The following is a 55,373-nucleotide window of genomic DNA, read 5'->3' on the forward strand; positions in this document are numbered from 1 at the left end:
ATGGTCTTTCCCTCGGCCTTCTTGAACTGCCGCCAGAAGGAGGATCGCTGCTCAAGGGCGATGTTGTAGACGAGGCGCACGACGCCGCAGCAGCGGGCGAAGAATTCCGCCGTCTGCTGGTCAGCGTAAATCCTGTACTTGTACGCGCGGTTCGGCATGCGATGGTTGTATCAAACGGCCGGCGGCATTTGCAATACGGAGTATCGCACGGGAAGACATCGTGTTTTGCGTTGCACGTTCATTTGGTCCAGCTGTCGAAGCTCGTCAACAGTCTCAAGGGCGTGTCGAGCCGCCTGCGGGAAGCGAGGCCGGACGTGGCGGGGCGCTCCTTCAAGGGCGTGTTGTGGTCGCCGTCATATTTCGCCGCGTCATGCGGCGGCGCGCCTTTGGACATTGTCCGGCAGTATGTCGAGACCCAAAGGTCGCACGCTTCCTCCCCGCCCTTGAAGGACGGCATTTCCGCGCGCGGTTCCGATGATCTGATCACCAGCCATCCGGTGGCCGGATCATTGCGGTCTGCATACGAGTTGGGACTACCTGACGTGCGGAGCGTTTCGATGAAGCGATATCCCTATCTCATCCTTAATCATGACCGGCCAGATCATGTCGACGTATGGCGTGTGCTTCATGCTAAACGCGACATTCAGCAGTGGATGCAGTGGCCGGACAACCATTGAATTCGAACGGTTCCGCAGCTATGGGACCTTGAAAATTTGCGAAAGATCGGCCGTCGCCGTCTTTGTTTGATCATCGTTGGCTTAGGACCTGCTTTCTTTATCCCGACGGTAGTCGTGCCATCAAACAGCTCGAAGTCTGGTGTTGCAGTACATCAAAAGCCCAATTCCGCTGATTCCAAAGAGCGCTCCGATAATTGACGTCCCCGAATAGGTCGTGATGAAACTGCCGATGGCGAAGACGAGCGCGCTCACGCCCGCGCTGAGAAAGATGTTGACGGATATCAAGGCGCTGCCAAGGCCTGGTCGCTCTGCAATGAGATCCTGGAGGTAGGTGATGGGGATGCTGATCAGCGCTGCCGCACCAATGCCGCTGATGACCGTCAGGGCGTAAGCGTGCCAGCGCTCTGAAGCAAGGCCGAGCAGCAACAGGTAGGCGGCGTATATGATAGTGCCGGTTACCAGTGCTGTAACCTGACCCGTCTGCTTGAGAATCCGCGCCCATACGATGATGAAGACGATCTCAAGGACAGCGACGACGCCGACGATAATGCCGACATCGGCCAATGTGCCGCGAGCGGCGTCGGTGACGATCAAGGGTAGGATCGCGTCGTTGATGTGGAGCGCGCTCGTGATGAGGGCCACGGCAATCACGCGCGCAAGGATTCTGGGCGAAATCACCTCGCCAAGCGCTGCGAGATGAGAAAGGTGATGTGTCGCCGCCTTGTCCGTACCCTTTTGGCGCGGCGGGAACCGACTGATCAGGCCGAAGCAGCAAATGCACGAGATGCAGGCGAAAAGATAAGCCGGCAGCATGCTAGCAGATTCGGAAAGCAAGACGCCTGTGACGCCTGGCACGAGCACCCAGGAAAGGGAAATCATTGACCGGATGCCGGAGTTGACTGTCGCGATGTCCGTGCCGGACATGCCCCTGGTCGCCGCCCGTGCGTTGGCAAACAAAAGCGAGTTCAAAGAACCGTAGACCGGCAGGAGCAGAAGGACGCTGAGAACGAAAATGCCCTGAGATGGAAAGATATAGATTGCCCCATATCCCGCGATTCCGAATGCGGCCGCGAGGAACATCATGGAACGATATTCGCCAAGTCGGTCGGCGAGATTGCCGAGCAGGATGCTGACGATGACGTTGACCGCAGCGGCGGCAAAAATGAGTGCCGAGTACAGGCCGTTCGAAAGGCCGAGCTCGCGGATAGCGACGACCGACCGGTAAGGTCCCGTCGCGGCGCTTGCAAACCCGAAAGTGAAGATCGCAATCATGCTGACGCGGATAGCGGGACTGCGGAAGACATCGGGAAAGAGACGGTGCATGGTGGTCCGGATAAAAAAGAGAGGCAGGCGGCGGATGTTAGCCTTTGTCCGGGGCCCGAAATGAAAGACAATCAGTCATGCCAGCGCGCTGAAAAGCACGCCTGCCGTTGTCGTCGAACTTGCGGCCGACCGGTCGCGTCCGGCGAACAATGGCAAAATGAACCTTGATCTTCAAATCCGCGAAATTCTCGGCGATAAAGGCGGGGTTTAGGATCAGACATTGCACATCAGCTCCTCCGACCAGTTCGTCTTGTACCGCGTTGGTCCTCGTCTGTTCGCATGATTCAGTGTGCGCCGCTCTGGATGGTTGCCAGCGAGACGCACGACCTTGCCATCTCATTTGATGCGCGCTCGGTGATCACCCGCAGCAGCCGTTCATCTGCCGTCACGAACCTCGACCTCGTTTGGGCCGCTGCCGCCAAGTAGGCGCAATCATATGCCGGGTGCGAAAGTTCGATTGCAAGTCTCGTTGCCCGCTCCAGTAAGCCGGTCATCGAGAGGACCGCTATTCCGGAGCGTTCAAGCAACCGCGCTGCAAGGACTGCTTCATCATGCATAAGCTCACCGCGTTGTGTCTTCTTCCAGAGAATGTTGGCGCATTCCGGAATGAGAAGCTCCGGGGCAGCAAACCTGAACCGCGAGCGCAGATCGACGGCGGCGTGAGTGCCCTCTTCCTCCACGACCCATTTTATCGCGATGCTGGCATCGATAATCAGCGTCTCCATTACCGCTCGTCTCGGTCTTCGCGTAGGAGCACCTCGGAGGGTGTCTGTTTGCGTGAGGCCGTCAGCTTCCGCAGTTCGGCCGCGAGATCGTCGAAATCAGGTTCGGACTCGTTTGCCAGCGCCTGGCGCAGGATCTCCCGATGCTCGGCTTCCGCCGAGCGGCCGTGGCGGGCGGCGCGCATCTTCAGCTTCGCGATCAGGTCATCATCAAGATTGCGTACATGCAGGTTTCCGGCCATCGATATGGCTCCAATGCTATCATTGAGGGCAATGATAGCAGGCCCGTCATGTCCGCGCAATCACGGGAAGGAAGGGGAAGAAGGGATCTTAAATAGACGTCAAACGACATAAAAGGCAGGCGCGAAATGAAAGACATCAGTCCTGCCAACGCACCGAAAGACGCGCCTGCGGTTGGTAGTCGAATTTGCGGTCGAGCGGGAAGACCGGTCGCGTTCGGCGATGGCTGGCAAGACGTTCGATGTCCTGATTCACGACGCCCTCGGTCAGCGCCATGAGGTTCGGATTGGCAATCGGCGCAAGCTCGGGCGAAAGATAGCCCGATTTCACGACGAGCAGTCGAACCGATCGGGGATCGAGCCCCAGCCGCGTGAAATCCGCGATGTTGTGATAAGGACGCCTGCTGGCGGCAAGAACCACCGTCACACCGCCGACCCTCACCACTGCCTGGCGTTCGGCCTCGGGGCCGGGATCGTCGAGCCGGATCACCTCGGCTTCGATGCGAACGGGAAAGCTCGCTGGATCGAGACTGCCGCCGATTGAGAGCGGCACGGTCGCTCCCTTGCCGGCGGCAAAGCAGGCCTCGACGGCCGGCCGGTCGGTGATGCCGGCAAAAAGCGTGTTTTCGAACTTGCGGGAAAGGACGGCGCTTAGGACATCGGCCCGGTCGCCCACGCCGCCGCCGGTCGGATTGTCAGCGGAATCGGCGAGAATGACCGGTACGGTCTTCATATCTGCTGCGATGTCGAGCATGTCGTCGAGTGGACCGGTGACCGGTCCGAAGCGGAAGTCCTCGCGGGCATTCCAATAGGAAAGGGCGATCTCCTCTGCGGCTTTTGCGGCAGCAGCTTTGTCCGAGCCCGTCACCACGGCGCAGGCCGTCGCCCTGGGCTCGTCGGCCCAGACATAGCCGATCATAAGATTGGCATCGAGAACGCCGTCCCGGCCGTCGAACTCAGCAAGCGCCTGATAGAGGTCCTTTGCCGGCTCATCTTCTGTTGAAGTCCGCTCGCCTGGCCACAGTACGGGCACCGGCGCCCAGGCCACGCCCGGCCGGTTCCCGCTCTTCAGCGCGACGACGAGCATTGACCAGGCGCGTGCCATCGTCTCGCGCACATCGATATGCGGCGCCGTGCGGTAGGCTGCGAAAATATCAAGCTGGTCGACGATCTTCTGGCTGACATTCCCATGCAGATCGTAGCTCGCAGCGACGACGCAGTCCGGACCGACGACGGCGCGTGCCGCCGAAATCCAGTCGCCTTCGGCATCATCCAGTCCCTCGACATTCATCGCCCCGTGCATGGCGAGATAGAGACCGTCAAGCGGCATGGACGCTTGCAGCCGATCGAGGAATTCCGTCTTGAACGCCTCGTACGCGGCGCGCGACACCGGCCCGCCGGGAATGGCACGCGCATGAAGCAGCGGGAGGGGGTCGATCCCTTCCGCCTTCAGGAAGCTGAAATAGTCGGATACGAGAAGGTCCGCCCCGCGTAGGACGCGAAAATCCTCGATCGCCATCAGCACCGGCGAGTATGTGCTGCATTCCGTGTGAATTCCGCCGACTGCAATCCGCATCGCTACCGTCCTGGAGTTTCGGGCCTAGAGTTTCGGGCTCAGCGGGACGATGGCCGCAAAGCGGTACCAGTCCTTCTTGGCCTTCGGGGTCCATGCCGCCTCGGCGATCGCCGGAAGGCGCGGAAACACCAGGCGGTTGAAGTAGCCGCGCGACAGGAAGTGTTCGGACCAGATGCAGGCCTGCACGCCTTTCATCTTGTCGGTGAGCTCCTCGGGAAATGCGCCTTCTGCTTCATAGGCATAGGTGTGTGCCGGCGGTACCGTTCCTGCCCAGCTCGCCCCCGGCTCCTGGAAGGCTTCTGCCTGCACCATGTCCAGATAATAGGCCTGGCCGGGCGTCATGACGACGTCGTAGCCCTCTCTGGCGAGATCGATACCCACCTGCGGATTTTCCCAGGCCATCAGCAGCGTGTCTTTCGCTGCAACCCCGCCGCCGTGGGCCACCTCATTCCAGCCGGCGAGCTTGCGCCCGCGCGCCGCCAACATGTCCTTGACGCGTTTCAGGAAATAGGACTGCAGGCCGAATGTGCCGGAAATGCCTTCCTCGGCCATCAGCTTCTTTGCCAGCGGAGAGGCAAGCCATGACCCGTTTGCCACTTCGTCGCCGCCCACATGGATGTAGGAGGAAGGGAAGAGCTCGACCATCTCGTCGAAGACCCTTTCCAGGAATTCATAGGTGAGCGGCACGGCCGGATTCAAGGCATTGTTCGGATAGCCCTGAACGGAATGATAGCTGTCCGGCGCCTCCTGGCCATCGGTCAGTTCGGGAAGAGCGGCCAGCGTTGCGGCATTGTGGCCGGGAATATCGATCTCCGGCACGACCTCGACGTTCAAGGTCTGAGCATGGGCAACGATGTCACGGATATCGTCCTGCGAGTAGAAGCCGCCGACCGGCTCGGCGCCGTTGCCGAGCTGCGGCAACAACGGCTCGTCCGGGCCGCGCAGGACCCCGGTTGTGGTCAGCTGCGGATAAGCCTTGATCTCCAGCCGCCAGGCCTCGTCGTCGGTCAGGTGCCAATGAAAGATATTGAGCTTGAACCAGGCAAGGATATCGATCAGCCGTTTGACGTCGGCGACGGGATAGAACTGGCGCGATACGTCGAGATGGCAGCCGCGCCAGCCATAGCGCGGCTTGTCGGAGATGCTGCCGGAGATCGGGAAGCGGAACTTGCCCTTGGTCGTGCGCGCGCCGTTGAGCAATTGCGCAAGCGAGGTCAGGCCGTACTGGCGCCCGGCTGCATCGGAATAGGAAAGCGTGACCTTGTCGGAGGCAAAGGTCAGCCGGTAACTCTCCGCACCGAGCAAAGCCTGGCGATCGAGAACCAGCGCCCGGCCCTGCGGAGATGGCGTCAGGCTGAAGACGGAATGGTCGCTCTCAAAGAGGCGGCGCGAAAGGGAAATTACCGTCGAGATCGAAAGCAGCTCGTCGGAGCTTGCCCCTTCCGGATAAAGCACGACCGGAAAGCTGTCGCCTGGCTTGGCATCGATTTCTGCCGGCCAGGGCTGAAGCGCGAAGGGAACGTCAACGCGGCCCTCCGGCAGCAGCACCGGCGGCGGCTCGCTCACGCGGCCTTCAAGAAGCAGATCGGACACGGCGACGGCGGCATGCGTGCCGTCGGCCAAGGTCAGATAAGCGGACTTTGCCCCGTCCGTGCAATGCTGCGCCTTGCGGTGAAGGCCGGAGACCGTGAAGGTCCAGCTTTGCCCGGGTGCGATGCTGAGCCCCGCAGGCGGCGAAAATTCGTGGAAGTTCGCGTTCCGGCGCAGGAACCGGGCGTTTTCGCAGGCTGCGGGGTCGCTCACGCGCGTCAAGGACGTATAGACGAGCCTGAAGCCGGAAAGCGGGCTTTCGCAGAGGTTGAAGAGCGTAAAGGTGAAACGGCCGTTCGGTCCGCCGTCCGGGGTCCAGCTGTTTTCCAAGCGATAGTAAACCGGCTTCATGTCCTGTTCCTCTCTTTGATTATGGCTTCAGTAATGGTCGGATTGCGAGAAGGTGCGGGCAAGCTCCGCCTGGCCCGCCGTCAGGCCGCAATCAACGGGCAGGCAAACCCCGCTGATGGCCGCCGCCTGCGGTCCGGCCAGAAAGGCGACGGCATTTGCCACATCCGTCGGGTCGACGACCCGCTGAAGCGGATACCATCGCCGTGCCTCCTCGAAAACGTTGGGATTGGCAGCCGCGCGCGCTTCCCAGGCCCGGGTTCTGACCGTGCCGGGGGCGACCGCATTGGAGCGGATGCCAAACTTGCCGTATTCGACGGCAACCAGCCGCGTGAAGTGGATAAGACCCGCTTTTGCCGCGCTATAGGCCGGATGCCCGAAGACGTTCATGCCGTTGACGGAGGCGATGTTGATGACCGAGCCTTTTGACGCCTTCAGCATGTCTTCGACGGCGCGAAAGCATAAGAATGCGGCTTCGAGGTTGAGCGCATTGTCCATGCGCCAGATGGCAGGCGTGGTATCGTGAAGGCTGACGGCACGTGCCGCGCCGGCATTGTTGACGAGCGTTCGCAATTGTCCGAGCTCCGCACAGCGCCTTGCAAGATCAGAAACGCTCGTCTCGCTCGTGACGTCGCATCCGGCTGCAACGAAGCGGCTCTGCGCACCAAGCGTGGCCGCAACGGCCGCGGCCGCCTCAAGATCGATGTCGGCGAGGAGGACAATGTCATGGTCATCGGCGAGTCTAGCGGCGATAGCAGCGCCGATGTCTCCAGCAGCTCCCGTCACGATAGCGACCGATTGCGTCATGCTTCATGCTCCTTTTGTACGCCCTCAGTCTCCGAGGAGCTGACGGTCGTCGCCGTCGCGATGGGTAACGAGTTGCTGTTTGATGCGTCGCAGCGTCACCGCCGCCTTCGGTTGGATGGCATAGGCGACAAGGCTCGCGATGATGTCGACGGTTGCGATGTAGGCGATGCGGGTGGAGGTGGGGCGGAAGATGTTGTTTCCTTCCGGCAGATCGATCGGTACGACGATCTCGGCCGCCATTGCCACCGGGCTGCCGGTCTGCGTTAGTGCAATCGTCGTGACCTTTGCTTCGCGTGCCAGCCCGAAGGCGCGAACGAGTTCGGCATTGCGCCCCGAAAAGGACGAGCCGATCAGCACGTCGCCCGCTCGTGCTGCCGCCGCCATCATCAGTTGCATGCTGTGGTCCGAACTGGCTGTGATCCGCAGCCCCAGACGGAAGAGACGGTTCTGGAATTCGTCTGCGATCATCGAGGAGTTGCCGCCCGATCCGAAGGCGTAGATCATATCCGCCTTGGCGATCTGCTCGGCGGCGTGCCCGATTGCGGCAATGTCGAGAGAGCGGTGCAGCAGGAACAGCGCGTTTTGCGCTTTGGTGATGATGTCCTGCGCAACGTCAGCGGGATCACTGCTTTTAGACTCAGGCTTCAGATAGCGGACGCCGATATGCGCCGTGCGGGCGAGCTGGACTTTGAAGTCGGAGAAGCTCTCGCAACCGAGACGGCGGCAGAAGCGCGTCACGGTCGGCGGCGAAACCTTGGCCTTTTCGGCAAGTTCGATGATGGAGGCGTTCACGGCAAATTCGAAATCGTTGACGATGATTTCGGCAATCCGGTTCTCCGATGGAGAAAGGCGGCCTTTGTCTTCCTGCAATGTGGAAAAGATATCCAACCGATCCTCCCGGTGATGGCGCCCTTACTGGTCTTTCTTCTTATAAGCGACGCAGTCGATTTCCACCTTGCAATCCACCATCATCGAAGACTGCACGCAGGCGCGCGCCGGAGGATGCTCGCCGAAATATTCCTGATAGATCTTGTTGAATGACCAGAAATCGCGGGGGTCGTCGAGCCAGACGCCGACGCGCACAATATCCTCGGCGCGGTAGCCCGCCTCTTTGAGGATCGTAAGCACATTGGCGATGGTTTTATGGGTCTGGGCGATAATGTTGCCGTCAATGATCTCGCCGTTTTCCATTGCAACCTGACCGGAAACATAAAGCCAGCCATCGGCTTCGACGGCGCGCGCAAACGGCAGAGGTTTGCCGCCGGCGCCGGTTTGAACAGTGCCATAGCGCTTGATGGACATTCCGGATCCTTGCAAATTATTTTCTTGATAAGTTGACAAATGACCACAGAAAGCGGAGTTTTGCCAGCGGAAAACACTCTTTATGAAAAGAATTTAAATCCGGGGCGGATATGCGCGATCCTTTCAAGAATCCCTTCCCATCGTCCGACGTAGCCAGGCATTCCATCTGGGAGATGCTCGTTCCACGCGATATCGACGCGTTTCTGGCTGCCGATTGGTCGATGGTCGAAAACGACTTCCTGGAAGACGGTTTCATTGGCATCGACAGCTGCAGGCAGGTGAGCCCGGACAAATGGCGCCTTGCCTTTCCAGCGCTTACCGCCTATCGCGACGAATGGCTGCGGCAGGCCAAGGAGTTTGCGAACGAGAACTTCGCCGAAGATGCGCGCACAGCGATTTTCACAACGACGACGCTCGAGCACATCGAAATCGAAGGCGACATGGCGCTCGTGCACAAGAAGTTCGATGGCGGCATCGGCAAGGCCGACGGCAGCCGCGATGTCATGCAGTGGCAGACGCTCTATTACTGCCGGTTTCACGAGGGGCGCTGGAAGATCTGCGGGTTCACCGGCTATCTGCCGAATCCGATGGGTTGAGGCCTGCCGACAACATAAAGGCCAATCTCTTGCGCATTTTTACCGCGGCTCTGGCAACCGAGACCAACACCTTCTCACCGATTTGCGTCGACCGGCGGGCTTTCGAGGCCTCGCTTTACGCGCCGCCGGGGCAGCATCCCGAAACGCCGACGCTTTGCACCGCGCCGATCACCGTTGGCAGGCGGGTCGCTGCGGCAAAGGGCTGGGAGCTGATTGAAGGAACGGCAACCTGGGCGGATCCGGCCGGGCTCGTCAACCGTTCTACCTATGAAGACTTGCGCGACGAGATACTCGCGCAGCTGCGCGCTGCAATGCCGGTTGATGCTGTAGTCCTCGGACTTCACGGAGCCATGGTGGCGGCGGGCTACGAAGATACCGAAGGCGACATCCTGTCGCGCATCCGCGAGATCGTGGGACCCGACATTCTCGTCTGCGCCGAACTCGACCCGCACAGCCATCTAACCGCCAAGCGCGTGGCGGCCCTCGACTTTGCCGTCTACTTCAAGGAGTTCCCGCATACGGATTTCGTTGATCGCGCCGAAGATCTGTGGCGCATCGCCGTCGATACGCTTGAAGGCAGGGTCAAGCCCGCCGTTTCCGTCTTCGATTGCCGCATGATCGACGTCTTCCCCACGTCGCGCGAACCTATGCGCTCCTTCGTCGACAAGATCATTGAGATCGAAAAGAGCGATCCGGACGTATTGTCGATCTCGGTGATCCACGGTTTCATGGTCGGCGACGTTCCCGAAATGGGAACAAAGATGCTCGTGGTGACGGATGACAAGCCGGAAAAGGGGGCAGCGCTTGCCCGTGAACTGGGGCTTGAGCTGTTTGCCAAGCGCGGAACCTTCATGGCGCCGCAGATCGACGAGAAGGAAGCGGTCGTGCGCGCTCTGGCCGCTACTACCTGGCCCGTCGTCATCGCCGATGTCTGGGACAATCCGGGCGGCGGTACCGCAGGCGATGCAACGGTCATCCTCGAAGAATTGATGGCCCATGGGGCGCGGGAGACGGCAATCGGCACGATCTGGGACCCGATGGCGGTGCAGATCTGTTTTGCGGCAGGCGAGGGAGCTGAGATTCCGCTCCGCTTCGGCGCAAAATCGGCGCCTGGTACCGGAAATCCGATCGATGGTACCGTGAGGGTCGTCAAGCTCGTGAAGAACGCCGAGATGCAGTTCGGTGAGAGCTTGGCACCCTTCGGCGATGCCACCCACGTGATTCTCAACGGCATCGACATCATCTTGAACTCGACGCGCGCCCAGAGCTTCGACACCAGCCTTTTCACGGTCATGGGCATTGATCCGGCCAGGAAGAAGATCCTCGTCATCAAGTCCACGAACCACTTTTTTGCGTCCTTTTCAAAGATCGCCGCCGAGATCTTATATTGTTCCGCAGGGACACCTTATCCGAACAATCCGGCCAAGACGGCCTATCGCCGGGCGCCAAAAAACATCTGGCCGATGGTGGCCGATCCTCACGGACGAGAGCGTTGAGCCGCGTAGATGCAGGAAAACCGGTTTGCCGTGATCGCCGAGCCAGGCGATAGGATCGCGGATCTTTCGACGCCGCGACCGATCATCGACGAAGACCGGCTGGCGGCAAACATCAGCCGGGTGCAGGCCTATATGGATGCGCACGGCCCGCGTTTTCGTCCGCACATCACGACGCACAAGATCCCGGCTCTTGCCGCAGCGCAGGTCACCGCCGGTGCAAAAGGCATCAATTGCCAGACGATCTCCGAAGCCGAGGTTTTGCGGCAGCGGATTTCGAACACATCCTCATCACCTTCAATATTCTCGGTCCGCAAAAGCTCGAACGGCTCTCGGCACTCAACGAGAATATCGCCGAGCTGAAGGTCGTTGCCGACAGCGCGGTGACGGTTGACGGCCTGTCTACGCATTTTGCCGGCCGCACGCTCGCGACGTGTTCGAATGTTTGGAGCGTTATCGAAGCTGTCGTACCTTTTGCGCGGCGCAATGAAAACTTTAGGTCAGCGATGATCGACCATCCGGCCGTTGAGGCTGCCGTTTGCGCCCCGGAGCGCTTTGCAGGTTATAATCGTGTGTTTGTGGCCGCCGGGTAGCGATCATCATAAGGCAGATCGAGGCGTGCAGGCAGCCTCAGACACCGTCCTTGACGCGCTCCCATGCGTTCTTCAGGTGCCGTCCGAGTGCCTCTGACAACGCAGGCTTATTGCGCTGTTCCAGCGCGACGATCATCTCTTCATGCTCGGCAACTGCGGCCGCCCATTTCTCCGGGCCTTCGTGACCGACGAAACGAATGCGCTTCAGCCTCGTCTGCAACGTCCCATGCATGTTCGAGAGCGTTGCGTTGTGCGCCATCTGAACGATTGCCGTATGGATCGCCTGGTTGAGCTTGTAGTAGTTAAGCCGGTCACCCGACCTGTATTTCTCCAGCATTTCGTCGTGAAGAGCGCGAACATGGGCGATTTCCTCGACCGAGCCGAGCTCGCAGGCGAGCCGTCCGGCCAGCTCCTCCATCGACTGCAACACCGTCAGCATGTCTTCGACATCCTTCGGACTGAAGCGCTTCACGACCGCTCCGCGGCTGGGGACGAGCTCGACGAGCCCTTCGCTCGCCAGATATTTAATCGCCTCGCGCAACGGCGTCCTCGAAACGCCAAGCTGCTCGCCGAGCTGGCCTTCGTGGATACGGCTTCCCGGCGCGAGATTGCCCTCGATGATCATGTCGCGCAGGTGGTTCACAAGAGTGTCGTGCAAGGCTGTTCGCTGCAGCGGCGCAACGCCGCTGACATCACCCGCGCCCATGTTGATTGAGTTCGTCCGGACCACGCTGATTCTCCATTGAGGGCGCTCGCTGAGGTCACGTAATGAGACTCCGAGGCGATCAAGTCAACGGAATATTCTGCATACAGAATACAGTGCTCTTGATATTGAATGCCAAACTGTTGTATCTGCTGTTTCGAGGAGAAACATGTGGAGAGGCCCATGACCAAAGACGGCACAGCCGAAACGCGTCCAGTGATCGCCCTTGCAATGGGCGATCCGGCAGGCATCAGTCCCGAACTTACCGCCCGCATCATCGCCCTTCCGGAAGTTCGCGAAGCCGCGCACCTTGTCGTAATAGGCGACCGTCGTATTCTTCAGGGCGGAGCCAAGGAGGCGGGCGTTGAACTGAACCTTGCCAGCGCGTTGCTCCACAATTTTGAGGAGGCGGGTAAAGATCGCCATGTCTTCATCGATCTCGGCCATCTCGATCCTGCCGACGTGGTACGGGGCGAGGCGACGCTTGCAGGCGGCACTTTTGCCACGGCAAACTTCCGCACTGCGCTGGAACTTGCCCACGCCTGCCGAGCCCACGCCGTCTGCTTTACCCCCTTCAACAAGAAGGCGATGCGTTACGCATATCCCGGCTACGACGACGAAATCCGCTTTGTTGCCGACGTCATCGGGTTCACCGGCAAAGCGCGCGAATTCAATGTTCTCGAACGGGTCTGGAACGCACGCGTGACTTCGCACATACCCCTAGCAGACGTTGCAGCCGCTCTATCGGTGGAAGGTATTCTCGCCGAACTGGAACTGACACAGGCGTGCCTGAAGAGCGCCGGTCGCGAAAATCCGAGGATCATCGTCGCAGGGCTTAATCCGCATGCCGGCGATGGCGGCAATTTCGGAACGGAGGAGATCGATATCATCGAACCGGCCGTAGCAGCCGCCCAAAAGGCCGGCTTCGACGTCGCAGGCCCGTTCCCTGCCGATACCGTCTTTCTGCGGGCACTCAAGGAAGAGTTTCATGCCGTTCTGACCATGTATCACGATCAGGGCCAGATCGCGATGAAGCTGATCGGTTTCGACAAGGGCGTGACCATGATCGGTGGCCTGCCGTTCCCGCTCTGCACGCCGGCTCACGGCACGGCCTACGACATCGCTGGAAAGGGTATCGCCGATGTAGGCGCTACCCGCGAGGCGTTGCTTCTGGCGGCACGCATGGCCAGAAGGGCTGCAGCGCTGTCTGCGGCGGCTTGACTTCAGAAATCTGCAGCATCGACCGGCATGGAGGAGGGTTCGTGCCGGATGAGTTCAAAGGAGGAGTAAAGATGAAGAAGCCTTTTTCTGTTGCATGCACGATCCTGGCGGCGTTAACCGCGGCTAGCCAGGCATTCGCATTCGAACCGAACCGCCCGGTCGAGTTCGTCGTCGCCTCGGGCGCCGGCGGTGGTACCGACAACTTCGCCCGCACCATCCAGTCCATCATTACGAAGTACAAGCTGATGGATCAGTCGATGGTCGTCCTCAACAAGGGTGGCGGCAGCGGCGCGGAGGCGTTTCTCTACGCAAGGCAGAACAAGGGTGACGCGAACAAGCTCTATTTCGGAACGAACAACGCCTATTTGCTGCCCCATGTGGCCAAGATGGCCTATTCGACCAAGGATCTTACGCCCGTTGCCGCTCTCGCGTTTGACGAATTCCTGATCTGGGTAAAGTCCGACTCTTCCTATGCGAAGCCGACGGACCTCGTTGATGCCGCCAAGGCAAAGCCTGGAACGGTCGCCTTTGCCGGCAGCCAGTCCAAGGACACGGACGAGACACTCGTTGCCCTGATCGAACAGCAGACCGGTGCGAGCTTCAAGTACGTGCCGTTCAACGGTGGCGGTGAAGTCGGCGTGCAGCTGGCGGGTGGTCACGTGACTGCAAACGTCAACAACCCGAACGAGAACATCGGCCAGTGGCAAGCTGGAGCCGTCAAACCTCTCTGTGTCTTCTCGTCCAAGAAAATGGCAAAAAGCGAGCCGATCCATGACGGCAAGGGCTGGCAAGACATTCCGACCTGCGTCGAGGCCGGTATTCCGATTGAGTCCTACAAGATGCCGCGCACCGTCTGGACTGCGGCTGATATTCCGGACGATGCCCTTGCCTACTACACCGAGGTTCTTCGCAAGGTGAGCGAAACCCCGGAATGGAAAGAGTATGTGGGCAAGACTTCGCAGACCGGGGATTTCCTGACCGGTAAGGCGCTCGGCGAGTTCATCGCAACCAGCGAGACGAATGCCGTCAAGGTCTTCAAGGCCGAAGGCTGGCTCGTGCAGTGAGATGACCGGTCCGGCGAACGCCGCCGGACCGGCCCTTTCTCATAAGGGAGGATAGCAAATGCACATAAGACGCATCCACATGGAGCTGATCGTCGCGACAGTGACCGCAGGCATCGGACTTCTTGCTGCGAGCGGATCGCTCGATCTTGGAGTGGGTTGGGAAAGCTCCGGCCCGCAACCTGGCTACTTTCCCTTTTATGTCGGACTGATCGTGCTCTTGGCGAGTGCCGCTTCCGCCGCGCAGACGCTTTTCGCACTCCGACAGGACGGAGAAAAGCGCCGGGAGATCTTCCTGGAGCGCGAACAGGTCAGGCGTCTGGCTTCTTTTTTCGTGCCGATGGCGGTTTTCGTGGTCGTTGCCATCCAGCTCGGTCTTTATGCCGGCAGCGCACTCTATCTCTTCTACGTTTCGTGGAGACAGGGAAGATATCATTTCCTTGCAGCCGTTTCCCTCGGTCTCGGATTTGCCTTGGCTCTTTATCTGATTTTCGAGATCGTCTTCCAGATCCCGCTGCACAAGGGTCCGCTCGAAAACATGTTCGGCGTTTACTGAAGGCCAGGGAGGCTTCGATGGGAGATTTTGGGCTGCTGCTGGACGGGTTCCAGATCGCTTTGACGCCCTACCACATCATGCTCATGGTGGTGGGCGTGATGCTTGGCTTGATCGTCGGCGTGCTGCCGGGCCTTGGCGCGCCGAATGGTGTGTCCTTGCTCATTCCGCTGACGTTTTCGATGGATCCGGTTTCGGCCATCATCCTGCTCGCGTCGATGTATTGGGGTGCCCTGTTCGGGGGATCGACCACCTCCATTCTGTTCAACATTCCAGGCGAGCCGAGTTCGGTCGCTACTACGTTTGACGGCTATCCGATGGCCCGCGCAGGCCAGCCCACGCGCGCGCTGACACTTGCCTTCATGTCGGCGGGCATCGGTGCTCTTGCCGGGGTCATCGTCATTACGCTTTTGTCTTCGTGGGCAGCAGGCTTCGCCTTGCGCTTCGGCGCGCCGGAATATTTCGCCGTCTATTTCCTTGCCTTCTGCGCTTTTGTCGGGATGGGCAGCGCTGCCCCGTTGAAAACGGTGGTTTCGTTGGGACTTGGGCTTCTCTTCTCGACAGTTGGCATGGATACCGTCACCGGATCGCTCCGTTTGACATTCGGGCTTGACGTGCTCCTGGGCGGCATCAGCTTTCTTGTGGTCGTCATCGGACTTTTCGGGATCGGAGAGATCCTCGCGACGGTCCAGGACGGGCACAAATTTCGCGGTCTCTCGTCAAGGATCGATCTCCGCGACGTACTGCGCACCATCGCTGAACTGCCCAGATACTACACGACAGTCATCCGTTCTTGCGCGATCGGTATCTGGATGGGCATCACTCCGGGCGGACCGACTGCGGCGTCATTCATGAGCTACGGTATCGCACGGCAATGCTCCAAGCCAGGTCCGGCCTTTGGCAGTGGGCGCGCGGAAGGCATCGTTGCGCCGGAAACAGCCGATCATTCGGCCGGAACCTGCGCGATGCTTCCCATGCTGGCGCTCGGCTTGCCGAGTTCGGCGACTGCCGCGGTGATGATGGGAGGGCTGATGATCTGGGGCCTCACCCCCGGACCGATGCTCTTCACAACGAAGCCCGATTTCGTCTGGGGCCTGATTGCCAGCATGTATGTGTCGAACATCGTCGGCGTGATTCTGGTCCTTGCCACGGTTCCGATGTTTGCAGCACTCCTGCGCGTTCCATTTTCGATCATCGGGCCAATCATCGTCGCGATCTGCTTCGTCGGCGCCTATACGGTCTCCAGCGAAACGTTCGACCTCTGGCTGGTGATCATCTTCGGCGTCGTAGGGTTCGTCTTCAACAAGCTTGAATTCCCGATTGCGCCGCTGGTGCTTGCGATGGTGCTTGGCCACAAGGCCGAAAATGCCTTCCATCAATCGATGATCATCGCGGATGGCTCTCTTGGCGTCTTCTTCTCCAATCCGCTCGTCGGGACCATCACCACGCTGGCGCTCGCGCTCGTTGTCGTTCCCAAGGCCATCAAGCTGCTCTCCCGGTTGCGGCGGCGCGATGCGGCAAGCTCGGCCCGCTAAGGCCGTCTGCCGCTTTTTCTTATGAGGTCGGAGTCATCATGAACTACCACAGCTACTTCCCCAAAAGCTCCGCCCCCGTGGAATGCTGCATCGTCGGCACCGGCGCGTTCGGGCGCAGCTTCCTCGACCAGAGCCGCAGAACGCCGCTTATCAGCGCGCGTGTCGCGGTCGATCTTTCGGCGGAAACTGCAGTGGCGGCACTCCGTTCGATCGGAGTGCCCGCCGGTGAAATCGTCCTTTGCCGGACGGAAGAAGAGGCGGCGGCGGCCTGGGCCGAACACCGGTTTGTCGCAACGGACAACCTCGAGATTGTGCTCGCTCTTCCGTTCACCGTGGTCGTCGAGGCGACCGGCCATCCCGAAGCCGGCGCGCGGCATGCGCGCCTCGCCATCGATGCCGGAAAGCATGTGGCGCTCGTGTCAAAGGAGGTCGACAGCGTGGTAGGCCCTGGTCTTGCTGCGCGGGCTCGCCGCAACAATGTGCTGGTAACCCCGGTCGATGGCGATCAGCCAAGCCTTCTCATGGGGCTGATCAGCTGGGCCCAGGTTCTCGGTCTGGATATCATCGCTGCTGGCAAATCCAGCGAATACGACTTCGTCTTTGATCCGGCGAAAAACATACTGACCTCCAACGGCACGTCGATCTACGCTCCGGAGTTTGCCGCTTGGCTCGAGCTGGGTGCCCTGGCTGCCCCCGATGTCGCAGCAGGCAGGGCGCAGGCAGCAGCAGCGCTGCCCCAGAGGACGGTGCCTGATCTTTGCGAACTGACCCTTGTTGCCAATGCGACCGGCTTCACTGTGGATCGGCTGGATCTGCACGCCCCCATAGCGCGGATCGGCGAAGTGCCAGACTTTTTCGCTCCGGTGGAGGAGGGTGGCCTGCTTGCTCACAAAGCAATTCTTGACGTATTTCATTGCCTCCGGCTCCCTAGCGAAGTCAGCTTCGCTGGTGGCGTCTTCGTCACAGTCGAATGCAACGATGCGGCGACATGGGCCATGCTTGCCGAAAAGGGCCACGTGGTCAGCCGGTCGGGCCGGACTGCAATGCTTTATCTGCCGCGCCACCTTCTGGGTGTCGAGGCGGCGAGCAGCGTCCTGGAAGTCGGACTCAAAGGTGTGTCAAGCGGTGCCGAGGAGCCAAAGCCGCTCATCGACCTCATCGCCCATGCAGATGCCGACCTGCCGGCGGGAACGCTGCTTGCGGCAAGCGGCCACCATCATTCGATCACCAACGTTTCCGGTAGGATGGTGCCGGCGCAGGCGATATCGGGCGAAAGTCCGGTGCCTTTTTATCTCGCTGCCAACCGCAGGCTGGTTCGCCCGGTATCGGCGGGAAGTCCAATCTTATGTGCTGACGTCGAAATCGACGGCAGTTCCGAGCTGTTGAGTTTGCGACAGGAGCAAGACCGGATATTTTCGACGACGTCGCGGTAGGTTGATTTCACTTGTGGCAATGTCGCGCAAGAGCGCCCGTGCACGCGCCAACTGGACCGGTTGCATTATGTCGATGTCGACGAAGCGGCGGATCGCTGGGCGTCGAACGCTGTTTGTACCGGCGCCCTTGACCACATCTACGTCGACAACGCACCCTGATTGACCTCCTTCACGAAGTTGGCGAAGTATGCGTCTGCTGGTCTAAGGACGATGTCCTGGCTGGCGCCTTGTCGAATGACCTCGCCGTCTCGGACGATATGGTCACGTACGCGGAGGGCTTCATCCAGATCGTGAGTGAGCGCAGCCGGATGTGGCAAGCCGCCGGAGGGACATTGCGTCCGCCCGTTGATCTCTCCGCCTGCCAAGGCGGAATCCTACCGCCGCTATGGAGGCGACTAGCAAGCCAGCACCTGATGTCTGACCGGGCCTGTTTTCGGGTAAGGCGGCTTGCGGCCATGCGCACGACGGCACGGCCATCGACCTTCGGCTCCGATCACCCCCGATGCATCTTTTTGGGGTCTGAAGCGTTTCCAAGGCACAGCATGGAGACGCACTATGGCCAGGCGGGCATCCACCGACACCGGCATGAACGGGCGGTATGTCCCAAGCGACGAAGGACGGCCGCTCCAAGGACGGCGTCGACCGCTGCTTGTGCGCCGACGGCCGCCGCAAGGCCAAGCGCGGCGCCAGGCCGAGGAGGGTGATAAGTGCGAAAAAGCACCGAGGTAAGTCGATGACGAATATCCGTTTCAAGGGTTTTGATAGTCCCTCCCAGCTTCGAGAACATCTTGCGGACGTGGAGGAAGACGCTTCCGTCGCCGATCTGGCCGAAGACATACCCGTCGACGACGATCTGCAATCGGCCCAACGCGAGGTCGCCTGGCTTCGAAAGGACGTTGCCGACCTGCGTGAGCAGCTGGCCCTGTTCCGCCGTCGGCCCAAAATCGTGGCGGTGAGCCGGATCGGCGCCTATTCGTGGCTGCGCATGGCAGCAGCGGTTCTTGCTGTGGTCGCGCTCGCAACATGGGTGCGTCATCTCCGCCATGGTAGGCTAGGCATCCGCGCGGCTCAGATGATCCCGGCTCGCGCCGATCGCAATCATTGGTAGGTCCGCTGCCGTGGATTTCATCCGACCACGCCTCAGCACGATATTTTATCGGCAAGCACTATTCGGCGACCTGGCAAAGCTATTGGTTCCCCGCAATCGACATTGAGGAGGCCGCCGACGCCCAGGTAGGCGGATATCTCGAACGCGGGCGACGCGACCGTTGTGTTGGCAACTTTCACCGCCGTCGACGGTAACGGTGCCACAGGTTCGGTCTCGTGTCAGATCCACCAGATGCCTTAGTGGGTTATCTCGGTGAGGCGGCGGGCGCGACCAGTAGCCGAGCGAGTTCTATTGGCCGGCCGCGATGTCGCAAGGACTGCGTTCGACGACCGGTACCTTGCCTGCGCCAGCCTGTCGTTCCGACCACTCTGTGGCGCTGAAGCTTGAGCGGATGGGCCGTCCGGGCAATCGGTGACGCCCGAGGGTGACCGTCAAGGCATAATTGGAGGAACGCCTTGTCGAACCGTGAGGCGCAAAGCAGTCTACCCGTTCACAAGGGCAAGTTCCTGCTCGCGGTAGCGGCTGCCGGTGACCTTTGCCGGAGCGAGCGCCTCGCCGATCTGTTTAAGCTCGTCGTCTAACAAGGTGATACCTGCTGCCGCAGCATTCTCTTCCAAATGCTTAAGCTTGCGCGCGCCGGGTATCGGTACGATGAAGTCCCCCTGATGCAGCACCCAGGCCAGTGCAAGTTGCGCCGCCGTCACGCCTTTTGCCTGCGCCAAGGCCTTCAATGTTGCGATAAGGGCGGCGTTCGCAGCCATGGCGTCAGCTTGAAAGCGTGGCAGGTTCTTGCGCCAATCATCGGAAGCAAGCTCATCGGGCTTATTGATTGCGCCGGTCAAGAGACCGCGACCGAGAGGACTGTAGGGGACGAAGCCGATGCCAAGTTCGCGGCAGACAGCCAAGACCTCCTCCTCCGGATCGCGGCTCCACAGCGAGTATTCGCTCTGCACCGCCGAAATCGGGTGCACATTATGCGCCCGCCTTATAGTGGCAGCGCTTGCTTCCGAAAGGCCGAGCGCTTTCACCTTGCCTTGCCTGACGAGGTCCGCCATGGCTCCAACAGTTTCCTCAATCGGCACGTTGGGATCGACGCGGTGCTGGTAGAAAAGGTCGATCTGCTCGATTCCGAGCCGCCGGAGAGAGCCTTCGGCTACGGCCTTCACGTGTTCCGGACGACTGTCGACCCCGACCATCCGCGACATGCCTTCGCCCTTATCGGCGATCTTGAAGCCGAACTTGGTTGCGATCACGACGCGATGCCGGTGCGCCTTCAAGGTCTTTCCGACCAGAACCTCATTATCGAAGGGACCGTAAACCTCTGCGGTATCGAAGAAAGTTATGCCGATCTCGACCGCGCGGTGCAGCGTGCGAATAGCGTCTGCCTCATCCTGACCGCCGTAGGCGAAAGTCATGCCCATACATCCAAGGCCTACCGCCGAGACGTCCAGTTCGCTTCCGAGCTTCCGTTTTTTCATCACCTGATCTCCTTTTGTGATGAAGGGAGGATAGGACATGGTAGGTCGTTCGTTAATTCGCCTGGAAATTCACACGCTGTTCTATAGAATAGAACAATGGACAGAAGTCGCCTACCTCAACTTGCAATCTTCGCGACCGTGGCTGGCTGCGGCGGATTTCGCGGCGCGGCCAAGGAATTGGAGATAGCGCCTTCTGCTGTAAGCCACGCCGTATCGAGCCTGGAGATTACTCTGGGAGTTCGGCTCTTTTCTCGAACGACCCGTAGCATCGCGCTAACGGAAGAGGGCGCACTGCTTCTCAAGCGGCTAAAGCCGGCGCTGGGCGAGATTGACCTGGCGCTCGATGCGGTAAAGGAAATGGGTAATCGTGTAGCCGGCAATCTTCGCCTCAGCGTGCCGCCCTTTGCGGCGCATTGGCTTCTGGCGCCACGTCTTGCGGCTTTCAGCAGGGCTTATCCGGGGGTCGTACTGGAAGTCCGGGTCGAGGAGCCCTTCAACGACATTGTCGCTGCAGGCCTCGATGGCGGCATGCGGCTCGGCGAGAGCCTGGAGCCGGACATGATCGCCGTGAGAATGAGCGCTCCCATACGGGCAAGCATCGTTGCTTCACCCTCCTATTTTGGGCAAAGGACCGTGCCGGTCCATCCGCGTCAGCTAGTGGATCACGCGTGCATCCGACGGCGATTTGCCAGCGGACAGGTTTATAGATGGGAATTTGAAAAGGATGGCGAAGAGCTCGTCCTTGATGTCGACGGCCCGCTTATTCTAGGCGACGATCGGCTGGTGCTAGAGGCCGCGCTCGACGGCGCTGGTGTCGCGTTCCTGTTAGAGAACATGGCGAGGGCCGCCATTGAAGAAGGGCGGCTGTACCAGATCCTTGCCGATTGGTGCGCGCCGTTTCCCGGTGTCTACCTTTATTACCCAAGCCGGCGCCAGATGCGGCCCGCACTGCGTGCCTTCATCGAGTTCTTCAAGTATTCGGGCTGACAGGTCATGCACGTTGCAATCGTGCTTCGAGGGTCGTTCTGACTGCAAAAATGGAAGAGCCTTCAGCCCGGCGGGATATTATCAATTCTCGACAAGGACTGCTCCTATCGATTGCATCTGAGACAACGGCATGAGTGAGTTTGCTTCGCGTTTGAACTCAAGCACATCCCCGACGACCCAGAAGCAAACCATGGGTAAGGGTCGCGTGACGGTCTGCCTTGACCGGGATTGGCTTGGCCACAAAAAAGGCCCTGCTGGGGCGGGGGGTGCGGACGGTTGCAGGGCCAGGTTGCCAGAATATATACTGGCTGAACGCGCCTCTTTGACCGATATGTTTTTTGAGACAGTATGCGCGAGCCAGAAGAGTAGCATATTTGCCGCGAAAAGAAGCTTGTCCCAAAGGCTTAAGTGGACTGGGTAAGCGCTGATGGACGCGACCGTCCGCTAGGAAACCTGATTGACGCGCCAAACGGTCATTTGGGTGCATGATGTCTGAACGGGATTGTCGTTCGGTAGCGGCGGGATGCGGCGCGGAGCCATTCCGGCTGCACAGCACCGCATCACGTCGCGGATTGATGGTTCGAGCGAATTCGGCGGGTGTCATCCCGCCGTGCCCATTTGGCCTAATGGTGCCGGACGGGCATTCTGATTAACGGGTCGCAAGCAACTCCCGAAGCTGGTGGGGTTTATCGACGCCGAACTCGAACCACATCACCAATTCCCGCGCGGCCTCTTGGGCCTCTAAGTTTAAAATGTCGTAGTGGTGGCTTTCGCACCATTCCTTGAGCAAACCATCTAGCATACTCAGGTCATTTGAAGACAAAGCGCGTTTCTTCAAGGCCACTTTGTGTGACATTCTATTTCCTCCCAAAAATAGTACTTTTTCTAGCTGCTGACCCAGCGAGTATGACTTTAGTCGAATGTTTCTTTCTCGAAAATACTCTTGCGCAAACTTTAACGCATTGAGGATGTAACTGCCTGTTTGGGCGCAGGAATTTTTATCGAGTCGGCACGACGGCTCGAGGGAACTGATGCCGCCAAGCCCGTCCTCGAAGGCGCCGCTCCGGCTTTACATTCCTTTACATTTACCCGGAACGCGCGACACGTTGCTCTGTTAGCTTTCCTCCATTGCAGCAGGCGCTGCGGAGTGAAAGGAGATTAACTATGGAAAACGAGGACAAGAACTTGGCGAGCCCGACGTCCGGCGAACCAGCCTCGAAAGGATGGGGGCGCCGCACCGCGATCGGCAGCCTAGCAGCCGTCGCTATTGTCGGCGCGGCCGGGTTTGCGGCCGCGCGAAGCGACGGTTTCGGTTTCGGCATGGGCGGCCACATGATGCACGCACATATGGGAGGTAGCGGCTTTATGGAACACCGGATCGGCTCCGTGCTTGACGAAATCGATGCGACGTCCGAGCAGGAAGACAAGCTTTGGGAGATCATCGACAAGGCGCGCGATGAGATCGGGCCGACTTTCCGGGACGTCCGCGAGACGCGTGAGCAGGTTATTGAGCTCCTCGGCGCCCCGACCGTCGACCGTGCCGCTGCCGAAAAGCTCCGCAGTGAGCGCATCGCGGCCATCGACGAGGCCTCGCGCAAGATGACCACTGCGCTCCTCGATGCCGCCGCAGTTTTGACGCCGGAGCAGCGGGCCAAGCTCGTTGAGCATTTGAAGGAGCGCAGGGGCCACGGCCGATGGTAGGGCGAGGCGGCTCCTGCAATGTACATGCAGCGTTCCAAAGTGCTACAGCGACCTCTGCGCGTCTGACGCGCGGCGCTGTAGGCGACTGAACGGAGCGCAGGAGATGGCGGAACGGGTCTTGATTGTTGACGACGATATGCGCCTGTCCGCCATGCTCGCCGACTATCTCTCCGGAAACGGCTACACCGTCCACACCGCGGCGACGGCCACGGCTGGCCTCACCGACCTTGGCCGCCGCGCCCCGGACGCCGTGATCCTCGACGTGATGCTGCCGGACCTCGACGGCTTCGAGACCTGCCGGCGCATGCGCGCGGTATCGGATGTGCCGATCCTCATGCTTACGGCCAAAGGCGAAGAGACAGATCGCATCGTCGGGCTGGAACTCGGAGCCGACGACTATCTGCCCAAGCCTTTCAATCCGCGCGAATTGCTGGCGCGCCTGAAGGCGGTCCTGCGCCGCCGCAACGGTAGCGCAGCGGTTTCGCGCGTCCTGCGCTTCGGGCGGCTGGAGATCGATCCGGGATCCCGCCTGGTCAGGATCGACGGCCGTGAATGTGCACTGACCAGCTACCAGTTCGACCTGCTTGTGGCGCTTGCCGAAAATGCCGGGCGCACGCTGTCGCGCGAACGGTTGATGGACACCGTCAAGGGCGAGGAGTTGGATGCGTTCGACCGCTCCATCGACGTCCATATCTCGCGCATCAGGGCGGCCATCGAAGACGATCCCAAGCATCCGAGGCGCATCATCACCGTGCGCGGCGCCGGCTATGTCTTCGCCCGGTTCCAGGACGATGAGAGATAGAGCGATGCGCAGCCGGCTGTTCCTGAAAATCTACCTCACGCTGCTTGCGAGCCTTGCAGCGGTCGCGGTCGCCAGCGCGGCCTTCGTGTGGCTGGGACAGGGCGAGGAGGAGTCCGGTTGGCAGAGCCAACGTGCTCGTTTCGTCGCCGCGCTGATTCCGCCCGACATGGACAGGCGGTCGGTGGAGGCGGCGCTGGAGCGGTTTTCACGGGCCTTGGACGCCGACATAGCCGTCTACGATCCGCGCGGCAGCCTGATCGCGAGCGCCGGCCGGCCGCTCCCGCGCGACATTCTCGAAAGGCCCTGGCGTCACGGCGGAGGCAACTTTCACACCATGGTGACGAAGTTGCCCGACGGGCGCGCCGTAGCCGCTCGCATGGGGCGGTCTATCGGTCCGTCCGGCCGCAATCCGCTCGCCTATCTGGCGTTGATTGCCGGAGTCATCGGGCTCGCCGCCTATCCGGTGGTGCGCCACCTGACCCGCCGGCTGGAGCGGTTACGCAGGGGCGTGGATGCGTGGGGAAGGGGCGATTTCGTGGCGCGTGTACCGGCCGACGGCAGCGATGAGGTCGCGGCGGTAGCGAAGAGCTTCAACAAGGCTGCCGATCACGTTGAGCGATTGATCAAGTCACACCGCGCTCTGCTCGCCAATGCCAGCCACGAATTGCGCTCGCCGCTTGCGCGCCTGCGCATGGCGATCGATCTCTATGAGCAGGCGCCGGACGAGAACCGCAAGGAGGAGATCGTACGCAACCTTGCCGAACTGGATATGCTCGTCGAGGAGATCCTGCTGGCGAGCAGGCTCGACCATATCGAGAAGCTCGATGCGCTCGAGTCCGTCGACCTCCTGGCCCTGGTCTCGGAAGAAGGCGCGCGCACCGGCGTCGAGGTCACCGGCACGCCTGTGACTGTCATGGGCGATGCGCGCCTGATCGGCAGGCTGGTTCGCAATCTCATGCAAAACGCGCTGCGCCACGGCGGCCCGCCTGTCGCCGCTACTCTTGCGCAGGCAGGCAATACAGCAGAACTGAGGGTCCGCGACCACGGCCCGGGCATACCGGACAGCGAGAAGGTCCGCGTATTTGAGCCGTTCTACCGGCCCTCGGGACGAAGCGAGGCCACCGGCGGCTGGGGCTTGGGGCTGGCGCTGGTGCGCCAGATCGCCGAGCGTCACGGCGGCTCGGTCCGTTACGAATCCCCACCGGGCGGCGGCGCCCGCTTCATCGTAACGCTTCCTGTCCACCGGGTCGCTGGAAAGATCAACTGAAGTCTCAATGCCGCCCTTCTTGGGACTGACGGTTTCGGATGCTGTCGGCATCACGTTGACCCGAACTGCAAATGACAGCGTCCTGCCATTGGAGCTCCTCCGCAACAGCGACGTCTACACGCCTAACAAACCCGCGGTCAGCCGAATTCTGCGCTCATGCGAGCGAGATCGTCCCACAGGCTCTCGGCAAATCCTCGCAGCACGATGATCTCGAATGTCTCGGCATCGATACAGGTGATGTGGGCCACGATATGGCCGATGAGCGTCGTTGCAGATTGTCCGACGGGGAAGGAGCCCGAAGCAAGATCGACGGCCGTGCCCTTGGAAAGGACCCGCGCCGCCATCTTGCCGCTGATCCGGATGCGGACGCGTCCGTGACTCTGGTCGACGCCGGTCGCGCGCGGTTCGAGCGCGTCGAACAGGGCCTTCATGTCCTGAAATGTCATCGGCTCTTCACCGATGATGAACCACTGACCGGGCGAAACAGGGCGTACGGTGAGGGCGGCCCCCCTGGCGAGGCCGTCGAGGACGGATGCTACATCCTGTTCGCTGGGCCGGGCGAGCACATGGATGACAGCGCCTTCGGGAAGCGATGAGAGCCTGACGGCAGCAGAAGAGATTGCCAGCTTGGCGCCAAGCACAGGGCGAAGGGTCGGGCGGAAATCAGACATGGAGCCTCTCGTTCTGCGGATCGAAGAACGCCGGGTTGCACAGGCGCGCCGCAGTAAATTCATTGCGCAGGCCGTTCCAAATCATCACCTCTTCACCGTGCCGCTCGGATCCGTGCTTGACAAGGGCAAGGCCGATGGTCGAGCCGACATGGGGCGAAAACGCACTTGAGGTGACATAGCCTTGGTCGTTTTCGAGCGTTGCGGCCGCATCCTTGGAGAGGATGTGGGAACCCGTGCGGAAGGACTGCTTCGAATCGAGCGGCACGACGCCGACTAAGCGCGGTCGGTCTTCCGCCACAAGTCCCTCGCGCCCCACCATTGCCTTGCCGATGAAGTCGGCCTTCACCGCCGAGACCATTTTCGCAAAACCGAGATCGGCCGGAACGACGGTGCCGTTGATCTCGTTGTGGGTGACATGTCCCTTTTCGATGCGCATGACGCCGAGCGCCTCGACGCCATAGGGCATGATGCCATCGTCTTTTCCGGCGTCCATCAGGGCATCGGCGACGCTTTCGCCAAAGCCGGCCGGCACGGCAAGCTCGTAGGCGAGTTCGCCGGAGAAGGAAATCCGGAAGAGGCGGCCGTGAAGCTTGCCGTTGAAAAGCGAGACCTCTTTTGCGGCAAGGAAGGGGAAGGCAACGTTGGAGATGTCGTCGTCTACGGTCTTCTGGAGGATGGAGCGGGCTTTCGGCCCGGCGATCGCCATTTGTGCCCACTGGTCGGTGACCGATGCAAGGCGCACGTCCAGATCCGGCCACAGCGCCTGCGCGCAGAACTCCAGATGGTTCATGACGCCTGCGGCATAGGCCGTCGTCGTCGTCATGAAGAAGCGATTTTCCTCAAGCCGGCTCGTCGTGCCGTCATCGTAGATCGTGCCGTCCTCGCGCAGCATCAGGCCGTAGCGGGCCTTGCCGACGGGCAGTTTCAGGAAGGCATTGGAATAGACCCGGTTCAGGAATTCCGCCGCATCCTTGCCACAGATCTCGATCTTGCCGAGCATTGAGACGTCGCACAGCCCCGCATTCTCCCGCACGTTCAGCACCTCCCGGTCGACGCTTTCGCGCCATGTCTGTTCGCCCTTTCGCGGGAACCAGGAGGAGCGATACCAAAGGCCTGTCTCGACGAAGACGGCGCCGTTCTTTTCCGCCCAGCCGTGCAGCGGCGATTTGCGCACCGGCTGGAAATGATGTCCGTGATAGGCGCCTGCCAGCGCGCCGAAGGAGACCGGCGTATAAAAGGGCCGGAAAGTCGTCGTGCCGACGTCTGCCGGGGAGACGCCGCGTGCTTCGGCCAGAAGACCGATGGCATTGACGTTGGAAAGCTTGCCCTGGTCCGTCGCCATGCCATTGGTGGTGTAGCGCTTGGCAAGCTCCACATGGCCATAGCCTTCGCGGACGGCAAGGCCGAGGTCCTTGCGATGCACGTCGTTCTGGAAATCGACGAAGGCCTTGCCCTTGACGCCGGCTATGGACCACACAGCCTTTTCAGGCGGGGCGACGATATCGTTCTCTACCGCGCCGAATGCGGTGGGTGCTGCCTTGAAGCCGAGTGCCTCTGCCATGGCAATGCCCTGCCGCGCACCGTCCGCAAGGCAGGCCGCAAGGCCGTTGACGGCGGAAACGGAGCCGGCGAGCGCGAGCCCGTTCAGGTTGCCCGGTGCGAGGAAGGCTGCATTGTCGTCCGACCAGACCGGCTTGCCGCCGCGGTGGCAGGCGAGGTGGATGATCGGGCTGAAGCCGCCAGCCATGGCCAGGGCATCAACGTTCAGCCTTTCCGTGCGGCCATTTAAGCGGATATCGATTGCGCTGAGGGCCTTGCCGCCCTTGGCATCCGATACCACGGCATCACGGATGATGCGCGCCGGTCCAAAGTAGCCGCTGCCGCCGTTTTCGCGGCTGTCGACGATCGCGGCGAGGTGGACGCCCTGCGCCTCGAGATCGCGGGCCAGCGCGTAGCCGCTGTCATTGGTGGTAAAGATCGCCGCCGTCTTGCCGGGGGCGACAGCATAGCGGTTGAGATAGTGGCGCATGGCGCTCGCCATCATCACGCCTGGAATGTCGTTGCCGCCGAACATCAGCGGGCGCTCCTCGGCTCCCGTCGCCAGCACGGCGCGCTTGGCGGCAATGCGCCAGAGGCGTTCTACAGGTACGTTGGATTGCGGTTCGGACACGTGCTTTTGCACCCGCTCGACGGCGCCGAAGACATTGCCGTCATACCAGCCGAACGCTGTGGTGCGGGTCAGAAGGGTCACATTCGGCAAGGCTTCGAGTTCGCAGATGCAGTCAGCCGCGAAATCGGCTGCCGCCTTGCCGCCGATCGATGCGGTCTCGCCCAGAAGCTGGCCGCCGGCAACGGAGTGTTCGTCGATGAGAATAATGCGGGCGCCGGCACGGCCAGCACTGATCGCCGCTGCCAGACCCGCCGGCCCCGCGCCGATGACGAGTAGGTCGCAATGCGCCCAGCATTTGTCATAGGCGTCTGGATCGGCCGCATATGTCGCCTTGCCCAGTCCGGCCGCCTTGCGGATGAAGGGCTCGTAGATCTTTTCCCAGAACGCGGCAGGCCACATGAAGGTCTTGTAGTAGAAACCGGCGCTGAGGAAGGGCGACAGAAGGCTGTTCAGCGCGCCGATATCGAGGTCGAGGGACGGCCAGCGGTTCTGGCTTTTCGCTTCGAGGCCGGCATAGAGTTCCTGCATGGTGGCGCGCGTGTTCGGCTCGGTGCGGCCGGCGCTGCCGATCGTCATCAGCGCGTTCGGCTCGGCGGCACCCGCCGTCAGGATGCCGCGCGGCCGATGATATTTGAAACTCCGGCCGACGAGCTGGCGGCCGTTGGCAAGCAGTGCAGAGGCGAGGCTGTCGCCCCCAAGGCCCCGCATCGCCTTGCCGTCGAAGGTGAAAGGCAGCGGCTTGGAGCGGTCGATCAGCCCGCCTTTCGGCAAACGGTAGGATGTCATGCGCGTCTGCCTTCTTTCTCGCCAGACGCAGCGTCGCGGCACGCGGCGATCTCATGGGTCACGGTATCGCGGGTGACGACCAGCCATCGGCGGCAACCGGAGGTGTGGTGCCAGTATTCCTCGTAGGCGCCGCGGGGATTGTCGCGCAGATAGACGTAGTCGAACCACTCGCCGGCACCGGCATCGGCCGCCGGCCGCGCAAGGGCAGCGCCCTTGATGGTGAATTCCTCTTTGGGTCGTCGCCCGCAATGCGGGCAGGGCACGAGACTTGCCATTTCGAATGTCCTTGGTCCGCGAATCAGTGAAGGTTGGGCTGGGCGCCCTGGCCCTTTTCGTCGATGAGGTAGCCACGCTGGAAGCGGTCGAGCCGGAAGGCCGTCGCCGTTTTGTGCGGTGCGTCGCGGGCGAGAAGATGGGCAAAGCAGAATCCCGACGCCGGGGTCGCTTTGAAGCCGCCATAGCACCAGCCGGCATTGAGATAGAGATTGTCGATGTGGGTACGGTCGATGATCGGCGAACCGTCCATCGACATGTCCATGATGCCGCCCCAGGAGCGCAGCACCCGAACGCGCGACAGCGCCGGGATCATCGCCTTTCCGGCTTCCGCGACATGTTCGACCGTCGCCAGGTTTCCGCGCTGGGCATAGGAATTATAGCCATCTATGTCGCCGCCGAAGACAAGGCCGCCTTTGTCGGATTGCGAGACGTAGAAGTGTCCCGCACCGAAGGTGACCACTCCGTCGATAAAGGGCTTCAGGCCCTCCGAGACGAAGGCCTGAAGCACATGGCTTTCGAGCGGAAGCTTCAGGCCGGCCATCTGGGCGACCTGTGAAGAATTGCCTGCGGCTGCGAGCGCCAGCTTGCCGCAACCGATGAAGCCGCGGCTGGTTTCAACGCCGGTTACCTGTCCATTGTCGCGGCGGATGCCCGTCACCTCGCAGCCTTGGATGATATCGACGCCGCGCTGATCGGCGCCGCGCGCATAGCCCCAGGCGACCGCGTCATGGCGAACGGTTCCGCCGCGTTTCTGCAGCAGGCCGCCCTGGACCGGGAAGCGGGCATTGTCGTAGTCGAGAAATGGCACCATCTTCTGGACCGAGGCGCGGTCGAGAAGGTCGGCGTCGACGCCGTGCAGCCGCATGGCGTTGCCGCGGCGGGTATAGGAGTCGCGCTGCGCATCGGAGTGAAAGAGATTGAGCACGCCGCGCTGCGATACCATGGCGTTGAAGTTGAAATCCTGCTCGAGCCCCTCCCATAGCTTCATGGAAAGCTCGTAGAAGGGATTGTTACCCGCCAGCAGGTAGTTGGAGCGGATGATCGTCGTGTTGCGGCCAACATTACCGGAACCGACATAATTCTTCTCCAGTACCGCGACATTGGTGATGCCGAATTCCTTGGCGAGATAGTAGGCCGTAGCGAGGCCGTGTCCGCCACCGCCGACGATGATCACGTCATAATGGGGCTTGGGCTCGGGCTGCCGCCAGGCGGGCGTCCAGTTCCTGTTTCCGAAAAGCCCGTTTAAGACGATGGACAGTGCCGAATAGCGCATCGATGCTTCTTTCCAAGAAGGACCAGTTGCCCGTGTAATAGCATGGGGAACTGCTCAAGCATTGCATCTATGGGACCATATGCTGTAATTTCGGGACATGAGTGCTGGCGACCAGAAGAACCTGCAGCGGATCGGCTTCCTCCTCGTGCCGAATTTTGCGCTGATGTCCTATGCTTCCGCGACCGAGCCGTTGCGGGCGGCGAACCTGATTGCCGGAAACGCTCTTTACGAAGCGATCCCTTTGTCGGCAGATGGTCTTCCGGTTCGCAGTTCGTCCGGCCTGACGATCGGTTGCAACAGCCTTTCCGAGGCCGGGGGCACCTGCCATACGATCTATGTCTGTGCCGGCGGCGACCCGCAAGACTGGCGCGCAAGCGCCTCGCTCCATGCGCAGCTGAGGAAGTTCGCGCGCAACGGTGTGCGGATCGGCGGCATATCGAGCGGCTCTTACGTGCTGGCATCGGCCGGCCTGCTCGACAACAGCGACTTCACGATCCATTGGGAACATGCGTCTCTCCTGAAAGAGGCATTTCCGCATCTGGCCCCGCGCCAGGCCCGGTTCGTCATCGACGGTGCACGCGTGACCTGTGGCGGAGGGGTAGCACCGCTGGACATGATGCACGCCGTCATTTCCGAGCGGATGGGCGCCGATTTTGCCCGCAGGGTGAGCGACTGGTACCTTCATACCGCCGTCGCCGAGCCGACCGATCCCCAGCGGGCATCGGCCGCCAAGCGCTTCGGGACAAATCACCCGGCGCTTCTCACCGTGCTGGAGAAGATGGAGACTGCGATCGAAAATCCGCTCAGCCGTGCGGAGATGGCGAGGCTCGCCGGCATCAGCGCGCGCCATCTCGACCGGCTCTTTCTCAAGCACCGCGGCATGACCTTCCTCGACACCTACCGACAGATCCGCCTGCAGCACAGCCTCCGGCTGCTGGAGCAAAGCCCCCTGTCGATTTCGGAGATCGCCTTTGCCACCGGCTTTTCGAGCCCTGGCCATTTCTCCAGATCGTTTAAGGCCATGTTCGACAAAAACCCGAGAAATGCGCGGCGGTAAGACAGCCGGGACTGATTCGTCGCTGACAGATGACGGTGAGCCCGGTGCTGCCGGCTCCGAAACCGGCACGCGGTCGACTGCGTTTCCATCTGAATGCACTTAGACGTACGCTTCTGCACGCGTATTCAGGACGGGGTGTGGCTTTTCCTTTGAATCTTGAAATATTTCCTGAGAAGATAACCTTTGATTTCTGCCGGAGACATCATGACGTCCAAGAAACAGATCGAAAATGCGGTGGCGCTGGATCAGAATCCGCACGCGGTTCGCGAACCACGCGTCAACAATCTCGAATTGGCGATTGGACACGAGGTCCGTAATTTTCGCAAAAAGCTCGGCATCACCGTCACGGATCTGTCTGCGGCGACGGGCATTTCGCTTGGTATGCTGTCGAAGATCGAGAACGGCAATATTTCGCCGTCGCTGACGACACTGCAAACGCTCTCTAGGGCGCTCGGCGTTCCGATTACTGCCTTTTTTCGCCGCTTCGAAGAGCCACGGAACGCAACCTTCGTCAAGGCAGGTGAGGGGGTGAATATCGAGCGTCGCGGCACGCGCGCCGGGCATCAATACAGCCTGCTTGGCCATATCGACAACAATACCAGCGGTGTCACGGTCGAGCCCTATCTGATCACCTTGACTGCTGAATCCGACGTCTTTCCCACCTTCCAGCACGACGGAATGGAGTTTCTCTACCTTTTGGAGGGGGAGGTGGTCTACCGCCATTCCGACTCCCTTTACAGGATGCAACCGGGCGACAGCCTGTTCTTCGATGCGGATGCGCCACATGGGCCTGAGGAACTCGTGAAGCTCCCCTGCCGCTATCTCTCGATCATTTCCTATCCACAGCAGAAGACGGTGAGTGATTAGATTATTGCCTAAAAAGAAAAATTTATTCCTCATAGTTGATTGTTGCCGCACGGTCTGATAGCTCTCGTTCAGAGACGAACGGAGGATGCTGGGCCATGTGCGGAATTGTTGGACTATTTCTCAAAGACCGGAGGCTTGAGCCTGAGCTCGGTCGGCTCCTGTCGGAAATGCTGATCACCATGACGGACCGCGGTCCGGACTCGGCTGGCATTGCAATCTACGGCTCGATTGCCGAGGCAAAAGCGAAGGTGACGATCCAGTCGGCCAAGCCGGAGGCGGATTTCGCCGGTCTCGAAAGAGATTTGGCGGAAGCCGGCGTCCCGGCCAGCGTCAGCGTCAAGAGCACACATGCCGTCATCGAGATCGCTGCGGACATGCTTGCGGCGATCCGGCCGGTTCTGGCCGCGCTTCGCCCCGACGTGCGCGTCATGGGCTCTGGCGAGAGCGTCGAGATTTATAAGGAAACCGGGCTGCCGAAGGATGTCGTCGCCCGTTTCGGCGTCCGCTCCATGAGCGGCTCGCACGGCATCGGCCATACCCGCATGGCAACGGAATCGGCTGTCACGACGCTCGGTGCGCATCCCTTCTCGACCGGCTCCGATCAATGCCTGGTGCACAACGGTTCGCTGTCGAACCATAACAATTTGCGCCGCGAGCTGATGCGGGAGGGCATGACCTTCGAAACCCAGAACGACTCGGAAGTCGCAGCCGCCTACCTCACCTCTGAAATGGCCAAGGGCAAGGACCTCGGGCAGGCCCTGACCGGCGCGCTCGACGACCTCGACGGCTTCTTCACCTTTGTCGTCGGCACCAGGTCCGGCTTCGGCGTTGTGCGCGATCCGATTGCCTGCAAGCCCGCTGTCATGGCCGAAACGGACCGATACGTCGCCTTCGGTTCCGAATACCGGGCGCTCGTCAACCTGCCTGGCATAGAAACCGCGCGCGTCTGGGAGCCGGAGCCTGCAACCGTCTATTTCTGGGATCACCAGAAAGCCGCCTGACCGCGGCGCCTGCCGCGCATTCTCCAAGGGTTATTGAAACATGCCTGTCATTGATCTTGCCACCACTCCCCTGCGTGAGCTCAACAGCGCTCTGCACCGCATCCAGCAGGGTTCGAACGACCTTTCCTTCGAGGTTGTCAATCCGCGCGGCAGCCATTCCGTTGCCGTCGGCATCGACACGCCCGTCGCGGTCGATGTGAAGGGGTCTGTCGGCTATTACTGCGCCGGGATGAACGACGGCGGCACCGTCACCGTTTATGGCTCGGCAGGTCCGGGCGTCGCGGAAAACATGATGTCAGGCACCGTCGTCGTCGAAGGTGACGCCTCCCAATATGCGGGCGCCACTGGCCGCGGCGGGCTGCTGGTCATCAAGGGCAATGCGGCGTCGCGCTGCGGCATCTCGATGAAGGGCATCGACATTGTCGTTCACGGCAACATCGGCCACATGTCCGCCTTCATGGGCCAATCCGGCCACCTGGTCGTGCTCGGCGACGCCGGCGATGCGTTGGGAGATTCGCTCTATGAGGCGAAGCTTTTCGTGCGCGGCTCGGTCAAGAGCCTGGGTGCCGACTGCATCGAAAAGGAGCTGCGCCCGGAGCATCTGACGAAACTGGCCGAACTCCTCGAAAAGGCGGGCGTGACCGGCGTGCGGCCCGAGGAATTCAAGCGCTACGGCTCGGCCCGCAAGCTTTACAATTTCAATATCGACAACGCTGACGCGTATTAAGGCGAGGGACCATCATGAGCTATCACAACCCCTACACCCCGCCGCGCAAGTCCGCGACCTTCGACGATTACACGCTGGCGGAAATCCGCCGCGCTGCGGCAACCGGCATCTACGATATTCGTGGCGCAGGCACCAAACGCAAGGTTCCGCATTTCGATGACCTGTTGTTTCTCGGCGCGTCGATCTCGCGCTATCCGCTCGAAGGTTACCGCGAAAAGTGCGACACGTCGGTCGTCCTCGGCACGCGTTTCGCCAAGAAGCCCATTTTCCTGAAGACGCCGATCACCATTGCTGGCATGAGCTTCGGCGCCCTGTCCGGCAATGCCAAGGAAGCGCTCGGACGCGGCGCGACGATTGCCGGAACCTCCACCACCACCGGCGATGGCGGGATGACCGATGAAGAGCGCGGCCATTCGCAGACGTTGGTCTACCAGTATCTGCCGTCGCGGTACGGCATGAATCCGAAGGACCTGCGTCGCGCCGATGCCATCGAAGTGGTTGTCGGCCAAGGCGCAAAGCCGGGCGGCGGCGGCATGCTGCTCGGTCAGAAGATTTCCGATCGCGTGGCCGAGATGCGCAACCTGCCCCAGGGCATCGACCAGCGCTCGGCCTGCCGCCATCCTGACTGGACCGGCCCGGACGATCTCGAGATCAAGATCATGGAACTGCGCGAGATCACCGACTGGGAAAAGCCGATCTATGTGAAGGTCGGCGGCGCGCGTCCGTACTACGATACGGCTTTAGCGGTGAAGGCTGGCGCGGATGTCGTCGTTCTCGACGGCATGCAGGGTGGCACCGCGGCCACGCAAGACGTTTTCATCGAGCATGTCGGCATGCCGATCCTCGCCTGTATCCGCCCGGCGGTTCAGGCGCTGCAGGATCTCGGAATGCATCGCAAGGTGCAACTGATCGTATCGGGCGGTATCCGCTCGGGTGCGGACGTCGCGAAGGCTCTGGCGCTGGGTGCCGATGCCGTTGCTATTGGAACGGCGGCGCTGGTTGCACTGGGCGACAACGACCCGAGGTGGGAAGACGAGTACCAGAAGCTCGGTACCACGGCTGGCGCGTACGACGACTGGCACGAAGGCAAGGACCCGGCCGGGATCACGACGCAGGATCCGGAACTGGCGGCTCGCCTGGATCCGATCGCCGCTGGCCGCCGCCTTGCCAACTATCTGAAGGTCATGACGCTCGAAGCCCAAACCATCGCTCGTGCCTGCGGCAAAAACCAGCTGCACAATCTGGAGCCGGAAGATCTTTGTGCGCTGACCATGGAAGCGGCTGCCATGGCGCAGATCCCGCTCGCCGGGACCAGCTGGTACCCAGGTAAGGGCGGTTTCTGAAGCCGCATCGAAAATAGCGAGCCGCATTTGGGAGGATGCGGCTCGTTTCCGTTAAGTGTCTGAATACAAAAAGGGGAACGATGTGACACTGGATCTCTCGACATATGCTGCGGACAACGGCATCAAATATTTCATGATTAGCTTTACCGACCTGTTCGGTGGCCAGCGCGCCAAGCTGGTGCCGGCCGAAGCGATTGCTGACATGCAGAAAGACGGCGCGGGCTTTGCAGGCTTTGCCACCTGGCTCGATCTGACGCCTGCCCATCCCGACCTTTTCGCCATTCCGGATGCATCCTCGATCATCCAGCTTCCGTGGAAAAAGGATGTGGCCTGGGTCGCGGCCGACTGTGTCATGGACGATCAACCGGTCGAGCAGGCCCCCCGGGTCCTCCTCAAGAAGTTGATTGCCGAGGCTGCGAATTTGGGCCTGCGCGTCAAGACCGGTGTCGAGCCGGAATTTTTCCTGATCTCGCCGGATGGTTCGAAGATTTCCGACGCGTTCGATAATGCCGAAAAGCCCTGCTATGATCAGCAGGCTGTCATGCGCCGCTACGACGTCATCACCGAGATCTGCGACTGCATGCTGAAACTCGGCTGGAAGCCCTATCAGAACGATCATGAGGATGCCAACGGCCAGTTCGAGATGAATTGGGAATATGACGATGCGCTGCAGACCGCGGACAAGCATTCCTTCTTCAAATTCATGGTGAAGTCGATCGCCGAGAAACACGGTCTTCGCGCCACCTTCATGCCGAAGCCCTTCAAGGGACTGACCGGCAACGGATGCCACGCTCATATCTCCGTCTGGGACCTTGAGGGTAGGAATAATGCGTTTGCCGACAGGACGATGCCGTTTGGTCTTTCCGCCAAAGGCAAGACCTTCCTCGGCGGAATCATGAAACATGCCCCGGCGCTGGCTGCGGTGACCAATCCGACCGTCAACTCCTACAAGCGTATCAATGCGCCGCGGACGATCTCCGGTGCGACCTGGGCGCCGAATACGGTGACCTGGACCGGCAACAACCGCACCCATATGGTGCGCGTGCCAGGCCCCGGCCGCTTCGAGTTGCGGCTGCCCGACGGTGCGGTCAATCCCTATCTGCTGCAGGCGATCATCATCGCGGCGGGGCTTTCTGGCCTTCGCAGCAACGCCGATCCGGGGCCGCATCACGATATCGACATGTACCGCGACGGACATACCGTAACTGATGCGCCCAAACTACCGCTCAACCTGTTGGATGCGCTTCGCGAGTATGAGAAAGACATCGAACTGCAGGCCGCGCTCGGCACCGAGTTTTCCGCCGCCTTTCTGAAGTTAAAGCACGGCGAGTGGAATACCTATTGCTCGCAGTTTACTGCCTGGGAACATGATACGACCCTCGACGTCTGATATCTCTCCGCCGCCCATCGCGGCCTTTCCCCGTGCTGTGCACGGGGTCTTTTTTGACATCGCTGAAAAGAGCCGCAATGACGCAATTCATCCTGACGGTCACCTGCAAGTCAACGCGCGGCATCGTGGCCGCCTTGTCCGGTTATCTCGCGGACGCCGGTTGCAACATCATCGACTCCTCGCAGTTTGACGACCTCGATACCGGGCTTTTTTTCATGCGTGTCAGCTTCCGGTCGGAAGAGGGCATTGGTCTTGCGGAGCTTACCGAAGGTCTAAAGCCGGTCGCCGGAAAGTTCGGGATGGAAGCCGAGATCCACGATGGCTTGCGCCGCATGAAGGTCATGCTGATGGTCTCGCGCTTCGGCCATTGTCTCAACGATCTTCTCTACCGCTGGAAGATTGGCGCGCTGCCGATCGATGTTGTCGGCGTCGTCTCCAACCATTTCGACTACCAGAATGTGGTGGTCAATCATGATATTCCCTTCCACCACATTCCCGTGACCAAGCAGAACAAGCTGCAGGCCGAAGCCAGGATCATGGACCTGGTGGAAAGCACCGGCACCGAACTCATTGTGCTTGCACGCTACATGCAGATCCTGTCTGACCGCATGTGCACCGAGATGTCCGGCAAGATCATCAATATCCACCACTCCTTCCTGCCGAGCTTCAAGGGCGCCAATCCGTACAAACAGGCCTACGGTCGGGGCGTAAAGCTGATCGGCGCGACGGCTCATTATGTCACCGCCGACCTGGATGAAGGCCCTATCATCGAACAGGATACGGTGCGCGTCACCCACGCACAGAGCCCTGAAGACTATGTCTCGCTCGGCCGCGACGTCGAAGCGCAGGTTCTGGCGCGGGCCATCCACGCCCATATCCATCGCCGCACCTTCATCAATGGCAACCGCACCATCGTGTTTCCGCCAAGCCCGGGCAGCTACGCATCCGAGCGTATGGGGTAAAATGCAGCGTGGCGAATAACTGCGCCACCAGTTCCAATCGTCCGACCCTGTGGACTTCCATGCCGCAGTCACTACAGTTTCCAGTAGTAGACGGCGAATCGTCTTTGGCCTATCGATGGACCCATGCGATCGTCCCTGGAACATCTGCCGGAAGAAAAGCAGCGCGAGCTTGCCCGCGTCGTTGCGATCATCCATGAGGAGTTCGCCGATGCGCTGTCGGGCACGTCGGCCGCCTTCAAGAAGCGCGGCCGGATCTTAAAAATTCTGCTTTTTGGCTCGTATTGCCGCGGCACTTGGGTCGACGAGCCGCACACGATGAAGGGCTACCGCTCCGACTACGATATCCTCGTCATCGTCAATTCCAAGCAGCTGGCCGAGCCACAGTATTGGGAGAAAGCGACCGACCGGCTGCTATGGGACAAAGGCGTGAAGACGCCGGTCGGGCTGATCGTCCATGGCGCCAGGGAGGTGAACAACTTTTTGGCCGACGGCCAGTATTTCTTCGTCGACATCCTGCGCGAGGGCATCATGCTCTACGAGCTCGACGACCGGCCGCTGGCCGAACCGAGAAAGCTCTCCGCCCTCGATGCGTACAGGGTGGCGAAGGAGCATTTCGAAAAACACTTCGCAAATGCGAAAGATTTTGCCGACGGAAGTAGGTTCTATCTCAGCAAAACCAACTTGGCCCTCGCCGCTTTCATGCTCCACCAAGCGGTTGAAACCGCGTATTCCTGCCTGCTTCTCACCCTGACCAACTACAGCCCGCCATCGCACAATCTGAAATTCCTCCGAGGGCTCGCCGAAGATCAGGACCGCCGGCTCATCGAGGCTTGGCCGCGCGACCAGCACCGCTATACCGCCTGGTACAACATTCTCAACGAAGCCTATGTCAAGGCGCGATACTCGAAGCACTTCGAGATCACCGAAGAAGCGCTACCGCTTGCGCCAAGCTGCCCTTCAAGCGCGCTGAAATATCCATATGAATTTGAACCCCAATTAAACAATACGAGATGTTCTAATCGGCTCGCCTTAATACCGGTTCACTTAATGCGCTCGGTTTTGCTGACGCTCGTTCATTTTCGGGTAAGGTTATGCGGAATTGCCTCATCGCGGACACCGCCATAGCAGCAGCCGAACCCGGACACGCGGCATATTCCAACTTACGGCATAAGACCCATTGGAGCGACCCTCGTGTCGGTAGGCGGATGCTTGCGGAGCAGTCCGCCAAGCATCATCGTCTCATTCCTGCCCGCAGAAAATTAGGCTAGGGCCATCGTATGAAGCTAGGAACCAAGGATTACCTCATCGCACTGTCCACGGAGTTATCGAGGCTCTACGGCTTTGCGCGCCAGATGAACGAGCTCGATTTCGCCGGCTCGTTAGGCGGCGAATTTCGTGGGATGCAGGATGCTGGCTGGGCTACAACGATCACAGCGCAGCAGGTCTTCGAGGAACTCCAAGCCTATATGGGGCGAACCGAACCCTTCTCGCTCCCGGAGATGCGCATCGCATTGATGCTCTACTGTCAGCTTTCAGAAGCAGGGGGCGTCTATGAATCGCTGAAGAACATCATGGGCGTGGTGACCAGCCAGCCTTACAATCTTTGGCCGTTCAAAGACATCGTGCGCGTTCGCAAGGCCGACAGGCGGGTCATCGCTCCAAACGCGAACGCGACATTCAAGGATCTGGCAACGAAGGCGTCGGAGATCGGAATGACGAAGCTGGCGAGCCTCCTGGCGCTCGCCTTTAATGACGAGATCCGCAATGGGATTTCTCATGCAGATTACGTGATCTGGAACGATGGTCTCCGTTTGAGAAAGCGCAATGGTGGATATGCAAACCGTCTGAGCTTTGAGGAGGTTGGCGTAGCGATCACAGTTGGTGTCGGGTTCTACGATATTCTTCAGGAACATAACCGCTCTGCGATGGCATCCTTCAATCCCGCGCGACAGATAATCGGGAAGTTCAGTCTCAACTTTCCCATGAGATATACCGTATTTTCCGATCCGGAACGGGGAGCTTTCTCAATCAGTACGTCATCGCCGGGCCCGGAAACGACGCCTGAATACCTCCGCCAAGTCGAGATCACGGCACGCCTCGGCGGCAAGGTCCTGGCGGTATTCCCCCGCAACGATCGTGCACCGGACGAAGCGGTGATCAGGCTGATCGAGGATGCCGGCTACGATCCACATATCGTGCCGATGGATGCGGCCGCGCGCGAGGCCCTGCTTGCGGAAATCGATGAAAACACCATGCATGACGAGCGTGGTGCAATCGCCGACGGCCTGCTGTTGGCGAGCCCCTTCGGTTTTCGCAGTGTTGCCGACGCCGTTGAGCTTGACCAAGTGTTCCCGCCCCCGACCGTCGAACTCAATTTTGACGACGACTTCAAGGAACCCGCCCCGGCGGGTCGTTAGAACTTTCCGAAGCTCACCTCATCAATACGGCCGGTGATGACCGGTATCCGCGGGCGCGTTTCTGCCGGACGAGATCGAGGAAAAAGGACACGGCTTCCTCTCATGATCGAAGTGATGGGTCTTCGATTGGACCCTCGCCCCGATCCGGCCCCACCGAAGGGTGAGCGACGCTCCGCCGAAAAGACAGGGCTCGATCGCCATGGCGTAGAACCGCGCCATGTTCTTCGCATGGTCCGTCCGTTCGATGTAGAGCTGATAGTTCTGTGTGATCATGGAAGCGACAATCTTCCGCCATTGCTTCCTCGTCCAACGACAGTTTTGAATCGATCAGACCCGGTCGATTCATGCTTGTGATGGTTGATCCATCAGGAATGACCGGGCGGCCCGGCGATGCCCGGCGGCTCTATTCGCAAGCGCGAACGGAGCCCGGTACCGGTCTCCGCCCATCCGGGTGACGATCCTGCCGCAGAGCGCACGGCCTTGCCATCGCGTGGAGCCTATGGAAAAGGAGCCGATCCAGATAGAGGAGCGGATAATGGAAGAGGCAATCCAGATCGATAACCGTGGCGACTTCGGCCTTTGGGCCATCGAGGTGGCCAAACAGATCGTCGCCGATCAGGGTTTCGAGCTTGCCCGCGCAGCGCGCGATGGCAGGGAGGACGATGTCCGCGCAGCCGGCAATGCGCTCGGCCAGGCGATTACCAATGCGATGATGGAAGTTTTCGACGCCCTGATGGACGGCGCCTCCGACGACCAGACAGAAGTGTGAGGCGGAACGCCGCTGCCGGGCGCAGTCGGTCCCGGTTGTCGCTTGGCACTTAAACGCAAGAATGCGGCTGTTTAGATCTTATTTGGCAGATAATTTGAGATTCGCGGCCACGAAAATCTCAAATTACGTGCAACTGCGAACACGTCCGGGTCTAATCTGCGCAGGTCCGATGTCATTGAAAGTGCCGCCAAAAGTGAACCATAGGCCTCGGTGGGAAACGGATGTCGTTGCAAAAACGCCGTCGATCTCATCGACGACTGGTTCTCAAATAAAATGCCAAAATCCGCACGAATATCTCACATTAACTGCTTCGTCTCACATTGAGTGCCGTGCTATCATATTGAAACTATTGAAGCGCGAGTCTTACGATTAACTGCAAAACGACACAAGAATCTCCCCATCTGGAGCCGAGTGGAGCCTCGGCAGGCTGTCCAGGAGTGCGGCCCATTCTTCTGGCGTGTAGTAGCGGTCGACGAACCAAGCGTTTTCGCCATAGCGCGACCGGCACCAGTCGATGAAGCCGTTGCACAAGGCTCGAATGGCAGGGAAGTCGTCAGGTCTGGCTGGGCCGATCTCCGAGTTCTGTTCCACCTCTGCGCCCCACTCACAAATTCTGGATCGGCAAAGCGGGCGCTCCTTCCCGAGTTCCACGGACGCCGAAAAGGAGGCCGCGATCGAGTCAGGCTCAAGCAATCGCCCGCTGGGAATTCGGAAATGCCTCGGTCATAGAGTAGACTCTGCGACCAAGGCAAGCGCGGCGTTTGCGCAATCCTCTCCGTCAGGAAACTGATCTCACCTGGATCCGCTTTGCGACCGCCTCCGGAGCTCTCGGGATGGCGAGGTGAAGCACACCGTACTTCAAGTTCGCCTCAATTCTATGGATGTCAAAATCACCGGAGAGAGTGAACTGCCGCTCGAAATCGCCAACCGCGTACTCGCGATAGGCCTGGCTGTAGCCCTCGGGGGCGTCCTCTTCGACGCGGCCATAGATCGACAGCACCCGCTTCTCCAACGTGACCTCCAAACCCTCCGGGTTCACGCCGGGCAGATCCGCAACGAGGACAAGGCCGGTTTCGGTCTCGTAGATGTCAACTCGTGGTACGAAGACCGGCCTCTCATGGGTCCGCTCGCCCGCGTCCTGCTCCGCGGACAGCTTGCCCCCCAGCTCCGGTTGGCTAGTCAGCGCGGCCTGAGACTGCTGCTTGCTCTCGCCCTTCGTTCCAGCTTTCGTGGTCTCTCGCTTAGCCATGATCCGCCCCCTTGCTCGCCTTCACATTAATGCGCCTGGGTTTGTCCTCTTCAGCTCGAGGAAGATCCAGAGTCAGTACGCCATTGACGAGATCCGCTTCAACCTTGTTCGGGTCGACCACAAACAGCAATGACACGGTCCGCACAAACCGGCCCCCATGACGCTCACGCCGGTGATATCCTTGGGCTTCCTCAGTTTCGGTGTGCCGCTCTCCGCTGAGAGTAACCGAATCTCTGTGAATCAAGATGTCCAAGTCTTCTGATCTTACTCCAGGCAATTCGGCGGTGATGATGACGCCGTCCTGGTTTGCGAAGACATTCACCGCCGGGAATTCCAGCGCCCTTGCGGCGCCCCGGCTCACTTCGTCTTGGAAGCGGCGTATGTTGCGGAAAGGATCTGCGCCATATAGCATTCGTGCGACCATTGTCTCCTCCTCAGAAGGCCGCCCCACAAGGCCCTCGGCTTGCCTCGATACCACGTGGGCCATCGCCGCTCTTCACCGCCGGATGCCCTGACGTGTTGAAGATTGCTCCCAAAGGGCGGGTTTCGCAAGATCGAACCCTCTTGACATACTTCGCCATTTGCCCCCCTCTCGAGGATACGTTAAGTCGCTGCTATGGCAATCGAAACCGGGCGATCATGGACGGGCGCGCCCGTGGTGCAACGGGCCCACCATCGACACGATGATCGTCCGGACCCACTTTGGCAAAATGTCGCTGCATGCCGTGCGTAGGCGTGAATGATTTTGGCGATTGCGGTTATGCTTGCGGCACCGCCCCCAGGGGTTGGGGGCGGAATGGTCGATATGATTGAGGCGCGGTTGCGATGGGATCAGGTGCATGAAGGACCCGTACGAGACGCTCGGCGTAACTCGCTCTGCGACTGATAAGGAGATTAAGGACGCATTCAAGAAGCTGGCGCGCAAGTTCCATCCCGATCTGCATCCGAGCGACAAAGAGGCCGAAGCTAAGTTCAAGGACATCTCGGCTGCCAATGACCTGCTCAAGGACAAGGAGAAGCGGCGGAGGTTCGATGCGGGCGAGATCGATGCCAGCGGTGCGGAGCGACCGCAAGAGCGGTTCTATCGCGACTTCGCCGACGGGCCTGTCTACGCCTCGCATGCAGCGCAAGACGGGTTTGCCGGTAACGAGGACCTGGAAGAATTTCTGGCGCGCGCGTTCGCGGCGGGGGGACAACGGTCACAGGGCACTTCGCGGGCGCGCGGCCAGGATGTGAGTTACGTGCTGCCGGTTCGGTTTCTGGAAGTGGCCAACGGCGCCGCTCGCACGCTTATGCTGCCTGAGGGCAAGACGCTGCAGGTGACTATTCCGGAGGGTGCCGACGACCGGCAGATGCTGCGGCTGAAAGGTCAAGGAATGCCGGGCTTCGGCGGCGGGTCGGCGGGAGACGCCTACGTTGAGCTTCATGTCGAGCCGCATCCGTTCTTCCACCGCAAGGACGATAACATTCACGTAGAGGTTCCGGTCACTCTGAAGGAGGCGGCGCTGGGCGCGCGAATCGAGGTTCCGACCATAAGCGGCCCGGTGACGATGACTATCCCGAAGGGCTCGAACACGGGCAAAGTGATGCGACTGCGCGACAGGGGCATTCGCAACCGCAAGACCGGGCAACGCGGACATCAACTGATCACCCTGAAAGTCGTTCTGCCCGCAGCCGACGAGCCTGAGCTGACAGGGTTCCTAGAGACCTGGCAGCCGAAAGTCGCACAGGAACCGCGCAAGGAGATGTTCACATGATGCGCATTGATGACCTTGTTACAGCGATAGCTGCGCTGCAACGCAGCGATCTCGAAGCCTGGATCCGCGACGAACTTGTTGTGCCGCGGCAGGAAGTCGGATCGTTGCTCTTCACGGAGATGGAATGCGCGCGTGTCCGCCTGATCTGCACGCTGCGCTATGAGCTCGAGATCGACACGGACACGCTCCCGATCGTAGTGTCGCTGATCGACCAGCTCTACGACACCCGCCAGCGCCTGTTGTCACTGACCGCCGCCATGGCGGCGCAGGACAAGACCGTTCAGGCCGCGATCATCGCTGCGCTGGAGCGGGATGAAGGGAGTTCTACGGCACGAAATGTGACCTGATCCGCCAAACGTTGGACCTGCGCCGTGCTCGCCTGCGCGTCCTCGACCAGCTTGATGATCTGGGACAGGGCGGTGTCCTTTCCGACGCGCGTCGCCGTGAAGCACACAACAGACCGCTCTGATTTAAAGTGCCGCCAATCAGATTATGACCAAGCGTCTTTTCGACCGGCATCGACAGCTGGCAGTACGCCGAGGTAGACGGCCAGATTATCGACGGCCCGGTAGTTCTCGTCTTCGGACCCAGCCGAGGCGTGAGATGTCGCGAACGCGGTCATGAACGCGATGGCAAGGAGCGTCAGCAGGCATTGCCGGCACACCGATCGATGCTCGCGCGCCAGAGCAAGTGCGGTCGCTTCAGACCTGTATCCTGCTGAACGCAGCATGTCCGTTCTCCTCATCGAAAGACCCGGCATTTGGCGGCGTTACCTGTTCAACGTCTCCACAATGTACCTGAATTTTGGCAGGCGGCTTTGATGCCGATCAAGAAAGCGCCCCGCTCGGGACGCGCGGCAATCACCTGACCGAAAGCCAGCTGCCGCTGAAGCCGGCATGGTGCAGCCCCGCGGTTACGTAGGGGCATCTGCGCATCAGATCCCACAGCAAGCCGCTGGCTCCGGGGGCAGGGCTGAAGCTCCTTCGCCATATCGTTCGGGCAGGCGCTTGAGCGCATCTTCATCGAGAGCCATCGTGAAATCCCTCGCAATCTTGTCTTGCTTTATTGTCCCGAGGCCGCTTCGAGCGCCTCGAAATGACTGGTGATCTGCGCCCCGGTTGCAATCCAGACATTGCCCTTGTTGAGAACGTGCTTGAGGAAGTCGCGAAGGATATGCCAGCGCATGGGCCGCCCGGATACCTGCGGATGCAGGACCATGGTCGTGACACCGCCCCAGGCATGGGTCGCCTCGAATTCGTCGATCCAAAGTGGAAGCACGGCTTCTCTGCCAAACAACGTGCCCGGGCTCATTCGGCTCTTCATGCCGAAATTCCAATCATCGAAGGCGAAGTTGACGGGAATCTCCACCGGGCCGGTCGATCCGTCGGCGCCGGCGTGGCGATAGGGCAGGATGTCATCGCGGAAGGAGCTCGAATAGCGGATGCCGGACTTTTTCAGGTAGGCGAGCAGTTCGGGGAAATTCTCCCCGGAAGGTGCGCGATAGCCGACGGGACGGACCCCCAGAGCCGACTGCAGCGCCTCGAAGCCACGGTCGATTTCCTCGAACGCCTCGTCGCATTTGGTACGGTCCGGCAGCTTGTGAAGAAATCCGTGGTGGCCGATCTCGTGGCCCGCCGCGACCATGGCTTCGCACTGCACAGGGTGGGCAAGCGCCGTCCAGCCCGGCGTGAAGAAAGTCGCCTTCAGGCCGAGTTCGTCCATCAGTTCGAGGATCTTGGCAATGCCGACGCGTGCGTCGTAGCCACCGTGCGAAGTCGTCACCATGCGGTCGACATTGGACGGGTTGTTGCCGATCCAGGCCGTTTCGGCGTCGACGTCGAAACCGATGAACAGCGCGCTTCTCGCCCCGTTCGGCCAGATCATCTTCGGCGTCTTCGGGGCAGGGTTCAGTGGGCGGGGGGAAAGGTCAAACGTCATGTCTCAGCCCTTCATCGAAAGGTGGGCGTGCTGTCGGCGTGACCGGCCATCAGCGCTTCGATTTCAGTGCAGTCCTCGATCTGCTCGAGATTGCCGAGTGCCTGCAACAGGGTGTCTCCACCATCGAGGGTCAGGCTCATACCGGCAAGTTTGCGAAACTTGGCTTCGACAGCTGCAGGCTGCATTGGGCGCTCCGCCGAACCGGTAGCGCGCGGCACCATGCGATCGGTCTGCGTACCGTCCCCGAAGGTCAAAGTCACGATCGGCTCGTCCATGGCACCCATGGCATCGTCGACGGCGATGGCCATTTTTTCCATCAACGCGTGCACGTCGGGATGGTTACGGCACTCCTCGGTATAGGCTTCGAGGCCTGCCGTTCCAAACACGCAGCGCGCGGCAAGTGCATAGGGCAGGCTCATTTGCGTAGGGGCCATGGCGCCGCCCACTTTCGCGCCACACATGTCCTTCAGCATGGCGCTCATGCGAAGGTCTATGCGGGCGATGTCGCCGGCTTCTCGACCGGTTTCCGCCAGCAGGTCCTGAAGCGCGTCGACGGCCGAATGTGCGCCCCGGCAGGATGCATAGGGCTTCAAGACGGCGCGATTGATCTTCCAGACCTCGCCGAGGCTTTCGGCCAGAAGCTCGGGGTGGCAGGCAGACTTGTTGTAGGCATTGAAAAAGCCGCCCCACACTTCATCGAAAACGCGCGACGGGCCAGCAAAGCCGTTCGCCGCCAAAAGGGCCGCCAGAAGACCTCCTTCGGCCGCGCGACCGGCGTGAAGCTTTTTCGCCTGCGAGCCGTCATGGATGAAGGCCCAGAGGCCGGAGGAAAAGCTGGTGGCGAGTGTGATGGCGTCGCGCGTTGCCGTGACATCGAGGCCGAGCAGATTGGCGGCCGCCGCAGCGGCGGCCAGCGTGCCGCATGTGCCCGTCGAATGCCAGCCCAGCCCGTTATGGGCGTCATAGCCGCCGGTGGCTTCCAGAATACGGCGTCCGACATCGTAACCGGCGACGACTGCGGCAATCATGCGCTTGCCGTCTATCGGCCGCCCGGCCTCGTGCAGGGCCGAAAACAGGGCTGGCAGAATAACGGCGCCTGAATGATCGCAACCGCCGGCGTCGTCCAATTCGAAGGCATGGGCCGCGATACCGTTGACGAGTGCTGCGTCGCGACCGGACCCAGCAAGGCCCGTTCCCCACAGGCGCACCCGGCCGGCCGGGCGCATTGCCTGAACGGAGATGTAGAATTCCGTGGAGCGAGCGCCGGCGAGCGCTGCGCCCAGCGTATCGGAAATATGGATTTTCGCCTTGGCGACGACACCGGAGGGCAGGGTGTCGTAGTCGAGCGCGGAAACGAAACGGGCCAGCCTGTCGATCGGCGTGTCGGGGAGAGAACGGTTCATGAAAATGCTCGGAAGGCGAGGATTGCGCGGCCAGCGAAGGCGATGCGGAAGGAACGCCCGACCGCTAAGGGTCGCGGTCGGGCTTTCTTGAAGTCGGATGCCGCAGGCTTACTTCACGGCTTCGCCGTTGATGTAGATGCCGTCGAGCATGGTGCCTTCCAGGCCGTGTTTGGCAAAGATCGCCTTGTATTCGTCGGAAGCCATCAGAGCCTTCAGTGCGGCGGCATAGGCGTCGCGCAGTGCCGGATCCTTCTTGGAGAAGGCCATGCCCTGATAAACGGCCGTGATGGGCTCGCCGACGATGGCGTAGGTGTCCTTTTCCAGGTTCATGAGGTAGGGCAGGGTTTCCGAACCCTGCACTGCGCCGTCGAGGCGGCCCTGCTTCAGCTGCGCGCGCGCGTCCGCCGAGCCTTCCGTGCCAACCACCTTGATGGCCGCAAGCCCTTTGGCCTCGCAGTTGGCGGCGCTCCATTTGGCGGTTTCATCCGGGAAGGACGTGCGGCGGCTCATGCCCACCGTCTTGCCGCAGAAGTCCGCCGGGGTCTTGAACTCCTCCTTGCGGGAAGCGGAGGTGTAGAACTGCGCGCCGGACTTCATGTAATCGACGAAGTCGAGCGTATCGCGGCGCTTCGGGAGATCGCTCATGCCGCTATGGATCAGATCGACGCGGCCCGTCTGGAGAGACGATATCATCTGCTCGAAGCCGATATCCGCCCATTCGACATTCGTGCCCAATTGCTTGGCGAGGGCCAGGCCGAGGTCGATGTCGACCCCCATCAGCGTATTGGTTGCGGGGTCCTTGTATTCCATCGGCGGGTAGTTCGGCTGGTTGGCGACGACGACCTTGCCAGCGGACTTGATCCGATCAGGCACGCCTTCGGCATGCACGACCGTGGACGCAAGCAATGCGGCGATGGTGATAAGAGCTGTTTTCATGTGAGTTCCCCTTTTAGAACTGGGTTGGATTGACTTTTGTTCTGAATCACGGGCCGGCCAGCTTGAACGGCCCAATTGGTTTCAGCTGTGTACAGCCTTGATGAATTCGATGGTGCGGGGGCTTTTCGGCGAACTGAGAACTTCCGATGCCGGACCGATCTCGACCATCTTGCCCGCTTCCATGAAGGCGACGGTATTCGCGACGTTGCGGGCAAAGCCCAGTTCGTGGGTCACCACGATCATGGTCATGCCGCTGGCGGCGAGATCCTTCATAACGTCCAGCACCTCGGAGACGAGTTCCGGGTCGAGCGCCGAGGTGGGCTCGTCGAACAGGATAAGTTCGGGGCGCATGCACATTGCACGGGCAATCGCCACGCGCTGTTGCTGACCGCCGGAGAGCTGCGAGGGATAGTGCCCGGCCTTGTCGCCCAGACCCACACGCACTATCAGATCTTCGGCACGCTTGCGGACTTCGGCCACCGGCTCGCGGAGAACCTGGACGGGACCTTCCATGATATTTTCAAGCGCGGTCTTGTGCGGAAACAAATTGAACCGCTGGAAGACCATGCCGATGTGGCGGCGCTGTCGCGACATTTCCGCGTCGCTGATCTCATAGAGGTTATTGCCTTCGCGGCGATAGCCGACCAACTCGTCGTTCACCCAGATCGCGCCCGAATTCATCTTCTCAAGCTGGTTGATACAGCGCAGGAAGGTGCTCTTGCCCGATCCTGAAGGACCGATGATGCAGCAGACTTCGCCTTTGGCGATTTCGAGGCTGACTTTGTCGAGCGCCGTGAAAGTCCCGTAAAGCTTGGTGACGTCAACGGCCTTTACAACGATATTCTTGCTCATCTCGTACCTCACATCGAAGCGCTGACGGCTTTGCTGCCGCGACCGAAATATTGCTCGATATAATGCTGGACGATCGAGAGGACGGATACGACGGCGAGATACCAGAAGCTGGCGACCAGTAGCAGTTCGAGCACGCGGGTATTCGCGAAATAGATGATTTGTGCGTTGTGCAGGATTTCCGAATACTGGATGACGCTGGCAAGGGAGGTGAGCTTGACCATGCCGATCACCTCGTTGCCGATCGGTGGAACCATGACGCGCATGGCCTGCGGCAGGACGATGCGGCGCAGCATCTTCATCTGCGTCATCCCGATCGAACGGGCCGCTTCGTACTGGCCGCTATCTACCGACAGAAGGCCGCTGCGCACCACTTCCGACGTATAGGCTCCCTGGGAAATGCCAAGCCCCAGCATTGCGGCGACGAAGGGCGTCATGACGTCAACGGTGCGAAACTCGAATAGGCCGGGAATGCCCATGGTTGGGAAGATCAGCGCCAGGTTGAACCAGATCATCAGCTGGAGCAGAGCCGGCGCGCCACGGAAGATCCAGACATAGCCTACCGCGATGGACGACAGGACCGGATTGCCGGAGACGCGCATGATGGCGATGACGACGCCCAGGATGATACCGAGCGTCATGGCCGCAACGGTCATGACCAGCGTGCTCTTCAAGCCATCCAGAATGGCGGGCGCGAAGAGGAAATCGCGGACGTAGCTCCACTCGATCTGGCCGACGCTGAACGCGCGCACGATGGCGGCCAGCACCAGAAGCACGGCCGCCGCCGCGATCATGCGCCCGATATGCCGCTTCGCAACCAGCGTCAGGTGTGCGATTTCGTATTTTTGATCCAGCGTGCTGGGTGATGTTTCGGCTGTGCTCATCGCGCGCCTCGCGTCTGTTGAGGCGCGGCCGCGGTTTCCGGCAGAAGCAGTTCGCCGGCCGCGAAGGTTGCCTTGGCTTCCAGCGCCGTGTTGAAGCGCTCGATCTGCTCCCGCACTCGTATCGGCGACGTCGAGCCGTAACCGGTGCGGCTGGCAAGCGCACCCTCAATCGTGATGGCGTCGAGCACGCCGCGTGTCAGACGGGCATCGATGTGGGGCAGGTCGTCTTCGGTGAGGCCGGCCAGATCGTGTCCGCGTTCCTCGCAGTAGCGGACCACTGCCCCGGTGATCTCGTGAGCCTGGGCGAAGGGTACGCCCTGCGACACGAGCCAGTCGGCAACCTCCGTTGCGAGCGTGAAGCCCTTGGGGGCCTCATCGCGCAGCTTGGCGACATCGAATTCCAGCGTCTCCACCATTCCGGCGAAGGCGGGCAGGATGAGTTCGAGAATGTCGATGCTCTCGAACAGGGCACGCTTGTCTTCTGCGAGATCGCGGTTGTAGGCGAGCGGCATGGCCTTCATCGTTGCCAGGAAACCGGCGACGTTGCCGATCAGCGTGCCGCTCATACCGCGCGTCAGCTCGGCAATGTCGGGGTTCTTCTTCTGCGGCATGATGGAGGAGCCGGTGGAATAGGAATCGTGCAGCTTCACCCAGCTGAACTGCTTGGAGGCCCAAATGCAGATTTCCTCGGCGATGCGTGAAAGGCTGACGGTCGCCAGCGAGCAGATGAAGAGGAATTCGGCGACATGATCGCGAGCCGATACGGCGTCGATCGAGTTTTCGCAGGCTGCCGAATAGCCGAGTTCCAGCGCCGAGAGATCGGGGCGGCAGGCAATGCCGGAGCCTGCAAGTGCTGCAGCGCCGAGAGGCGAGCGGTCGAAGCGCCGGTTGAAATCCTCGAAACGCTCCAGATCACGCAACAGGCTTTGGGCATGCGCCATCAGGTGATGGCCGAGTACGATGGGCTGGGCCGGCTGAAGATGGGTAAAGCCCGGCATCACCGTTTCGGTGTGTCTGGAAGCCTGGGAGGCGAGGGCCTTTTCGACCGAGATGATCCCGCGGGAGAGTTCGCGGGCCATGCGCCGCAGGTAGAGGCGGGTATTGTTTGAGGTCTGGTCGTTGCGCGAACGGCCGGCCCGCAACTTCCCTCCGAGTGTACCGAGCCGCTGCATCAACAATCGCTCGATGAAGGTGTGGATGTCCTCATCGGACGCGATGGGCTGTTCCCGCCCATCGGCGATGTCGATTTCGATCTGGTCGAGTGCGCCTCGGATGGTTGCAAACTCCGTCTCGTTGAGCACGCCGGCGCGCTTGAGTTCGGAGGCGTGCGCCCGGCAACCGGCCAGGTCTTCGCGATACACCCGGAAATAGGATGGATGAGCGCGGGAGAGATTTGCAAGCGCTTCGGAAGGGCCGGACTTGAAGCGTCCACCCCAGAGCTGTGTCGGCTCCGACATGATTGTTCCTTTTTTGTCAAAAATTTAGGCAAATTTCACATGTGGTCGTAATTGGGGCAAGCGAAGTTAATTCCTTGACCTATGAAGAAAACGACTAGCCAGTTGTAGGCTCGGCGCTTAGTCTGGATTCGACTAAACCGCATGCGAGGCCAGGGTGTCAGGTCGTAAGCAGTTTCCATCGATGACAGCATTGCAGGTGCTGCTGGCGGTCGCCGAGCGAGGATCGACGAGCGCGGCGGCCGAGCCCTTGGCGCTATCGCAAAGCGCTGTCAGCAAGCAGTTGATCGGACTTGAGGAGATGATTGGCGGCCCGGCATTCTCACGAACGCCGAACGGCATGGTTTCGACCGAACTTGGGGCCATCTACATCGAGCACGCGCGCACGGCCATCAAGGCCATGGAAGATGCGGCCCTGAAGGTTGCGCGCCTCAAGCCTGGCCCTCGCGTTCTTCGTCTTCAGGTGCCTCCGATCTTCGGCGATCGCTGGCTGCTGCCACGTTTTGTGCAGTTCACGGAGGCTCATCCTGAAATCGAAGTGCAGTTCACGACCTTTGTATCGAAGACGCAGACCGAAGTGCCCGACGGGATGGTTCGCTTCGTCGTCACTCCGGTGGACGATGAGGAAGGTGAATATCTGTTCGGCCGCGACATTCGTCTGGTGAGCGCGCCCTCCTATTGGGAGAAGCTTGGCGAGTCGGCCTCGATTGACGCGGCGTCGAGGGGCGTGATGCTCGAGCATCCGCAGACCCCGTTTCACTGGTCGTTCTTTGCGGAGTTCAATGGAAAGCGCGGGCTTGAGGTTCGCCATACGATGCGCTTCGGTTACTACACGATGGTCATACGTGCAGCGCTCGCGGGTCAGGGCATGGCGTTGATTCCGCACGGATTGATCGCCGAGGACCTAGCGGCGGGCCGTCTCGTCAATCCGGGAGGGTTTGGTTACCGAAGCGATTACGGCTATTGGTTCACCAGACCCCACAACCTTCCTACCAGCCAGTCCATGCTTCTGTTCAAGCAATGGATCTATGCTGAATCGAGGGCGGTGCAGGATTAGGGTCAGGATCCTAGGACGTCAATCGCTTAAGCCCGTCTGCATCGAGCCGGTAGAAGAGCTTGTCCGGCTTTCGCTGTCCTCCCAGGCCGTCGTAGAATTCCAGAAGACGTTCGTCGTTCGCGTCGGCGGTCCAGTCGATGCGCGATAGATCGCGCTGCAGGGCCAGTTCCGCCAGATAGGCCAGCAGCGCGCGCCCAACGCCCCGACCCCGGAAGGAACGACGCACGTAAAGCTCTTTCAGGAAAAGGCCGGGCTGAAGGTAGGGACCGGGATATATCGCGCTGTATGCGGCAAAGCCTATGACCAGAGAGTTCTCCATCGCGACGATGATTTCCGCGCCTTCGGGTCTGTTCTTCAGTCCCTTCAGGATCTCCTCGAGCGAGGGGCACGGCACCAGATAATGACCCTGCATCTCCTGAAAGACTTCGGCTAGCCCGGTGAGCAGCATCGGCTCAGCGTCCGCTGATTTGATGAGAAATGTCATTCATGGCTCCTTGGCAAGTCCAATCTTTTCGAGATCGATTCGAGCATCGGATCATACAAGGGGGCGGAATCCAAGATACCGGTCCAGACGAAGCGCCCGAGTGTTGGCGGCCGCCCAGCACATCCAGGTGCTGACGTTGCAGGTCGCCGAGCGGGATGCCGTCATTGAGGGTCTGCAGCAGGAGCTGGCCCGATCTGGTAACGCCCGGGTTGTCCCCCTGAAGCGGTCGCCACGAGACGACGGCGGCTGAGAGCGGCACATCATCCGGGCCGTTCCGGGCGCCGATCATGGTCGGCACCTCCTTCAACTCGCCCGTCGAGGCAGGGCTCGGGTGTGGCAGACGCTGCCAGCCCGTCAACCCTGTTCCGCACCAGCACCGAGAACAGGGTGTGACGGGCCGGCCTCCCGCGTCTGCCCCTGCCGCCTCGCCCTCGACGGAGAGGGCGAGCTGAAGGAGGCACCCATGACCACAGATCGCAACCGCGAGACCCCGACCGATATCTACGAGCGCGTCACCAGCCAGATCATCGCCGCCATCGAAGCCGGCGCCGACGACTACCGCATGCCCTGGCACCACGACGGATCGGCCATCACCACGCCCGTCAACGTCGCCTCAAGCAAGGCTTATCGCGGCGTCAACATCCTCTCGCTCTGGGCTGCGGCGCACGCGGCCGGCTATCCCGCCGGCATCTGGGGCACCTACCGCCAATGGCAGGCGCTCGGAGCCCAGGTTCGCAAGGGCGGACGCGGCCACCTTGTCGTGTTCTGGAAGACCACCGATCGTGACGCGGCGGATGCCCAACACGGCGACGAGGATCGAGACGAGCCCGCCCGGCGTCTGTTCGCCCGCGGCTACACCGTGTTCAACTGCGCCCAGGTCGACGGCTACACGCCGCCCGAGATGCTGGTGCTGCCCGAGGCCGAGCGGATCGAGCGGGCCGAACGGTTCTGCGACGCCCTTGGTATCGACATCCGTCACGGCGGATCAAAGGCCTACTACCGCCCATCTACCGATCACGTGCAGATGCCGGAGTTTGCCTGCTTCCGCGACGCGCTCGCGTACTACGCCGTGCTGCTCCATGAATGCGGCCACGCTTCCGGCGCCAAGCATCGCCTCGGCCGCGATCTTTCCGGACGGTTCGGTTCATCCGCCTACGCCATGGAGGAATGCACGGTCGAGCTCTTGAGCGCGATGATCTGCGCCGATCTAAGCCTCAGCGTCGAACCACGACCCGACCATGCCCGCTACATCGCCTCCTGGCTCGAGGTGCTGCGTTCCGACAAGCGGGCCATCTTCACCGCCGCGAGCAAGGCGCAGCAGATCGCCGACTGGATGCACGCGCAGCAGAGCGAAGCTCGGAGGAACGAGGTCCGGGGCGCCGCATAGGCGCCCCGCAGCTGCTCATTTCTCGGCGGCGATGGCAGCGCCCGACCAGGCCCGTGCCGTCGCCGCGACGACGGCAAGAGTTGCCGTGGTTCCTTCCGCCTCGCCTTTTTCAAAGTCGCCTTCAGTCTGGGCCATGGCGTTCGTTACATGCGCAAAGCAGATGACCGACCGGTTCATCGCGGTTGCAAACGCATACAGGGCGGCTGCCTCCATCTCCACAGCGAGTGCGCCCCGCTCCCGTGCGGACGCGATCGCAATCGCGGTTTCGCGATAAGGCGCATCCGTCGTCCAGGTCGCACCGCGATGGACAGTGACGCCAGAAAGCCCCGACAGAGCCCTCTCGACGTGAGCGAGAAGCCCTGCGTCGGGGGCTTCGGCGAAGGCCGCCGGCGGAAGATAATGGTAGCTCGTGCCTTCGTCGCGCAGCGCACGATCGATCAGGACGAAGTATGGTGTCGGCCCAATATCGGCTATCTGACCGGCAGACGTGACGCTGATCAGCAGGTTACCGCCGGACGCGAAGAGCTGCTCGGCTACGAGCACGGCAAAGGAGGCCCCTACCGCGCACCCGACGATCCCGATCTCGCCGATACCGTCGATCTCAAAGATTATTAGCTCGGTGTGATAACAGGCCCAACCCTCGTGAACCCGCCCCACACCCTTCCGGTTGAGGTGCCGCACCACATCGCCGTCCGGGTCGAGCACGCAGATTGCGGGGATGCTGACGAGCGGTAGACGCTTCTGGCGCCGCGCTTCGCGTAAAAGAGCCTCCGGCCGGAATACAGATGGAGCAAGGTAGTCTTTGCCGGTCAGGATCGGCCACACCGCATCGCTGGGGTGTTCGTCGTCTATTTTCTCTTCCATGAGACTTGCCGGATCCGATTTCAAAATCATGCGGCGGTTTCGACAGGCAGGCCGGCGGCCTTCCATTCGGGATAGCCGTCCTCAAGACGATGAACGCGATAGCCCCGCTCCCGCAAGGCGGCGACCGCCTCGAACGACAGGACGCAATAAGGACCGCGGCAATAGGCGACGATTTCCCGGTCCGCAGAAAGCTCGGCCAACCGGCGCTCGAGCTCGGCAAGCGGGATATTGAGCGCCCCGGGGAGATGTCCGAGCGCGAACTCGTCCTCCGGTCGAACATCAAGAAC

54 protein-coding genes and 6 pseudogenes (2 of these 60 only partly in view) are annotated in these 55,373 nt (G+C 60.8%); 29 read left to right on the plus strand and 31 right to left on the minus strand.

The window, feature by feature from the left end:
• Window positions 1-158, minus strand: the 5' end (the start) of a protein-coding gene (locus tag N2599_RS21945) for an RNA-guided endonuclease InsQ/TnpB family protein (protein ID WP_260308540.1). 1,036 nt of this gene lie to the left of the window's left edge; only the first 158 of its 1,194 coding nucleotides appear in the window; its start codon is at window positions 156-158; its stop codon lies off the left edge, out of view.
• Window positions 159-233: 75 nt separating this feature from the next.
• Between N2599_RS21945 and N2599_RS21950 the strand changes: the two are divergent.
• Window positions 234-425, plus strand: a pseudogene (locus N2599_RS21950) (IS200/IS605 family transposase); the annotation flags it as partial.
• A 57-nt stretch (window positions 426-482) separates the two neighbouring features.
• A pseudogene (locus N2599_RS21955) lies at window positions 483-677 on the plus strand (type II toxin-antitoxin system RelE/ParE family toxin); the annotation flags it as partial.
• Window positions 678-797: 120 nt separating this feature from the next.
• On the opposite strand, the gene N2599_RS21960 reads toward N2599_RS21955, so the two are convergent.
• The 8 genes from N2599_RS21960 to N2599_RS21995 all read right to left on the minus strand — a co-directional run bounded on the left by N2599_RS21960 (window position 798) and on the right by N2599_RS21995 (window position 8,584).
• Window positions 798-2,000: an MFS transporter gene (locus tag N2599_RS21960; protein ID WP_027512921.1), complete on the minus strand. Its 1,203-nt coding sequence runs from the start codon at window positions 1,998-2,000 to the stop codon at window positions 798-800.
• Window positions 2,001-2,284: 284 nt separating this feature from the next.
• Window positions 2,285-2,725 carry a type II toxin-antitoxin system VapC family toxin gene (locus N2599_RS21965; RefSeq protein WP_027512919.1) on the minus strand — a complete coding sequence of 147 codons (441 nt, stop codon included), beginning with the start codon at window positions 2,723-2,725 and terminating at the stop codon, window positions 2,285-2,287.
• Window positions 2,725-2,964: a FitA-like ribbon-helix-helix domain-containing protein gene (locus N2599_RS21970; protein WP_027512918.1), complete on the minus strand. Its 240-nt coding sequence runs from the start codon at window positions 2,962-2,964 to the stop codon at window positions 2,725-2,727. Before N2599_RS21970 ends, N2599_RS21965 begins: the two co-directional genes overlap by 1 nt.
• Window positions 2,965-3,100: 136 nt before the next feature.
• Window positions 3,101-4,537: a M81 family metallopeptidase gene (locus tag N2599_RS21975; protein WP_027512917.1), complete on the minus strand. Its 1,437-nt coding sequence runs from the start codon at window positions 4,535-4,537 to the stop codon at window positions 3,101-3,103.
• Window positions 4,538-4,561: 24 nt separating this feature from the next.
• Complete coding sequence (locus N2599_RS21980) at window positions 4,562-6,478, minus strand: beta-N-acetylhexosaminidase (RefSeq protein ID WP_027512916.1); 1,917 nt, start codon at window positions 6,476-6,478, stop codon at window positions 4,562-4,564.
• Between the two features lie 27 nt (window positions 6,479-6,505).
• Window positions 6,506-7,282, minus strand: coding sequence for an SDR family oxidoreductase (locus tag N2599_RS21985; protein ID WP_027512915.1), 777 nt, complete (start codon window positions 7,280-7,282; stop codon window positions 6,506-6,508).
• A 24-nt stretch (window positions 7,283-7,306) separates the two neighbouring features.
• Entirely contained in the window at window positions 7,307-8,170 is an 864-nt protein-coding gene (locus N2599_RS21990; protein WP_027512914.1) for a MurR/RpiR family transcriptional regulator, read from the minus strand.
• 24 nt (window positions 8,171-8,194) lie between these two features.
• Entirely contained in the window at window positions 8,195-8,584 is a 390-nt protein-coding gene (locus tag N2599_RS21995; protein WP_027512913.1) for a RidA family protein, read from the minus strand.
• Between the two features lie 110 nt (window positions 8,585-8,694).
• Here N2599_RS21995 and N2599_RS22000 point away from each other — a divergent pair, with 110 nt between their 5' ends.
• The 3 genes and pseudogenes from N2599_RS22000 to N2599_RS22010 form a co-directional block, all read left to right on the plus strand.
• On the plus strand, window positions 8,695-9,180 hold the full coding sequence (locus tag N2599_RS22000; protein WP_027512912.1) for a hypothetical protein: 486 nt from the start codon (window positions 8,695-8,697) through the stop codon (window positions 9,178-9,180).
• Window positions 9,181-9,209: 29 nt separating this feature from the next.
• On the plus strand, window positions 9,210-10,676 hold the full coding sequence (locus tag N2599_RS22005) for a M81 family metallopeptidase (protein ID WP_027512911.1): 1,467 nt from the start codon (window positions 9,210-9,212) through the stop codon (window positions 10,674-10,676).
• Between the two features lie 9 nt (window positions 10,677-10,685).
• Window positions 10,686-11,092 (plus strand): annotated as a pseudogene (locus tag N2599_RS22010) (D-TA family PLP-dependent enzyme); the annotation flags it as partial.
• 211 nt (window positions 11,093-11,303) lie between these two features.
• Here N2599_RS22010 and N2599_RS22015 read toward each other — a convergent pair.
• Complete coding sequence (locus tag N2599_RS22015) at window positions 11,304-11,972, minus strand: GntR family transcriptional regulator (protein ID WP_027512908.1); 669 nt, start codon at window positions 11,970-11,972, stop codon at window positions 11,304-11,306.
• A 180-nt stretch (window positions 11,973-12,152) separates the two neighbouring features.
• On the opposite strand from N2599_RS22015, the gene N2599_RS22020 reads away from it, so the two are divergent.
• The 5 genes from N2599_RS22020 to N2599_RS22040 all read left to right on the plus strand — a co-directional run bounded on the left by N2599_RS22020 (window position 12,153) and on the right by N2599_RS22040 (window position 17,772).
• Window positions 12,153-13,190, plus strand: a complete 1,038-nt coding sequence (locus tag N2599_RS22020; RefSeq protein WP_027512907.1) for a 4-hydroxythreonine-4-phosphate dehydrogenase PdxA — start codon at window positions 12,153-12,155, stop codon at window positions 13,188-13,190.
• 71 nt (window positions 13,191-13,261) lie between these two features.
• A complete protein-coding gene (locus N2599_RS22025) occupies window positions 13,262-14,254 on the plus strand; it encodes a Bug family tripartite tricarboxylate transporter substrate binding protein (RefSeq protein ID WP_027512906.1) in 993 nt (330 codons plus the stop codon).
• Window positions 14,255-14,312: 58 nt separating this feature from the next.
• Entirely contained in the window at window positions 14,313-14,807 is a 495-nt protein-coding gene (locus N2599_RS22030) for a tripartite tricarboxylate transporter TctB family protein (RefSeq protein ID WP_027512905.1), read from the plus strand.
• 17 nt (window positions 14,808-14,824) lie between these two features.
• Window positions 14,825-16,339, plus strand: a complete 1,515-nt coding sequence (locus N2599_RS22035; protein WP_027512904.1) for a tripartite tricarboxylate transporter permease — start codon at window positions 14,825-14,827, stop codon at window positions 16,337-16,339.
• Window positions 16,340-16,377: 38 nt separating this feature from the next.
• Entirely contained in the window at window positions 16,378-17,772 is a 1,395-nt protein-coding gene (locus N2599_RS22040) for an NAD(P)H-dependent oxidoreductase (protein ID WP_027512903.1), read from the plus strand.
• 135 nt (window positions 17,773-17,907) lie between these two features.
• Here N2599_RS22040 and N2599_RS22045 read toward each other — a convergent pair.
• Window positions 17,908-18,071: pseudogene (locus N2599_RS22045) on the minus strand (proline/glycine betaine ABC transporter ATP-binding protein); the annotation flags it as partial.
• A gap of 434 nt (window positions 18,072-18,505) precedes the next feature.
• Between N2599_RS22045 and N2599_RS22050 the strand changes: the two are divergent.
• Window positions 18,506-18,880 carry a hypothetical protein gene (locus N2599_RS22050; protein ID WP_143534218.1) on the plus strand — a complete coding sequence of 125 codons (375 nt, stop codon included), beginning with the start codon at window positions 18,506-18,508 and terminating at the stop codon, window positions 18,878-18,880.
• Window positions 18,881-19,362: 482 nt separating this feature from the next.
• Here the strand turns inward: N2599_RS22050 and N2599_RS22055 are convergent, their stop codons facing one another.
• On the minus strand, window positions 19,363-20,358 hold the full coding sequence (locus tag N2599_RS22055; RefSeq protein ID WP_027512900.1) for an aldo/keto reductase: 996 nt from the start codon (window positions 20,356-20,358) through the stop codon (window positions 19,363-19,365).
• A 96-nt stretch (window positions 20,359-20,454) separates the two neighbouring features.
• Here N2599_RS22055 and N2599_RS22060 point away from each other — a divergent pair, with 96 nt between their 5' ends.
• Entirely contained in the window at window positions 20,455-21,345 is an 891-nt protein-coding gene (locus N2599_RS22060; RefSeq protein WP_027512899.1) for a LysR family transcriptional regulator, read from the plus strand.
• A gap of 649 nt (window positions 21,346-21,994) precedes the next feature.
• Here N2599_RS22060 and N2599_RS22065 read toward each other — a convergent pair.
• Window positions 21,995-22,201 carry a hypothetical protein gene (locus tag N2599_RS22065; protein WP_051336782.1) on the minus strand — a complete coding sequence of 69 codons (207 nt, stop codon included), beginning with the start codon at window positions 22,199-22,201 and terminating at the stop codon, window positions 21,995-21,997.
• Window positions 22,202-22,509: 308 nt separating this feature from the next.
• On the opposite strand from N2599_RS22065, the gene N2599_RS22070 reads away from it, so the two are divergent.
• The 3 genes from N2599_RS22070 (at window position 22,510) to N2599_RS22080 (ending at window position 25,115) form a co-directional block, all read left to right on the plus strand.
• Window positions 22,510-23,046, plus strand: a complete 537-nt coding sequence (locus N2599_RS22070; RefSeq protein ID WP_027512896.1) for a Spy/CpxP family protein refolding chaperone — start codon at window positions 22,510-22,512, stop codon at window positions 23,044-23,046.
• Window positions 23,047-23,149: 103 nt separating this feature from the next.
• Entirely contained in the window at window positions 23,150-23,848 is a 699-nt protein-coding gene (locus N2599_RS22075; protein ID WP_027512895.1) for a response regulator, read from the plus strand.
• Between the two features lie 4 nt (window positions 23,849-23,852).
• Window positions 23,853-25,115 (plus strand): sensor histidine kinase, encoded by a 1,263-nt coding sequence (locus N2599_RS22080; protein ID WP_027512894.1) that lies wholly within the window; start codon window positions 23,853-23,855, stop codon window positions 25,113-25,115.
• A 137-nt stretch (window positions 25,116-25,252) separates the two neighbouring features.
• Here N2599_RS22080 and soxG read toward each other — a convergent pair whose 3' ends face one another.
• From soxG to N2599_RS22105, 4 genes are read right to left on the minus strand one after another with little or no spacing between them, the layout of a single operon-like run.
• A complete protein-coding gene (gene soxG / locus N2599_RS22090) occupies window positions 25,253-25,786 on the minus strand; it encodes a sarcosine oxidase subunit gamma family protein (protein ID WP_027512893.1) in 534 nt (177 codons plus the stop codon).
• Complete coding sequence (locus N2599_RS22095; RefSeq protein WP_027512892.1) at window positions 25,779-28,742, minus strand: sarcosine oxidase subunit alpha; 2,964 nt, start codon at window positions 28,740-28,742, stop codon at window positions 25,779-25,781. The genes soxG and N2599_RS22095 overlap by 8 nt, the downstream gene beginning before the upstream one ends.
• On the minus strand, window positions 28,739-29,017 hold the full coding sequence (locus N2599_RS22100; RefSeq protein ID WP_027512891.1) for a sarcosine oxidase subunit delta family protein: 279 nt from the start codon (window positions 29,015-29,017) through the stop codon (window positions 28,739-28,741). The genes N2599_RS22095 and N2599_RS22100 overlap by 4 nt, the downstream gene beginning before the upstream one ends.
• A 23-nt stretch (window positions 29,018-29,040) precedes the next feature.
• Window positions 29,041-30,291 carry a sarcosine oxidase subunit beta family protein gene (locus tag N2599_RS22105; RefSeq protein WP_027512890.1) on the minus strand — a complete coding sequence of 417 codons (1,251 nt, stop codon included), beginning with the start codon at window positions 30,289-30,291 and terminating at the stop codon, window positions 29,041-29,043.
• A 97-nt stretch (window positions 30,292-30,388) separates the two neighbouring features.
• Between N2599_RS22105 and N2599_RS22110 the strand changes: the two genes are divergently transcribed.
• The 9 genes from N2599_RS22110 (at window position 30,389) to N2599_RS22150 (ending at window position 40,055) form a co-directional block, all read left to right on the plus strand.
• Window positions 30,389-31,348, plus strand: coding sequence for a GlxA family transcriptional regulator (locus tag N2599_RS22110; RefSeq protein ID WP_027512889.1), 960 nt, complete (start codon window positions 30,389-30,391; stop codon window positions 31,346-31,348).
• Between the two features lie 204 nt (window positions 31,349-31,552).
• The gene (locus N2599_RS22115) at window positions 31,553-32,215 is read left to right on the plus strand and encodes a helix-turn-helix domain-containing protein (protein ID WP_027512888.1); all 663 of its coding nucleotides are present in this window, start codon (window positions 31,553-31,555) and stop codon (window positions 32,213-32,215) included.
• 95 nt (window positions 32,216-32,310) lie between these two features.
• Window positions 32,311-33,216: a class II glutamine amidotransferase gene (locus tag N2599_RS22120; protein ID WP_027512887.1), complete on the plus strand. Its 906-nt coding sequence runs from the start codon at window positions 32,311-32,313 to the stop codon at window positions 33,214-33,216.
• 40 nt (window positions 33,217-33,256) lie between these two features.
• Window positions 33,257-33,943: a GltB/FmdC/FwdC-like GXGXG domain-containing protein gene (locus tag N2599_RS22125; RefSeq protein WP_027512886.1), complete on the plus strand. Its 687-nt coding sequence runs from the start codon at window positions 33,257-33,259 to the stop codon at window positions 33,941-33,943.
• A 14-nt stretch (window positions 33,944-33,957) separates the two neighbouring features.
• Window positions 33,958-35,286 (plus strand): FMN-binding glutamate synthase family protein, encoded by a 1,329-nt coding sequence (locus tag N2599_RS22130; protein ID WP_027512885.1) that lies wholly within the window; start codon window positions 33,958-33,960, stop codon window positions 35,284-35,286.
• 82 nt (window positions 35,287-35,368) lie between these two features.
• On the plus strand, window positions 35,369-36,676 hold the full coding sequence (glnT, locus tag N2599_RS22135; protein ID WP_027512884.1) for a type III glutamate--ammonia ligase: 1,308 nt from the start codon (window positions 35,369-35,371) through the stop codon (window positions 36,674-36,676).
• Between the two features lie 77 nt (window positions 36,677-36,753).
• Window positions 36,754-37,638, plus strand: a complete 885-nt coding sequence (gene purU, locus N2599_RS22140) for a formyltetrahydrofolate deformylase (protein ID WP_027512883.1) — start codon at window positions 36,754-36,756, stop codon at window positions 37,636-37,638.
• A 123-nt stretch (window positions 37,639-37,761) separates the two neighbouring features.
• Window positions 37,762-38,763 (plus strand): nucleotidyltransferase and HEPN domain-containing protein, encoded by a 1,002-nt coding sequence (locus N2599_RS22145; RefSeq protein ID WP_084606641.1) that lies wholly within the window; start codon window positions 37,762-37,764, stop codon window positions 38,761-38,763.
• Window positions 38,764-38,915: 152 nt separating this feature from the next.
• Window positions 38,916-40,055 (plus strand): hypothetical protein, encoded by a 1,140-nt coding sequence (locus N2599_RS22150; RefSeq protein WP_027512882.1) that lies wholly within the window; start codon window positions 38,916-38,918, stop codon window positions 40,053-40,055.
• Between the two features lie 13 nt (window positions 40,056-40,068).
• Here the strand turns inward: N2599_RS22150 and N2599_RS22155 are convergent.
• Window positions 40,069-40,328, minus strand: a pseudogene (locus N2599_RS22155) (WGR domain-containing protein).
• A gap of 262 nt (window positions 40,329-40,590) precedes the next feature.
• On the opposite strand from N2599_RS22155, the gene N2599_RS22160 reads away from it, so the two are divergent.
• Entirely contained in the window at window positions 40,591-40,824 is a 234-nt protein-coding gene (locus N2599_RS22160; RefSeq protein WP_027512881.1) for a hypothetical protein, read from the plus strand.
• 778 nt (window positions 40,825-41,602) lie between these two features.
• Here N2599_RS22160 and N2599_RS22165 read toward each other — a convergent pair.
• Window positions 41,603-42,073: an Hsp20/alpha crystallin family protein gene (locus N2599_RS22165; protein WP_027512879.1), complete on the minus strand. Its 471-nt coding sequence runs from the start codon at window positions 42,071-42,073 to the stop codon at window positions 41,603-41,605.
• Complete coding sequence (locus N2599_RS22170; RefSeq protein ID WP_027512878.1) at window positions 42,066-42,497, minus strand: Hsp20/alpha crystallin family protein; 432 nt, start codon at window positions 42,495-42,497, stop codon at window positions 42,066-42,068. The genes N2599_RS22165 and N2599_RS22170 overlap by 8 nt, the downstream gene beginning before the upstream one ends.
• 415 nt (window positions 42,498-42,912) lie before the next feature.
• Between N2599_RS22170 and N2599_RS22175 the strand changes: the two genes are divergently transcribed.
• Both N2599_RS22175 and N2599_RS22180 read left to right on the plus strand, forming a co-directional pair.
• On the plus strand, window positions 42,913-43,830 hold the full coding sequence (locus N2599_RS22175; protein ID WP_027512877.1) for a DnaJ C-terminal domain-containing protein: 918 nt from the start codon (window positions 42,913-42,915) through the stop codon (window positions 43,828-43,830).
• Window positions 43,827-44,177, plus strand: coding sequence for a chaperone modulator CbpM (locus N2599_RS22180; protein WP_027512876.1), 351 nt, complete (start codon window positions 43,827-43,829; stop codon window positions 44,175-44,177). Before N2599_RS22175 ends, N2599_RS22180 begins: the two co-directional genes overlap by 4 nt.
• Here N2599_RS22180 and N2599_RS22185 read toward each other — a convergent pair.
• From N2599_RS22185 to argH, 8 genes and pseudogenes are all read right to left on the minus strand, one after another.
• Window positions 44,168-44,352, minus strand: a pseudogene (locus N2599_RS22185) (P-type ATPase actuator domain-containing protein); the annotation flags it as partial. The gene N2599_RS22180 and the pseudogene N2599_RS22185 overlap by 10 nt on opposite strands.
• Window positions 44,321-44,560, minus strand: a complete 240-nt coding sequence (locus N2599_RS22190) for a hypothetical protein (protein ID WP_027512875.1) — start codon at window positions 44,558-44,560, stop codon at window positions 44,321-44,323. The gene N2599_RS22190 and the pseudogene N2599_RS22185, both read right to left, overlap by 32 nt.
• 332 nt (window positions 44,561-44,892) lie before the next feature.
• Window positions 44,893-45,768, minus strand: coding sequence for a polysaccharide deacetylase family protein (locus N2599_RS22195; RefSeq protein WP_027512874.1), 876 nt, complete (start codon window positions 45,766-45,768; stop codon window positions 44,893-44,895).
• Between the two features lie 11 nt (window positions 45,769-45,779).
• Window positions 45,780-47,171 carry an MmgE/PrpD family protein gene (locus N2599_RS22200; RefSeq protein WP_027512873.1) on the minus strand — a complete coding sequence of 464 codons (1,392 nt, stop codon included), beginning with the start codon at window positions 47,169-47,171 and terminating at the stop codon, window positions 45,780-45,782.
• Window positions 47,172-47,279: 108 nt separating this feature from the next.
• Window positions 47,280-48,107 (minus strand): ABC transporter substrate-binding protein, encoded by an 828-nt coding sequence (locus tag N2599_RS22205; RefSeq protein WP_027512872.1) that lies wholly within the window; start codon window positions 48,105-48,107, stop codon window positions 47,280-47,282.
• 81 nt (window positions 48,108-48,188) lie between these two features.
• On the minus strand, window positions 48,189-48,959 hold the full coding sequence (locus tag N2599_RS22210) for an amino acid ABC transporter ATP-binding protein (protein ID WP_027512871.1): 771 nt from the start codon (window positions 48,957-48,959) through the stop codon (window positions 48,189-48,191).
• An 8-nt stretch (window positions 48,960-48,967) separates the two neighbouring features.
• The gene (locus N2599_RS22215; protein WP_027512870.1) at window positions 48,968-49,840 is read right to left on the minus strand and encodes an amino acid ABC transporter permease; all 873 of its coding nucleotides are present in this window, start codon (window positions 49,838-49,840) and stop codon (window positions 48,968-48,970) included.
• On the minus strand, window positions 49,837-51,297 hold the full coding sequence (gene argH, locus N2599_RS22220; RefSeq protein WP_027512869.1) for an argininosuccinate lyase: 1,461 nt from the start codon (window positions 51,295-51,297) through the stop codon (window positions 49,837-49,839). The genes N2599_RS22215 and argH overlap by 4 nt, the downstream gene beginning before the upstream one ends.
• A 181-nt stretch (window positions 51,298-51,478) precedes the next feature.
• On the opposite strand from argH, the gene N2599_RS22225 reads away from it, so the two are divergent.
• Window positions 51,479-52,351: a LysR family transcriptional regulator gene (locus N2599_RS22225; RefSeq protein ID WP_198521664.1), complete on the plus strand. Its 873-nt coding sequence runs from the start codon at window positions 51,479-51,481 to the stop codon at window positions 52,349-52,351.
• A gap of 10 nt (window positions 52,352-52,361) precedes the next feature.
• Here the strand turns inward: N2599_RS22225 and N2599_RS22230 are convergent, their stop codons facing one another.
• Complete coding sequence (locus tag N2599_RS22230; RefSeq protein WP_027512867.1) at window positions 52,362-52,835, minus strand: GNAT family N-acetyltransferase; 474 nt, start codon at window positions 52,833-52,835, stop codon at window positions 52,362-52,364.
• A 463-nt stretch (window positions 52,836-53,298) separates the two neighbouring features.
• Between N2599_RS22230 and N2599_RS22235 the strand changes: the two genes are divergently transcribed.
• Complete coding sequence (locus tag N2599_RS22235; RefSeq protein ID WP_027512866.1) at window positions 53,299-54,222, plus strand: ArdC family protein; 924 nt, start codon at window positions 53,299-53,301, stop codon at window positions 54,220-54,222.
• A gap of 15 nt (window positions 54,223-54,237) precedes the next feature.
• Here N2599_RS22235 and N2599_RS22240 read toward each other — a convergent pair whose 3' ends face one another.
• Window positions 54,238-55,086, minus strand: a complete 849-nt coding sequence (locus N2599_RS22240; RefSeq protein WP_051336783.1) for a nucleoside phosphorylase — start codon at window positions 55,084-55,086, stop codon at window positions 54,238-54,240.
• A gap of 26 nt (window positions 55,087-55,112) precedes the next feature.
• Window positions 55,113-55,373: the 3' end of an ArsR/SmtB family transcription factor gene (locus tag N2599_RS22245; RefSeq protein ID WP_027512864.1), read on the minus strand. It continues 408 nt past the right edge of the window; 261 of the gene's 669 nt are visible here — the last part of the coding sequence; the start codon falls outside the window, past its right edge — the gene reads right to left on this strand; the stop codon is at window positions 55,113-55,115.

It is taken from the genome of Rhizobium sullae (genome assembly GCF_025200715.1).
Classification (GTDB): Bacteria; Pseudomonadota; Alphaproteobacteria; order Rhizobiales; family Rhizobiaceae; genus Rhizobium; species Rhizobium sullae.

What these genes read in the sequence shown, in the direction of transcription:
- N2599_RS21960 (WP_027512921.1), bottom strand. Translation starts at nt 2,000, where the DNA reads ATGCACCGTCTCTTTCCCGATGTCTTCCGCAGTCCCGCTATCCGCGTC.
- N2599_RS21965 (WP_027512919.1), bottom strand. Translation starts at nt 2,725, where the DNA reads ATGGAGACGCTGATTATCGATGCCAGCATCGCGATAAAATGGGTCGTG.
- N2599_RS21970 (WP_027512918.1), bottom strand. Translation starts at nt 2,964, where the DNA reads ATGGCCGGAAACCTGCATGTACGCAATCTTGATGATGACCTGATCGCG.
- N2599_RS21975 (WP_027512917.1), bottom strand. Translation starts at nt 4,537, where the DNA reads ATGCGGATTGCAGTCGGCGGAATTCACACGGAATGCAGCACATACTCG.
- N2599_RS21980 (WP_027512916.1), bottom strand. Translation starts at nt 6,478, where the DNA reads ATGAAGCCGGTTTACTATCGCTTGGAAAACAGCTGGACCCCGGACGGC.
- N2599_RS21985 (WP_027512915.1), bottom strand. Translation starts at nt 7,282, where the DNA reads ATGACGCAATCGGTCGCTATCGTGACGGGAGCTGCTGGAGACATCGGC.
- N2599_RS21995 (WP_027512913.1), bottom strand. Translation starts at nt 8,584, where the DNA reads ATGTCCATCAAGCGCTATGGCACTGTTCAAACCGGCGCCGGCGGCAAA.
- N2599_RS22000 (WP_027512912.1), top strand. Translation starts at nt 8,695, where the DNA reads ATGCGCGATCCTTTCAAGAATCCCTTCCCATCGTCCGACGTAGCCAGG.
- N2599_RS22015 (WP_027512908.1), bottom strand. Translation starts at nt 11,972, where the DNA reads ATGGGCGCGGGTGATGTCAGCGGCGTTGCGCCGCTGCAGCGAACAGCC.
- N2599_RS22020 (WP_027512907.1), top strand. Translation starts at nt 12,153, where the DNA reads ATGACCAAAGACGGCACAGCCGAAACGCGTCCAGTGATCGCCCTTGCA.
- N2599_RS22025 (WP_027512906.1), top strand. Translation starts at nt 13,262, where the DNA reads ATGAAGAAGCCTTTTTCTGTTGCATGCACGATCCTGGCGGCGTTAACC.
- N2599_RS22030 (WP_027512905.1), top strand. Translation starts at nt 14,313, where the DNA reads ATGCACATAAGACGCATCCACATGGAGCTGATCGTCGCGACAGTGACC.
- N2599_RS22035 (WP_027512904.1), top strand. Translation starts at nt 14,825, where the DNA reads ATGGGAGATTTTGGGCTGCTGCTGGACGGGTTCCAGATCGCTTTGACG.
- N2599_RS22040 (WP_027512903.1), top strand. Translation starts at nt 16,378, where the DNA reads ATGAACTACCACAGCTACTTCCCCAAAAGCTCCGCCCCCGTGGAATGC.
- N2599_RS22050 (WP_143534218.1), top strand. Translation starts at nt 18,506, where the DNA reads ATGACGAATATCCGTTTCAAGGGTTTTGATAGTCCCTCCCAGCTTCGA.
- N2599_RS22055 (WP_027512900.1), bottom strand. Translation starts at nt 20,358, where the DNA reads ATGAAAAAACGGAAGCTCGGAAGCGAACTGGACGTCTCGGCGGTAGGC.
- N2599_RS22060 (WP_027512899.1), top strand. Translation starts at nt 20,455, where the DNA reads ATGGACAGAAGTCGCCTACCTCAACTTGCAATCTTCGCGACCGTGGCT.
- N2599_RS22065 (WP_051336782.1), bottom strand. Translation starts at nt 22,201, where the DNA reads ATGTCACACAAAGTGGCCTTGAAGAAACGCGCTTTGTCTTCAAATGAC.
- N2599_RS22070 (WP_027512896.1), top strand. Translation starts at nt 22,510, where the DNA reads ATGGAAAACGAGGACAAGAACTTGGCGAGCCCGACGTCCGGCGAACCA.
- N2599_RS22075 (WP_027512895.1), top strand. Translation starts at nt 23,150, where the DNA reads ATGGCGGAACGGGTCTTGATTGTTGACGACGATATGCGCCTGTCCGCC.
- N2599_RS22080 (WP_027512894.1), top strand. Translation starts at nt 23,853, where the DNA reads ATGCGCAGCCGGCTGTTCCTGAAAATCTACCTCACGCTGCTTGCGAGC.
- soxG (WP_027512893.1), bottom strand. Translation starts at nt 25,786, where the DNA reads ATGTCTGATTTCCGCCCGACCCTTCGCCCTGTGCTTGGCGCCAAGCTG.
- N2599_RS22095 (WP_027512892.1), bottom strand. Translation starts at nt 28,742, where the DNA reads ATGACATCCTACCGTTTGCCGAAAGGCGGGCTGATCGACCGCTCCAAG.
- N2599_RS22100 (WP_027512891.1), bottom strand. Translation starts at nt 29,017, where the DNA reads ATGGCAAGTCTCGTGCCCTGCCCGCATTGCGGGCGACGACCCAAAGAG.
- N2599_RS22105 (WP_027512890.1), bottom strand. Translation starts at nt 30,291, where the DNA reads ATGCGCTATTCGGCACTGTCCATCGTCTTAAACGGGCTTTTCGGAAAC.
- N2599_RS22110 (WP_027512889.1), top strand. Translation starts at nt 30,389, where the DNA reads ATGAGTGCTGGCGACCAGAAGAACCTGCAGCGGATCGGCTTCCTCCTC.
- N2599_RS22115 (WP_027512888.1), top strand. Translation starts at nt 31,553, where the DNA reads ATGACGTCCAAGAAACAGATCGAAAATGCGGTGGCGCTGGATCAGAAT.
- N2599_RS22120 (WP_027512887.1), top strand. Translation starts at nt 32,311, where the DNA reads ATGTGCGGAATTGTTGGACTATTTCTCAAAGACCGGAGGCTTGAGCCT.
- N2599_RS22125 (WP_027512886.1), top strand. Translation starts at nt 33,257, where the DNA reads ATGCCTGTCATTGATCTTGCCACCACTCCCCTGCGTGAGCTCAACAGC.
- N2599_RS22130 (WP_027512885.1), top strand. Translation starts at nt 33,958, where the DNA reads ATGAGCTATCACAACCCCTACACCCCGCCGCGCAAGTCCGCGACCTTC.
- purU (WP_027512883.1), top strand. Translation starts at nt 36,754, where the DNA reads ATGACGCAATTCATCCTGACGGTCACCTGCAAGTCAACGCGCGGCATC.
- N2599_RS22145 (WP_084606641.1), top strand. Translation starts at nt 37,762, where the DNA reads ATGCGATCGTCCCTGGAACATCTGCCGGAAGAAAAGCAGCGCGAGCTT.
- N2599_RS22150 (WP_027512882.1), top strand. Translation starts at nt 38,916, where the DNA reads ATGAAGCTAGGAACCAAGGATTACCTCATCGCACTGTCCACGGAGTTA.
- N2599_RS22160 (WP_027512881.1), top strand. Translation starts at nt 40,591, where the DNA reads ATGGAAGAGGCAATCCAGATCGATAACCGTGGCGACTTCGGCCTTTGG.
- N2599_RS22165 (WP_027512879.1), bottom strand. Translation starts at nt 42,073, where the DNA reads ATGGCTAAGCGAGAGACCACGAAAGCTGGAACGAAGGGCGAGAGCAAG.
- N2599_RS22170 (WP_027512878.1), bottom strand. Translation starts at nt 42,497, where the DNA reads ATGGTCGCACGAATGCTATATGGCGCAGATCCTTTCCGCAACATACGC.
- N2599_RS22175 (WP_027512877.1), top strand. Translation starts at nt 42,913, where the DNA reads ATGAAGGACCCGTACGAGACGCTCGGCGTAACTCGCTCTGCGACTGAT.
- N2599_RS22180 (WP_027512876.1), top strand. Translation starts at nt 43,827, where the DNA reads ATGATGCGCATTGATGACCTTGTTACAGCGATAGCTGCGCTGCAACGC.
- N2599_RS22190 (WP_027512875.1), bottom strand. Translation starts at nt 44,560, where the DNA reads ATGCTGCGTTCAGCAGGATACAGGTCTGAAGCGACCGCACTTGCTCTG.
- N2599_RS22195 (WP_027512874.1), bottom strand. Translation starts at nt 45,768, where the DNA reads ATGACGTTTGACCTTTCCCCCCGCCCACTGAACCCTGCCCCGAAGACG.
- N2599_RS22200 (WP_027512873.1), bottom strand. Translation starts at nt 47,171, where the DNA reads ATGAACCGTTCTCTCCCCGACACGCCGATCGACAGGCTGGCCCGTTTC.
- N2599_RS22205 (WP_027512872.1), bottom strand. Translation starts at nt 48,107, where the DNA reads ATGAAAACAGCTCTTATCACCATCGCCGCATTGCTTGCGTCCACGGTC.
- N2599_RS22210 (WP_027512871.1), bottom strand. Translation starts at nt 48,959, where the DNA reads ATGAGCAAGAATATCGTTGTAAAGGCCGTTGACGTCACCAAGCTTTAC.
- N2599_RS22215 (WP_027512870.1), bottom strand. Translation starts at nt 49,840, where the DNA reads ATGAGCACAGCCGAAACATCACCCAGCACGCTGGATCAAAAATACGAA.
- argH (WP_027512869.1), bottom strand. Translation starts at nt 51,297, where the DNA reads ATGTCGGAGCCGACACAGCTCTGGGGTGGACGCTTCAAGTCCGGCCCT.
- N2599_RS22225 (WP_198521664.1), top strand. Translation starts at nt 51,479, where the DNA reads ATGACAGCATTGCAGGTGCTGCTGGCGGTCGCCGAGCGAGGATCGACG.
- N2599_RS22230 (WP_027512867.1), bottom strand. Translation starts at nt 52,835, where the DNA reads ATGACATTTCTCATCAAATCAGCGGACGCTGAGCCGATGCTGCTCACC.
- N2599_RS22235 (WP_027512866.1), top strand. Translation starts at nt 53,299, where the DNA reads ATGACCACAGATCGCAACCGCGAGACCCCGACCGATATCTACGAGCGC.
- N2599_RS22240 (WP_051336783.1), bottom strand. Translation starts at nt 55,086, where the DNA reads ATGGAAGAGAAAATAGACGACGAACACCCCAGCGATGCGGTGTGGCCG.